This window comes from Pseudonocardia sp. Ae505_Ps2, assembly GCF_001932425.1.
In the GTDB taxonomy this organism is placed as follows: Bacteria; Actinomycetota; Actinomycetes; order Mycobacteriales; family Pseudonocardiaceae; genus Pseudonocardia.
Window position 1 is genome coordinate 726,581 of the sequence record NZ_MCIP01000001.1, and the last position, 43,965, is coordinate 770,545.

The window sequence follows — 43,965 nt, forward strand, 5'->3', positions numbered from 1 at the left end:
CGGAGATCCGCATCGCACCGAGCTGGGCGGTGAACCCCGCGCCGAGGGTCGCGGTCAGTGCCGAGGCGGCGACCAGCGGGGCGATCGAGCGGGTGTTGAAGTAGGCGGTGATGAAGCCGGTCAGCGCCTCGACGCCGAGGGCGTCCAGGGCCCGGAAGCCCTGCAGGCCGACCAGCGAGCCGACGAACAGCGACAGCGACGCCATCACACCGACGGTGCCGAGGATGACGATCAGCGCGCCGGACCCGAAGGAGACCTCGGCGAGCAGCCGGGCGACCTCCTTCTTGTAGCGGGTCAGCGTCTTCGGGATCCAGAGGATGGACCGGATGTAGAGCGAGAGCTGGTCGCCCAGCTCCTCCAGCTGGTTGAGCGGCGCCTGGGCGGCCCGGCGGGTCCGCGCTCCGAGTCGGGTAACCATCAGAAGCCCTTCGGCGGGACGAGCTCGAGGTACAGGGCGGTGAGCACGAGGTTGATGAGGAAGACGAGGACGAAGGAGATGACGACGGCCTGGTTCACCGCGTCACCGACCCCCTTCGCACCGGGCGGCGGGTTCAGCCCGCGGAACGCGGCGACGACGCCGGCGACGATGCCGAACAGGAACGCCTTCAGCTCGGACACGACGATGTCGCTGACCTGCGCGATCGCCGAGAAGCTGGAGATGTAGGCGCCGGGCGAGCCGCCCTGGATGATGACGTTGAAGAAGTACCCGCCCGCGACGCCGACGCAGGTCGCGAGGCCGTTCAGGACGACCGCGGTGATGCCCATGGCGAGCACCCGCGGGACGACGAGGCGCTGGATCGGCGAGATGCCGAGCACCTCCATCGCCGCGATCTCCTCGCGGATGGTCCGCGCACCGAGGTCGGCGCACACGGCGGAGCCGCCGGCACCGGAGATCAGCAGTGCGGTGACGATCGGTGCGGCCTGCTGGACGATCGCGAGGACCGCGCCGGCGCCGGTCTGGGACTGGGCGCCGAACTGGCGGGTCAGCTCACCGAGCAGCAGCGCGATCGTCGCACCGAAGGGGATGGTGAACAGCGCGGTCGGCAGCGCGGAGACCTTGGTGACGAACCAGGTCTGCTCGACGAGCTCACGCCACTGGAACGGCCGGCGCAGTCCCTGGCGGCCGATCTCGGCGAACAGGCCGAAGAACTTGCCGACCGGGGTGAGCGCCCGGGTGACGGGACTGGTCATCGGTCACCGCCGGAGAGCTGGTGCCGGCCACGGGGGTCGGGGGTGTCGTCGGTGATCCGCGGGTGGATGTCGGTCGGGTGCTCGTCGCGGGCCTCGGAGATCGTGCTCCCGTCCTGCGCGGGGCGGGCGAACCGGGAGGTCGCGTCGGTCTCGGCGTGCTGCTCGCGGATCGCCTCCTGCGCCGACTGCGGCAGCTCGTGCAGCATCGCCTCGACCCGCTCCCGGCGACGGTGCACCGCCTTCCGGTCCGGCATCCCCGTCGAAGCCACCAACTGCGGCTTCATCGGCGGACGACCCTCCAGCTCACCCGCCTCCTCCATCTCCCGGGCAGCCTGCGCAGCGTCCTTCTCCTCCGACATCCCGATCGGACCCTCACGACGCCCGTTCAGGAACTGCGCCACCACCGGCTCGTCCGAGGTCAACAACACCTCCCGCGGACCGAACATCGCCAGATGCTTGCGATACAGCAGACCGATGTTGTCCGGCACCGTCTGCGCCGAGTTGATGTCATGGGTCACGATCAGGAACGTCGAATCCGTCATCGCGTTCAAATCGATGATCAACTGGTTCAGATACGCCGTACGCACCGGATCCAGACCCGAGTCCGGCTCATCGAACAAAATGATCTTCGGATCCAACACCAACGCCCGCGCCAACCCCGCACGCTTGCGCATACCACCCGAGATCTCCCCCGGCAGCTTCCCCTCCGCACCCACCAGACCGACCATGTCGATCTTCTCCATGACGATGTCCCGGATCGCCGACTCCGACTTGCGCGTGTGCTCCCGCAACGGGAACGCGATGTTGTCGAACAAGTTCATCGACCCGAACAACGCACCGTCCTGGAACAACACCCCGAACAGCTTCCGGATCTCGTACAGCTCCGACTCCGAGCACTTGCACAGATCCACACCCTCGATGACGATCGATCCCCGCTCGGGCTTCAGCAGCCCGATCAGCGACTTCAGGAACACCGACTTGCCGGTACCCGACGGCCCGAGCAACACCGACACCTCGCCCGCGGGCAGGGTCAGGCTCACGTCCGACCAGATGTTGGCCCGACCGAAGGACTTCGTCAGTCCCTCGACCTTCACCTCGACACCGGTCACGTGTCGCCTCCTCGCGCAATAGACCGACGAACCGCACCGGGGCCCGGGAACGCTGGGGAGCGGGGGCCAGTCGTCGGTGCTGAACGGCACAACGAGTCTGCGCGTCAGGGGTTACTTGCGGGTCGGCGGGGTCGCCGATCAGTCACCGTACCGTAGTCTACGTTACGGTTACCGAGGGTTACAGATCACCGCAGATTGTTGCGGACCGTGGGTAACAGTGCTCCCGGTCGGGTAGCAGGGCTGGTCCGAACGGCCTGAATGGGCGCGGTCGGCCGGTTCGGCCACCACCGCCCCACCCGCACAGAGGATCACCCGATCGGCGGCGTCACGTGCGGGGCGTACGACAGGATGAGGCGCTGGTAGTCGTCGAACAGGGCACGCAGGAGATCGCGGTCGCGGGGGTCGCAGGTCTGCTGGTACCCGGCCATCAGCGAGATGCCGAAGACGGCGAGCCTGCGGGCGTCGTCCGGGTCGGGCACCACCTCGGCCACCACCTGTTCCAGCGCGATCCTGCGCTGCACGTCCACGCGCGCCTGGGCACGACCGACCTCCGGGTCGATCTGGGCCCACGCCCGGATCGCGGCCTCGGCGTCGTGTCGCAGGGCCACCGTGAGCTGCTTGACCACGTCGATCCGCTCGACCGGGTCCGCGGTCGCCCGGGCCAGCTCGACGATCCGGTCGGTCTGCTCGGCCTCCCAGTAGCGCAGCAGCCCGCGAACGAAGCCCGCCCAGCCGCCGAAGTGGTGGTAGAACGATCCGCTGGTCACGCCGAGGGACCGGCACAGCGGGCCGATCTTCAGCCCGGCCGCGCCCTCGCGCGCGAGGATCGACATCGCGGCGTCGTAGTACTGCTCGGCAGCGATCTGCCGACCCGTCCTCCTGGCCACCCCGCCCCCTCTCCACCACCCGTGCCGGCCCACCAGGGTGCCACGCCGGACGCGCGTCCGATCAGGAGATCCTGCGCGGCGGGCGTCCGGTCCGCGCGTCACGCGTCGGGCGGACGGAACCCGGAGCAGAGCCGGACCGGCCGACCCGGCGCTGCCCGCCGGGGCGGGACGGCATCGGTCCCGAACGACCGTGGCGGGCGGCGGAGCGGCTGCGCCCCACTCCCCCGGAAGGCCCGCGGGACACCGGCACGGGGACCGTCGGGTCGTCGACCACCGTCGTCGACGCGTCCACGGCCACGTCCGCGTCGACCTCCGCGTCCTCCGAGTCGGAGTACTTCCCCAGTAACGTAATCTACGTTACGTTCCGGTGGCAACGACGCACACTCACGACGACGTGGAGGAACCGTGCCCGGATTCACCGACGAGGACGAGCTGTACCGCTACATCGGCGGCATCTTCGAGACCGCGCTGGCGGACCCCGAGCTGTCGCCGAAGCTCCGCAGCACCGGCCTGGTCCTGCGTCAGCAGTGCACCGACCCGGACTCCGCGCTGATCATCGACCTGCCCGGGGCCAAGGTCTGGAAGGGCTCCGACGCCGGCGCCCCCGAGCCGCAGGCCACGATGACCATGTCCACCGAGACCGCGAACGCCTACTGGCAGGGCACGGTCAACCTGACCTTCGCCATGGCCAAGGGCAAGGTGAAGGTCGAGGGCACGGTCACCAAGCTCCTGCAGCTCGCGCCGTTGTCCAAGCGCCTGTTCCCCACCTACGTCGAACGTCTCAAGGCCGACGGCCGCGAGGACCTCCTGGTCACCAAGTGAGCCGCCGGGTACTGGTGACCGGTGCCGCGTCCGGGATCGGCGCCGAGGTCGCGCGCCGGTTCGTCGATGCCGGCGACGAGGTCGTCTCGCTGGACCTGAAGGACACCCCCGTCGGCGTCGCGCGGCACGTGCACTGCGACCTGTCCGACGTCGCGTCGATCGACTCCGCCGTCGCCGCGCTCGACGGGGAGTTCGACGCCCTGTGCAACGTGGCGGGAGTGCCCGGCACCGCGCCGGCCGAGCTCGTGCTGCGGGTGAACCTGCTCGGGCTCCGTCACCTGACCGAGTCGGCCGTCGAACGGATCCGCCCGGGTGGCGCGATCGTGAACGTCGCCTCCATCGCCGGCTACGGCTGGGCCGACCGGCTGGCGGCGCTGCGTGAGCTGCTCGCCACCGACACCCTCGACGAGGGGCTCGCCTGGTTCGCGGCGCATCCGCAGGCGGGCAACGCCTACAACTTCTCCAAGGAGGCCCTGATCGTCTACACGATGCTCATGGCCCCCGTGTTCGGCGAGAACGGGGTGCGGATGAACGCCGTCTGCCCCGGCCCGGTCGAGACCCCCATCCTCGGCGACTTCGAGGAGTCGATGGGCAAGGAGAACCTCGACGCGCTCGCCGCGTTCCTCGGCAGGCACGCCACCCCCGCCGACATCGCCGGCCCGGTCCTGTTCCTGGCCGGTCCGGAGTCCGCCTGGATCAACGGTCACGCGCTCGTCGCCGACGGCGGCATCAGCGGTGCCGTGTTGACGGGCATGATCCCCCCACCCGAGATCTGATCCGGTTCCGACGACGCAACCGCGAGGAGGCAATCCCGTGACCACCACGGAGAAGCGCCCGTACGACCCGCTCGACATCTCCACCCAGGCGTTCTGGGCCCAGACCCCCGATGCCCGCGAGGAGCGGTTCGCCGAGCTGCGCCGCGAGCGCCCGCTGTCCTGGCACCCGCCGGCCGAGACCGACCTGCTGCCCGACCCCGACGCCCCCGGGTTCTGGGCGCTGGTCACCCACGCCGACATCCAGGCCGTCAGCCGCGACGCCGAGACCTTCGCCTCCGGCCAGCAGTACGGCGGCGTGATGCTGGAGGACGTGCCCGAGGACATGCTGGAGGCCGCGCACTCCATCCTCGCGATGGACGCGCCGCGCCACCACCGCCAGCGCAAGGTCATCAGCTCGGTGTTCACCCCGCGCCGGGTCCGTCAGATCGAGGAGCAGATCGCCGAACAGGCCCGGCTCATCGTCGACGACCTGCTCGCCGGTGACGGCTCGGCGGACTTCGTGACCGCGGTCGCGGCGCGGCTGCCGATGTGGACGATCTCGCAGATGATCGGCATCCCGCCGGAGAGGCGGCAGGAGGTCGCCGACGCCGCCAACGCCATGGTCGGCTGGAACGACCCGGACTACATCGGCGACGGCGACCCGATGGCGGTGCTGCTCAACGGGCTGATGACGCTGCACACCGCGTCGTTCGAGCTGTCGGCGCTGCGCCGCGAGGACCCCGCCGACGACCTGATGACCGCCCTGGTGCAGGCCGAGGTCGACGGCGACGCGCTCACCGACGAGGAGATCGCGGCGTTCTTCGTGCTGCTGTGCGTCGCGGGCAACGACACCACCCGGCAGACCTCCAGCCACGCCATCCTCGCGCTGGACCGCAACCCGGACCAGAAGCGGCTGCTGACCGAGGAGTTCGACGACCGGATCAAGCCCGCCGTCGAGGAGTTCGTCCGCTGGGCCAGCCCGGTGCTGACCTTCCGGCGCACCGCGACCCGCGACACCGAGATCCGCGGGCAGCGGATCGCCGAGGGCGAGCGGGTCGTGCTCTTCTACCACTCCGGCAACCGTGACGAGTCCGTGTTCACCGACCCGCACGTCTTCGACATCACCCGCGCCGAGAACCCGCACGTCGGCTTCGGCGGCGGCGGCCCGCACTTCTGCCTGGGCCACCACCTGGCCAAGACCCAGCTGCGCGCGCTGTTCCACCAGCTCCTCACCCGGGTCCCGGACCTGTCGGTGGGCGAGCCGGAGTTCCTGACCGGGAACTTCATCAACGGCATCAAGCGGCTACCGGTGACGTTCGGGACGGCGTCGTGAAGCTCGGCCTGGCGCTGGGCTACTGGGGCGCCGGGCCGCCGCCCGGAACGGTGGAGAAGGTCGACGCCGCCGAGGACCTCGGCTTCGACTCGATGTGGACGGCCGAGGCGTACGGCTCGGACGCGTTCACCCCGCTGTCCTGGCTCGGCTCCCGCACCACGCGGATGCGCCTGGGCACCTCGGTCGTGCAGATGTCCGCGCGCACCCCGACCGCGACGGCGATGGCCGCCATGACGCTGGACCACCTCTCCGGCGGCCGGATGGTGCTGGGCATCGGCGCGTCCGGGCCACAGGTCGTCGAGGGCTGGTACGGGCAGCCGTACCCGAAGCCGCTCGCGCGCACCCGGGAGTACGTCCGGATCCTGCGCGCCGCGATCGCGCGGGAGAAGGTGCTCTCCGACGGCCCGCACCACCCGATCCCGTACCCGGGCGGCACCGGGCTGGGCAAGCCGCTGCGCTCGACGCTGCACCCGTACCGGACCGACCTGCCGATCCTGCTCGCCGCCGAGGGCCCGAAGAACGTCGCGCTGGCCGCCGAGATCGCCGACGGCTGGCAGCCGCTGTTCTACGCACCCCGGAACGACGCGCACTACCGCGAGTCCCTCGACGCCGGCTTCGCCGCCCGCGGCGGGCGCCCGGACGGCTTCGAGGTCGTCTGCATGGTGCAGGTCGTCGTCGACGACGACGTCGAGGCTGCCGCGGACCGGATCCGCCCGTTCCTCGCGCTCTACGTCGGCGGGATGGGCGCCAGGGGTGCGAACTTCCACTACGAGGTCTTCGCCCGCATGGGCTACGAGCAGGAGTGCGCCCGCATCCAGGAGCTCTACCTCGCCGGCGACAAGGACGCGGCCGCGAAGGCCGTCCCGACCTCGATGGTCGAGCAGGTGGCACTCGTCGGTCCGACGGCGAAGATCGCCGAGGAGCTGCCGGTGTTCCGCGACTCGCTGATCACGACGATGGTCGTGGACGGCGCACCCGACCACCTGCGCACGATCCGCGACCTGGTCGGCTGAGGCCCCGGGGCCGTCCCATCCGCACGGATGCGGTGGGACGGCCCCGGATCACCGTGCCGCGAGGTAGGCGGGCCAGCTGCCGTGCTCGGTGACGTCCCGGGCCCCGGGCGTCGCCGTCGTGCACACGATCCCGGCGACCGGATCGCCGTCGTCGAGCAGGACCCGGCCCGGCGCGAGCGGCGCGGGCAGCACCAGGCCCGCGGCGGCCGCGGCGGGCAGGTCGAACACCTCCACCTCGATCGCCGCGCCGCCCGCGCCGACCCGGAGCAGCCCGCCGCGCGGGACGTCGCCGTCGAGGGCGAGCAGCCGGTACTCCGGCGCGGTCACCCGCACCGCCCGGAACCGGGCCCCGAGGGCGAGCAGCTCGTGGTGCAGCGGCTGGCCCCGCCGGTGCGCGGCGACGACCGCGAATCCCCCGGTCAGCACGGCACCTCCGAGACGTGTGCTGCCACGATCCGCCAGGCGCCGCCGAGCCGCGCCCAGGTCTGGGTCTGCCGGCCCTCCCGCGCGCCGTCCGGGTAGCCGAACCGTGTGCTGACGACGGCCGCGTCGCTCCCGAGGGCGAGGACCGTCGTGCCGGACAGCGTCCGCCCGGCCGGGACCCCGGGGTTCACCCGGCGCCACGCGGCGATCTGGGCGCCGCCCTGCTGGCGGTCGGCGACGCCGAAGCGGACGCAGCGGTCGTCGTCCCAGAACAGCTCGGTGAGGACGGCGACGTCGGCGTCGCGCAGCGCCCGCTCGTACCGGTCGAACGCAGCCCGCACCTGCGCGACGACGTCGGGCCGGTCCAGCTCGTCGGCCGTGGTGACCGTGCCGCGGGTCATGCCGTGGCCGGGCGGGGTCCGCCGACGGCGTCGGGCCCCTCGGTCGTGGCCGGAGCCGCGGCCGGCCGAGCCGGCTGCGGCTCCGCCGGGGCGACCGGCGCGGCGGCGGGCTCCGGCGCGACGGCCTGCCGGGCGGTGGCGCCACGTCGGGTGCCCCACCCGAACGCGGCCAGCACGATCGCGGCGAACAGGTAGCCGAGCGCGATCTGCCCGCCCACGTTCCAGCCGACGGCCTCGGCGTGCATCAGCCCGACGAACCCGAGCACCGCCCCGGCGGCGGAGTACGCGGCCGCGGCGAAGAAGTTCTTGTCGATGACGAACGCGGTGATCGAGCCGAGCACCAGACCGGCGAGGATCGCGCCACCGCCGAGCAGCACGGTGCCGTGGTAGACCAGCCCGGCCCCGGCGAGGGCCTCCTCCCCGACCCGGGCCGCGGTCGTCCCCGCGGCCGACAGCGCGTTGTTCATCAGCCCGGTGGCCCAGGCCGCGATGTTCGGGACGATCGCGATGACGACGGCGACGGCGTGGCGGCGCGGGGTCTCCTGGAACGCCTGGGCCCCGATCAGCAGGCCGATGTAGAGCAGGATCGGCACGATCGCCGGGGTCGGCAGCAACGCTCCGAGCAGCGAGAACAGCCCGAGGAAGCACATCAGGGAGATGAACACCCCGGACGCCAGCGAGTACGTCGTCCGGCCGCCGGCCGCCTTCCAACCCGGGTGTCCGATGTAGACCGCGGGCGGGAACGGGCAGCCCATCGCGGCACCGACGACGGCGCCGGCGCCGTCCGCGGCGAGCACCGCGCGCATATTGTACTCGTCGCCCGCGACGGCCGCGGACTCGATGTTCGTCATGCCCTCGGTGAAGTTGTAGATGCCCAGCGGGATCGCCGTGGCGAGCAGCGGGGCGACGTCGGCGAGCCCGGCACCGAGCCGGGCGAGGTCGACGGTCGGGAGGCTGATCGCGACGTCGCCGGCGGCGGAGACGACGTCGGGCACCGACATGTACCCGCCGACCCAGCCGATCGCGGTGCCGACGAGCAGCGCTGCCAGCCCCACCGGGATGTTCCCGGGCAGCTTCAGGTCGGTGAAGAACCCGATCAGGATGATCACCATGACCGGCAGCGCGATCCACAGGGCCTCGAACATCTGCGCGGCCGGGCGCATCGAGATGAACGCGATCGAGACGCCCGCGAGCGTGCCGAGCATCGCGGCCTGCGGGGTGAACCGCCGGATCCACGGACCGACGAACGCGCCGAGCAGCACGATCAACCCGATGATGAACGACCAGGCGAGACCGGCCGCCCAGGCGGTGAGCGGGTTCCCCGTGGCCAGCGCGATCGGCAGCATGATCACGAAGACGACGATGAACATGTGCGGCACGGACGGGCCGTAGGGCATGGCGCAGACGTCCGTGCGGCCCTCGCGGTGCGCCAGTCGACGGGCGAGGTAGGTGTAGTAGACGTTGCCGATCAGCAGCTGGACGCCGAGCGCCGGGAGGATCACCCCGAACACCTCGGCGCCGGGGATGTTCACCACCCCGATGCACAGCCCGGTCAGGGTCAACACGTTGACCAGCGTGTTGAACCCGAGCCCGAAGAACGCGTTGGTGTCCCCCGCGACCCACCAGGAGAGCCTCATCGGCTGGGGTGCGGTATCCGTCGTGGTCATGCCACGGCCTCCCTGGTCAGTGCGGTGAGCAGTGCGGACGAGGGCGCGACCCAGCCGAAGATGCCGCCCTGGGCGGCCACCATCTCCAGTGCGACGCGGTGGAACTCGGGGAAGTAGGAGCCGGTGCAGTCCGAGAGCACGAGGCACTCGTAGCCGCGGTCGTTGGCCTCCCGGACGGTCGTGTGCACGCAGACCTCGGTGGTCACGCCGGCCACGATCAGGCTGGTGATGCCGCGGGACCGCAGCTCGGCGCCGAAGGTGGTGCCGTGGAACGAGCCCTTGCCGGGTTTGTCGATCACGAGCTCGCCGGACTCGGGCCTCAGCTCGTCGATGATGTCGTGGCCGTACTCGCCGCGGACCAGGATGCGGCCCTTGGGCCCCGGGTCGCCGATGCGCAGGCTCGGCTCGCCGCGGTTGAGCTTGGCGGGCGGGCAGTCGCTGAGGTCCGGGACGTGGCCCTCGCGGGTGTGGATCACGGTCATGCCCAGCGCGCGGACGGTGCGCAGTACCTCCTGCAGCGGCGGGATGACGCTGCGCAGCAACGACACGTCGTTGCCCAGGGTCTCGCCGAAGCCCCCGGGCTCGCAGAAGTCCCGCTGCATGTCGATGATCAGCAGGGCGGTGGTCGCGGGGTCGAAGGCGAAGGTGCCGGGGTCGGCGTCGACCGAGATCACGAGTCACTCCAGGTGGTCGCCCCGACGACGGCGTCGGACGACCCGACGGCGCCGAACACCCCGCCCTGCATGGTCACCATGTGCAGGGCGGCGTCGTGGTTGGCGGGGTCGGTGGCGCCGGTGCAGTCGGCGAGGATCAGGCACTCGTAGCCGCGGTCGTTCGCCTCGCGCATGGTGGTGTGCACGCAGACGTCGGTGGTGATGCCGGTCAGCAGGATGTGGGTGATCCCGTTGGAGCGGAGGACCAGGTCGAGCTGCGTGGCGTAGAACGCGCCCTTGCCGGGCTTGTCGATCAGCACCTCGCCGGGCACCGGGGCGACCTCCGGCACGATCTCCCAGCCGGGTTCGCCGCGGACGAGGATCCGCCCGGCCGGTCCGGGGCTGCCGATCTCCGCCCCGATCCGCCGCGACCGCCAGCGCTTGTTCGCGGGCAGGTCGGACAGGTCCGCGGCGTGTCCCTCCCGGGTGTGGACGACGAGCATCCCGGTCTCGCGGGCGTGCGCCAGCAGCCGGGCGGTCGGGGCGAGGCCCTGTCGGGTGAGCCCGATGTCGTAGCCCATGCGGTCGACGTAGCCGCCGGGCCCGCAGAAGTCGACCTGCCAGTCGATGCAGATCAGCGCGGTGCGGGCGGCGGGGACGGTGCCGTCGTAGGGCCAGGGGTAGGGACGGGCCGCGACCGGCCCGATGGTGGCGGTGCGGGTCGCGGCGTCGAGTGCGGGGTCGGGTGCGGTGTCGAGTGCGTCGGTCGTCATGGCGCCTCCGGTTCCGGTGGTCGGTGCGGGCAGAGAGGACGGGCACGGTGCGGGCGGTCTCATCGCGGCGGCCCGAGCAGCGCGGCCGCGGCGTGCAGCAGCCGGGCCTCGGAGAAGGCGGGGCCGAGCAGGGTGACCCCGAACGGCCGCCCGTCGTCGGTGGTCCCGGCGGGCACCGCGACGGCGGCGAGGTCCAGCAGGTTGGTGGCCTGGGTGTAGCGGCCCAGGACGAGGTTGCGCACGACCGGCTCGGCCGCCAGCTCCGCCCGGGTGAACGTCGTCGGCACGGTCGGGAGCAGCAGGACGTCCGCGGTCGCGAACAGCCGGGCGACCTCGGCGCGCAGCTCCTGCAGCCGGTACCGGGCGCGGAACGCCTCGACGGCGGAGAACCGGGCACCCGCCTCGATCACCGCGCGGGTCACCGGCAGCACGGCGTCGCGGTGGGTGTCGAGGACGTCGGCGAGGACGGCGAGCCGTTCGGCCACCCACGGCCCGCCGTAGAGCAGGTCCCCGGCCTCGCGCAGGGCCGCGGTGGGTGTGCCGACGGTGCTCGCGGCCCGGGCGGCGACGGTCGCCGCGACCCGGGCGAAGGCGTCGGCGAACCCGGTGTCGACCGTCCCGTCACCGCGGTCGAGATCCAGGTCCTCCGGCAGCGCGACGACGACCGGGCCGGCGCCGGGGGCCTCTGGCGGGGCGGCCCGGGACCACGGGTCGTCCGGGTCCGGCCCGGCCAGCACCGCGAGCACCTCGGCGGCCCCGGCGAGGTCGCGGGTGAACACGCTGACGCAGTCCAGCGACCGGCAGGCGGGCAGCATCCCGGCCGTGCCGATCAGGCCGCGGGTGGGCTTGAGCCCGACGACGCCGTTCAGCGCGGCGGGCACCCGCCCGGACCCGGCGGTGTCGGTGCCCAGCGCGACCGGCACCAGCCCGGCCGCGACGGCGACGGCGCTCCCCGAGCTGGACCCGCCGGAGATCAGGTCGCCGCCGAAGACGCTCTCCGGCGCCCCGTAGGGCGAGCGGCCCCCGTTCAGACCGGTGGCGAACTGGTCCAGGTTGGTCTTCCCGACGACGATCGCGCCCGCCGCGCGCAGCCGCCGGACCGCGGTGGCGTCGGCGTCGGGGGTGCGGGTGAACGCCGGGCAGGCGGCGGTGGTGGGGAGCCCGACGGCGTCGATGTTGTCCTTCACCGCCACCGGCACGCCCCACAGCGGGTGGCCGGCCGGGTCGAGTCCCTCCAGCTCACGGGCCCGCCGGTGCAGCTCGTCGACCGGGGTGCGGGAGATCCAGACGTGGTCGTCGCCGCGGGCGTCGATCCTGGCGGTCAGCTCCGCGACGACGTCCGCGGGTCGGAGGGCGCCGGAGGCGTAGCCGGCACGGAGGCCGGACACCGTCGCCGAGGGGCTGGACAGCAGCTGCATTCCGTCGATTGTCGACAGTTTGGTGTCACCTCAAGGTGTCCGAGGTAACAGCTGCGTGACGTCTGCTACTGCTCGTGCAGCTCGGGGCCGAGGTAGGCGCGGCCCCCGTGGTGGGCCAGCGCGTCGAGCACAGCCGCCCGGTCCCCGGCCACGACCGCCTCGTACAGCCGGCGGTGCCGTCGCGCCCCCTCGGCCGGGGAGCGCTGCTCGGCCTCGCGACGCATGTTGGTCGCCATGTACAGCTGGAGCTGCAGGATGACCGGCTCGAAGACCCGGACGAGGTGCCGGTGCCCGGCCAGCCCGACCAGGGCCAGGTGGAACTCGCGGTGTGCCTCGGCACGGTCGACCGCGGCGCCCTCGCCGTCGTCGGCCGCGGCGCGTTCGATCCGTTCGGTGGCCCGCTGGAGACGGGCGAGCCGGGCCGGGTCCCGGCGCCCGCTCCCGGCGAACATCTCGTCCACGGCGAACCGCTCCAGCGCGTCGCGCAGCCCGAACAGCTCGGTCATGTCCCGGGCCGAGAGTTCGCAGACCCGGACCCCGCGCCGCGGGAGGTGCTCGACGAGGCCCTGCTCACCGAGCTGACGCAGCGCCTCGCGCACCGGCGCCCGGCTGATGCCGAACCGGCGGGTCAGCTGCTCCTCGACCAGGCGCTCCCCCGGCGCGAACACACCCCGCAGGATGTCCCGGCGGATCCGGTCGAGCGCCAGCTCCACCAGGCTCGGGGAACCGAGCTCCTCGAGCGGGGCCTCCGAGCTCACCGGGGCGACTCCTGGGGACGACGGGACGGGAGGGTGACCCCACCAGCCTGTCAGATCCGGGTCGGTGCGAGTCGCCCCGGTCGTGCTCAGTACCGGATGAGCCCGCGGATGTTGCGCCCGGAACGCATGTCCTCGTAGCCCTCGTTGACCTGGTCGAGGGTGTACTCCTTGGTGATCAGCTCACGCAGCTTGAGCTGTCCCAGGTTGTGCATCTCCAGCAGCCGCGGGATGTCGAACTGCGCCGCGGAGCTGCCGAACAGCGCGCCGCGGATCTGCTTCTCGTAGAGCGTGAGGTCGAGCAGCGACAGCGACGCCGTCTCCTCCTCGGCCCGGGCCAGCGCGGTGACGACGACCCGGCCGCGCTTGCCGACCAGCTGCAGCGCGGGCTGCAGGTCCTCACCCATCGCGACGCCGGTGCACAGGATCGCCGCCTCGGCCATCTGCCCGCGGGTCACCTCGCTGACGATCTCCCAGGCCTCGTCGATGCTCGCGGCGACGTGCGTGGCGCCCAGCTCGCGGGACCGTTCCCGCTTGTGCTCGACCGGGTCGACGGCCACGACGTACCGGCACCCGGCCGCGCGGGCGCCCTGCACCGCGTTCGCGCCGATGCCGCCGATGCCGACGACGACGGCGGTGTCCCCGGCCCGCAGGTCCGCGGTGCGGACCGAGGAGCCGAAGCCGGTGGTGACGCCGCAGCCGACCAGCGCCGCCAGGTCGAGCGGGAAGCCCTCGTCGATCTTCACGGCGGACTTCACCGGGACGACGGTGTGCCGGGCGAACGTGCCGAGCAGACACATCTGGCCCAGGTCCTCGCCGCGGGCGTGGAACCGGTAGGTGCCGTCGAGCTGCGGCCCGAGGGTGGCTCCGGCGCCGTCGTTGCAGAGGTTCGGCTGGCCCTTGGAGCAGTACGGGCAGCGCCCGCAGGAGGGCAGGAAGGTCATCACGACCGGGTCTCCGACCTCGAGCTCGGTGACACCCGGGCCGACCTCGATGACCCGGCCGGCGCCCTCGTGGCCGCCGACCATCGGCAGGACCGCGGGCAGGTCACCGGTCACGAGGTGTTCGTCGGAGTGGCACAGCCCCGACGCGGTCAGCTCGACCATCACCTCGCCGGCGTTCGGGGAGTCGAGCTCGACCTCCTCGATCTCCCACTTGCCACCGGGTTCCCACAGCACCGCTGCCGTCGTACGCATGGTGGTGGATCCTGGTCGCGCCGAGACCTCCGGCACACCCGTCGTCCGCGCCAGCGCTGGCCCCCGGGTGCCAGGGGAGGTCCTCAGGCGCCGGCGAGCGGGAGGGTGAGCCGGGCGACGAGGCCGCCGCCCTCGCGCGGGAGCAGGCTCAGCTCACCGTCCATCGCGGACGCGAGCGCCTCGGCGATCCACAGGCCCAGCCCGGCCGTGCCGCGGCGCTCCCCCAGCGCGACGCCCTTGGCCGTCACGACGCCCTCCTGGCCCGCGGGCAGGCCGGGACCGCGGTCCCGGACCTCGGCGGTGAGCACGGCGCCGTCGTGCGACAGGTGCAGCTCCACGACCTCGTCGCCGGAGTGCCGGGCGGCGTTCTCGGCCAGGTTGGTGAGCATCCGGCGCAGCCGCTGCGGGTCGCAGTGGACCGCGGCCCCGGCCGGCTCGACGACCGGGTGTCGCCGGTGGGCGGCGATCCCGGCGGCGTCGAGCACGGCGTCGGCGAGCTCGGCGAGCGCGACGCGCCGGGGCCGGTCGCGCCCGAGCGGGCTGCCGTCGGCGACGGCCAGGTCGGCCAGCCCGTCGAGCATGTCCTGGAGGTGGGCGGCGTGGTCGGCGAGCAGCCGCGACGCACGCCGGGCCGCGTCACCGTCGAGCCTGCCCGCCGCGAGGTCCGACGACAGCGCGGTCAGCGAGGCGACCGGGGTCCGGAACTCGTGCAGCACGACACGGGCACCGTCGAGCCGGGCCCGGCTCTGGGACACGATCCGGTCCCGCAGCGCACGCTCGGACAGGTAGCGCTCGTGTTCGTTCTCCGCGCGGGCCCGGGTGGTCGCGATGTCGGCCAGCTGGTGTTCCAGCAGCCGCACCTGCACCCCGGTGAGCACGGCGGTCGCGAACAGGAAGCCGGTCCACCACAGCCCGGCCAGGAGCGCGTCGGCGAGGGCGACGCGCGGCCCGGACCCGAGCAGTACCGCGACGGTGTAGCCGGCACCGAGCCCGAGCGCGGCGAACCGCGCGACGCGCGGCCCCCCGCGCAACGCGATCGCGATGACGACCAGCGGCAGTGCCCCCACCATCGGACTCGCGACGCCGCCGGTGAAGCCGCAGGCGAGCACGCTGAGCACGCCGTCGAGCCCGGTCAACACGGCCGGGGGCACCGGCAGCCGCCCCCGCACCAGCGAGACGACGCCGAGCACCGCCGCGTACACCGTGCTCAGCCCGACCAGCACCGCGGCGACGACCGGCCGCTCGCCGGTCAGGTCCGGGCGGCTCACGACCAGGCCCACGGCGGCGAGCACCACGCAGAGCCGCAGCACGACGGCCTGGCGTTCCTCCCGGGTGCGTTCGGGGAGCTCACCGGGGTGCGCGGTCACGGTCGGGGCCTCTCGGACGGGGACGCGGGTCGGGGCCACATTAGGCTCGGGGCATGCCGCCCGCGCCGACAGCGCCGCACGTCGTCGTCATCGTCGACGACCACGCCCTGTTCGCGCAGGGGCTCGCCCTGCTGCTGGAGTCCCGCGCCGGGGACACCTTCCGGGTCGCGGGCTCCACCACGGCCGGGGAGGAGGCTGTCGCGCTGGTCGGGCGGCACCGGGCCGGGATCGCGATCGTCGACCTCGCGCTGCCGCCGCTGGGCGGGGTGGAGACGATCCGCCGGATCAAGGCCGCCTACCCCGCCACCCGGGTGCTGGCGCTGTCGGGCACCGAGGACCTGGACCTGGCCGCGGCCGCGATGCGCGCGGGCGCCGACGGCTACCTGGGCAAGTCCGCCGACCCGGAGGTGCTGGTCGCCCCGCTGCTGTCGATCGCTGCCGGGGTGCGGGTGCTGCGCGCGGAGCTGCTCGACGCGCTGCTCGTCGCGGCCGACCGCACCGCCGACGGCCTGCTCGACCGGCTCGGTGAGCGCGACATCGAGCTGTGGACGCTGCTGGCCCGGGGCCTGGAGACCGCCGACATCGCGCGCCCGATGCTGGTCAGCGAGCGCACCGCCAAGCGCATGATCGCCTCGCTGCTGCACAAGCTGGGCGCGGCCAACCGGATCGAGGCGGCCGCGCTCGCCGGGCGCTGCGGGCTGCTCGACGAGCACCCGGCCGGGCGCTGAGGGGCGGCACGGCCCGGGCGGGCCAACCCTGGCCCGGTGATCGGCTGCGCGCCCCGGACCACACCGGACACACTCGCCGCGACGCACCGGGCGACCCCACGTCCGGCCCCCATCCCGCGAGGAGGCGCTGATGGCCGTGTTCGCCGACGAGGCCGAGGTCTACGAGTACCTGGGCGGGGTGTTCCGGATCGGCATGGCCGACCCGGACCTGGTCGCGAAGCTGAAGCCGTCGGGCGTCGTCCTGCGGATCACCTACACGAACCCGGACGCGGTGCTCACCGTGGACATGCCGAACTCCGAGATCCACACCGGCGCCGGGCAGGGCCCCGACCCGAACATCGAGCTGTTCATGTCCGCCGACACCGGCAACCGGTTCTGGCTGGGCAAGGTCATCCTCCCGGTCGCGTTGGCCAAGGGCGACGTCCGCGCCAAGGGCCCGGTCTCGAAGGTCCTCAAGCTGCTGCCGATCGCCAAGCAGCTCTTCGGCCCGTACAAGGCCAAGCTCCAGGCCGAGGGCCGGGAGGACCTGCTCAAGGCCTGACCACGATCGGGTGAAGACCCCCCGGCCGTCCGGCCCGCCGCGACGGCGCCCGGCGAGACTGGGGGCCGACCCACCCGACGGAGGCGCCGGCGATGGACGACATCTGGCTGGACGTGCAGGCCTGGCAGCCGCTGCGGGGTGTGCTGCACCGGATGACCGAGATCCAGTGCGACGCACCCGACCCGCTGCCCGACGGCTTCGACGAGTGGCACGACTGGGCCGAGGCCTGCCTGCTGGAGGTCGCGCTGCGCGACGGCTGGCAGCACGGGCGCTACGCGTACACGATCCAGGAGCGGGACACGACCGGCCATCCCGTCCGTGAGATCGGCAAGGACATCTGGGACTACGAGGAGCCGGCTCGCGAGCCGACCGGCTGACCACCGGCGCCGGGCCGCTACCGTCGCCGGGAACCATTCGCGTGACGAGGAGGTCCACGGTGACACGGGGCAGGGGTCCGCTGGCCGGACTGAAGGTGATCGAGCTGGCCGGGATCGGGCCGGGGCCGCACGCGGCGATGATCCTGGGCGACCTCGGGGCGGACGTCGTCCGCATCGACCGGCCGTCGGGCGGGCTGAAGCTCGGGTCCGACTCGGTACCCGACCCGACGGCACGCGGCCGCCGTTCGGTCACCGCGGACCTGAAGGACCCGGCGGGCAGGGAGACCGTGCTCCGGCTGGTCGAGTCCGCCGACGTCCTGCTGGAGGGCTACCGGCCGGGCGTCACCGAGCGCCTCGGCGTCGGCCCGGAGGACTGCCACGCCCGCAACCCGCGCCTGGTCTACGGCCGGATGACCGGCTGGGGCCAGGACGGCCCGATGGCGCCGCGCGCCGGGCACGACCTGAACTACATCTCGCTGACCGGTGCGCTGCACGCCATCGGCCGCGCCGGGGAACGCCCTGTCCCACCGCTGAACCTGGTCGGTGACTTCGGCGGCGGCTCCATGCTGCTCGTCGTCGGCGTGCTGGCCGCGCTCTGGGAGGCGAAGGCCTCCGGGCAGGGGCAGGTCGTCGACGCCGCCATGGTCGACGGCGTCAGCGTCCTCAACCAGATGTTCTGGGGCTTCCTGGCCCAGGACGCCTGGGTCGACGAGCGCGGCTCGAACCTGCTCGACGGGCACGCCCCGTTCTACGACACCTACACCTGCGCCGACGGCGGCCACATGGCCGTCGGGGCCCTGGAGCCGCAGTTCTACGCCCAGCTCATCGCCGGGCTCGGGCTCACCGAGGACGAGCTGGGCCCGCAGTACGACCGCGCCGGCTGGCCCGCCATGCGGGCCCGGTTCACCGAGGTGTTCGCCTCCAAGCCCCGCGACGAGTGGGCCGCGGTCTTCGAGGGCACCGACGCGTGCACCACCCCGGTGCTGTCGTTCGCCGAGGCCCGCGAGAACGCGCACCTGGCCGCGCGCGGAACCATCGTCACCTCCGACGGCGTGCCCCAGGCCGCACCGGCGCCGCGGTTCTCCCGCACGGTCACCGAGACCGCCGGTCGCGGTACCGGCCCGGAGGACGTCGAGGACGTCCTGCGCGACTGGGCCTGACCCCGCAGACGACGACGCCCCCGGTTCCGCAGGGAACCGGGGGCGTCGTCGTGTCAGGCGCTGATCAGGCGATCAGTCGGTCTCCTCGTCCGCGACCAGCAGGTTGCGGGTGCGGTTCGGGTCCACCGGGATGCCCGGCCCGGTGGTGGTGGAGACGGTGATCTTCTTGACGTAGCGGCCCTTGGCGGCCGACGGCTTGAGCCGCAGGATCTCGTCGTAGGCGGCGCCGTAGTTCTCCACCAGCTTCTCGGTGTCGAACGAGGCCTTGCCGATGACGAGGTGCAGGTTGGCCTGCTTGTCGACCCGGAAGTTGACCTTGCCGCCCTTGATCTCGTTGATGGCCTTCGTGACGTCCGGCGTCACGGTGCCCGTCTTCGGGTTCGGCATCAGGCCACGCGGGCCGAGGATGCGGGCGATGCGGCCGACCTTGGCCATCTGGTCCGGGGTCGCGATGGCGGCGTCGAAGTCGAGCCACCCGCCCTGGATCCGCTCGATGAGGTCCTCGGCGCCCACGGCGTCGGCGCCGGCGGCCTCGGCCTCGGCGGCCTTGTCGCCGGTGGCGAACACGATGACCCGGGCGGTCTTGCCGGTACCGTGCGGCAGGTTCACGGTGCCGCGGACCATCTGGTCCGCCTTACGGGGGTCGACGCCCAGCCGCATCGCGACCTCGACGGTCGCGTCGGTGTTCTTGCTGGACGTGTCCTGGGCCAGCTTCGCCGCGGCGAGCGGCGAGTAGAGGCGGTCCGCGTCGATCTTCGCGGCGGCCTCACGATAGGCCTTGCTGCGCTGTGCCATCTGTCCTCGTCTCCTCTGAGGTCAGGTCGTGGTAGGAGCCGCGCCCGGCTCTCCCACGCGTACGGGTGGTGTGGGGGCTCGCTCAGCCGTCGACCGTGATGCCCATCGACCGGGCGGTGCCGGCGATGATCTTGGCGGCCTGGTCGAGGTCGTTCGCGTTCAGGTCGTTCATCTTGACCTGGGCGATCTCCCGGACCTGGGCCATGGTCACGCTGGCGACCTTGGTCTTGTGCGGCTCGCCGGAGCCCTTCTCGACACCGGCCGCCTTGAGCAGGAGCCGCGCCGCGGGCGGGGTCTTCAGCTCGAAGGTGAACGACCGGTCCTCGAAGACCGAGATCTCGACCGGCACGATGTTGCCGCGCTGGGCCTCGGTCGCCGCGTTGTAGGCCTTGCAGAACTCCATGATGTTGACGCCGTGCTGGCCCAGTGCGGGGCCGACCGGCGGGGCCGGCGTCGCTGCGCCTGCCTGGATCTGGAGCTTGATGATCGCGGAGAGCTTCCGCTTCTTGGGGGGCATGTCCGTTCCTCAGTGATCGATGTGCACGCCACGCGGCCCTGCCATGCCGCGGACGTTCCTCACGGGTGCGATCAGATCTTGGAGACCTGGTTGAACCCGAGCTCGACCGGGGTCTCCCGGCCGAAGATCGAGACCAGCACCTTGAGCTTCTGGGCGTCGACGTTGACCTCGGAGATGCTCGCGGGGAGCGTGGCGAACGGGCCGTCCATGACGGTGACCGACTCGCCGACCTCGAAGTCGACCTCGACGGTGGGGGCGCCGCCGGAGGAGGCGGAACCGCCGGACGCGGACCTGCCGGCCTCGGCGTCCTTCTTGGGGGCCTCGACCTTGGGCAGCAGGAACTTCACGACCTCGTTGATCGTCAGCGGCGACGGCTTGGACGTCGCGCCGACGAACCCGGTGACGCCCGGCGTGTTCCGCACCGCGCCCCAGGACTGGTCGTTGAGCTCCATCCGCACCAGGATGTAGCCGGGCAGCACCTTGCGCTGGACCTTCTTGCGCTGCCCGTTCTTGATCTCGGTGACCTCTTCGGTGGGCACCTCGACCTGGAAGATGTAGTCCTCGACGTCCAGGGTCTGCGCCCGGGTCTCGAGGTTCGACTTCACCTTGTTCTCGTAGCCCGCGTAGGAGTGGACGACATACCAGTCGCCGGGCGCGCGACGCAGTGCGGCGCGCAGCTCCTCCTCCGGATCCACGTCCTCGTCCGGCTCCTCCGCGACGGCCTCGGCCTCGTCGGCCTCACCGGCCTCGTCGGTGCCGTCGGCGGTCGGGACCGTCTCGCCCTCGCCGTCCAGCGTCTCCGCCTCGGCGCCGGGGGTGCTGTCGTCCTCGGCCTCGGTGTAGTCGCCGGAGACGGCGTCCTCACCGTGCGCCGCCTCGACGTCGGCGTCCTGGACGGACTGCTCGGGCAGCGTCTCGTCGGCCGCGTTCTCGGCGACGGCGTCGATCGCGGCCTCGTCGGCCGCCTCGTCGTACGCCTCGTCGTACGCCTTGCTGTCGGAGGTCACGTCCTACTCGCTTCCATTGTTCGGTGTCGGTCGGAGCCGGTCGGCGTTCGTACTCGCGTCAGTTGCCGAACAGCAGGGCGACGCCCTCGGCGAACGCCGAGTCCAGCACGAACACCAGCGCCACCATGATCGACACGAAGATCAGGACCGCGATGCTGTACTTCACCATCTGGCTGCGGTCGGGCCAGATGACCTTGCGGAGCTCCGCGACGACCTCGCGCAGGAACCGGGCGAGCCGGGCGAAGAGCGACGGCTTCTTCTCCTTCGTCGCCGCGGCGGCGCGACCTGGGGTGGCGCGACCCTTGCCGGGGGTGCTCGCGGGCCCGGAGGCCCGCCGTCCACGACGGTCGGCGGCGTTGCTCGGGCGCTCCCGCCCGGGCCGCTCCGACTCGTGCTCGTCGCTCACGCGTGTCGCCCTCCGCAGGTGGCGGGCGTCCGCCCGCCCTCGGTCACGTCCTCCGCTTCGGGAGAACCCTCGTCGCTTCGTCCGTGCCGTCTGCCGCGCCGCCGTGATCTCCGGTGGCCTGCGGCGTCGTGGCAGGGGTGACAGGACTTGAACCTGCAACCTGCGGTTTTGGAGACCGCTGCTCTGCCAATTGAGCTACACCCCTTTGCCCCGGTCCACCAGGTGGCCGCGGGGCGGACGCAACGGATCATCCGGTGCGCCCGGCTGGAACGAGTGTACGCACCCGCTCCCGCGGGCCCGTACGCCGGGTCGTCTCACCCGGGGAGGACGACCTCGGCGCGGGCGCGGCCGAGCACCGTCTTCCCCTCGAAGGTCGCCTTGAGATCGACGACGGCGATCCGCTCGCCGTCCTGTTCGCGCACCTCGGCGACGGTGCCGGAGAGCTCGACGGTCGCACCGGTGTCGTCGTCCGGGACGACGACGGGCCGGGTGAAGCGGGTGCCGTAGCTGCGGATCGCGGCCGGGTCCCCGGTCCACGCGGTCAGCACGCGCCCGGCGAGCGCCATCGAGAGCATCCCGTGCGCGATCACACCCGGCAGCCCGGCGACCGCGGCGACGCGGTCGCTCCAGTGGATCGGGTTCAGGTCGCCGGAGGCACCGGCGTAGCGCACCAGGTCGGCGCGGGTGACCTGGACGGTCAGCGACGGCAGTGCGTCGCCCTTGGCGCAGTCCGCGGCGGTCCGCGAGGTCAGCGGTGCACTCACGCGTCCCCCTCGGTGCCCGTGTCCTCGCCGGCGGGGCTGACCAGCATCGAGTGCGTGGTCGCGACCGGCTCGCCCGCCGCGTCGGTGATCTCGCACCGCAGCGTCAGCATGTGGTTGCCGGCCCGGGTGCGCAGCTCGTCGACGTGCAGCACCGTGGTGAGCTCGTCGCCGGCGACGAGCGGCCTGCGGAACGTGACCCGCTGGTCGCCGTGGACCATGCGGGTGTAGTCCCACCCGAAGGCGGGGTCCCGGAGGAAGTCCTCGATGACCGGCATCGTGAAGCAGGTCGAGAACGTCGGCGGGGCCACCAGGTCGGCATGGCCCGCGGCACGCGCCGCGTCCACCTCACGGAAGAGCGGGTCGTCGTCACCGATGGCGACGGCGAACTCGCGGATCTTCTCGCGACCGACCTGGTACGGCCCGACCGGGTCCGAGCTGTGCCCGACCCAGGACTGGTCGACCACCGTCAGCTCCGGGAGTCGCTACGCACTCAGCGGGTCTCGCGGTGCGCCCGGTGGGTGCCGCAGTTCGGGCAGAACTTCTTGATCTCGAGCCGGTCGGGGTCGTTCCGCCGGTTCTTCTTGGTGATGTAGTTGCGGTGCTTGCACTCCTCGCAGGCCAGAGTGATCTTCGGCCGCACGTCCGTGGCCTTGGCCATCGCGGGTGCCTCCCAGCATGTCTCGTGAATGATGCGCCAACGTGGTGACGATGGCCGGACTTGAACCGGCGACACAGCGATTATGAGCCGCTTGCTCTACCAACTGAGCTACACCGTCATGCAAGAAGCCTCGCCGCATGCGGCGAGGCCCCTTGTCGAGCCCCCTTACGGAATCGAACCGTAGACCTTCTCCTTACCATGGAGACGCTCTGCCGACTGAGCTAAGGGGGCGGCAGCACCGGTGTCCCGCGGGCCCCGAGGGGCTCGCTCTCACCGACGGGAAGAACTTTACACCGAGGTTCCAGGGCCCCGAACGGGGGGCCCCGGAACCCGGTCACCGCACGTCAACCACGGTTCGTCACCAGCTCGACTTGCGGACACCCGGCAGTGCGCCGTCGTGCGCGAGCTCGCGCAGGCGGACCCGGGACACCCCGAACTTGCGGAGGTGTCCGCGCGGACGGCCGTCGACCGAGTCGCGGTTGCGGACCCGGGTCGCGCTGGCGTCGCGCGGCTGGCGGCGCAGCTCGGCGACCGCGGCGGCCCGCTCGGACTCCGGCGTCGTCGGGCGGGCGATGATCGCCTTCAGCTCGGCGCGGCGCTCGGCGTAGCGGGCGACGATCGCCTTCCGCCGCTCGTTCTTCGCGATCTGTCCGGTCGTGGCCATCAGACCTTCACCCCGTTCGCCCGGACCTTCGCCACCGCGGCGGAGACGCCGATCCGGTCCACCGTCCTGATCCCCTTGACCGAGAGCGTGAGCTTCACCCAGCGGTTCTCCTCGGCCAGCCAGTAGCGGCGGGTCTGCACGTTGGGGTCCCAGCGCCGGCTGGTCCGCCGGTGGGAGTGCGAGACCGACTTGCCGAAGCCCGGCTCACGGCCGGTCAGGTCACAGCGCTTGGCCATCGCTCACCGTCCCGCGTGCGGGTAGGGCAGCAGGGCCATCTCCCGCGCGTTGCGGATCGCGGTGGCCACCTGCCGCTGCTGCTGGCCGGTGAGTCCGGTCACCCGGCGGGCGCGGATCTTGCCGCGGTCGGAGATGAACGTGCGCAGCAGCGCGGCGTCCTTCCAGTCCACGTGCTCGATCCCCCGCTGCTTCAACGGGTTGGCCTTGCGGCGCGGCGCGCGCACCGGCTTGGCGCGTGCGGGCATCAGCGCTCCTCCTTGAACTCGACGTGCCTGCGCACCTTCGGGTCGTACTTGCGCAGGACCAGGCGGTCGGGGTCGTTGCGGCGGTTCTTGCGGGTCACGTACGTCGTGCCCGTCCCCGCCGTCGAGCGCAGCTTCACGATCGGCCGGACGTCGGTCGACTTCGCCATCGCGCCCCTCCTCTCAACATGGGAATCGTTTTCGTTTACGATACACCGGACCGCGACCACGTCCGACTCCGGGAGGAAGACATGACCGAGCTGGTGGTCCTGTGCGGGACCGAGGCCGACGGGGTGGAGCGGACGATCACGCGGATGCGCGAGCTGGACCCGGGTGTCGTCGTGCTCCACCACGACCTGCGCGACCTGGGCCGCGGTGTGGTGCACCGGCGGCTGCGCGACGCGGACCGCGACGAGCGCACCGTCCTGGAGCTCGCCCACGGCTGTGTCAGCTGCACCATCCGCGAGGACGTGCTGCCGACCCTGGCCGCGCTGTCCGGGACGGTGGACCGGGTGGTGCTGCACCTGGACCCGCGTCTGGAGCCCGAGCCGGTGTGCTGGGCCCTGGGGGCGGTGGTGTTCGAGCCGCCGGGGCGCGAGGCCTGTACCGCGACCGACCTCGTCGACCTGCGCGGCGTGGTGGCCGTGCTCGACCCGGACAGCTGGCTGGACGACGCCACCGGGGACGCGACGCTGCCCGAGCGCGGGCTGTCCACGCTGCCCGACGACGAGCGGACCGTCGCCCAGCTCGCCGTCGGCCAGGCCGAGTTCGCCGACGTCCTGGTGCTGACCCGCGCGGTCGGGCCCGGGGGTGCGGACCGGACCGCCGCCGTCCTGGACCGGCTGTGCCCGACCGCACCCCGGCTGCTCGCCGGACGTGCCGACCACCGGGTCTTCTGCGACGGGCTCGGCCCCGAGTCCCGCCGCGGCGTCCCCGGCGGGGTGCACGACCCGCTGCTGCGCGGCGCACCCCCGCTGGACGCCGCCAGTGGCGTCCGCACCCTGCTGTTCTCCGCCCGTCGCCCGTTCCACCCGGACCGGCTGCACGAGGCCATCGACAGCCTGCTCGACGGCGTCGTCCGGGCCCGCGGCCGGATCTGGCTGGCCACCCGGCCGGACGCCGTGCTGTGGCTGGAGAGCGCGGGCGGCGGCATGCGGATCGGGCACGCCGGCGACTGGCTCGCCGGTGCCGACGAGCAGGCCTGGACCGAGGCGGGCGACCAGCGCCGGGCGATGGCCGCGCTGGCCTGGCACCCGCGCTGGGGTGACCGTGCCCAGGACGTCGTCGCGATCTGCCACGACGCCGACCCCGACGAGATCGACGCGGCCCTGCGCGCCGCGCTGCTCACCGACGCCGAGATCGCGGCCGGCGAGGACGCCTGGTCCGCGCTGCCCGACCCGTTCGGCTGGGCCCACGACGAGCCCTGCGCCGAGTCCGAGCCCGTGGGGCCCGCCGCCCTGGACGACCCCACCGTCCGTTCCGACCGAGAAGGAGACCTCTGATGGCCGTTCCCAAGCGACGGACGTCGCGATCGAACACCCGGCACCGCCGGTCGCAGTGGAAGGCGACCACGCCCGACCTCGTGCCGGTCACCCTGGAGGGACGCCGACACCTGGTGCCGCGCGCGCTCGTCCCGGCCTACCGACGGGGTCTGCTGCCGCCGCCCACCGGGCGGGACTGAGGAGACCCCTTACCCGCGGGCCCCGCGCGGCCCGCGGGACGGCGTGATCGCCCGATGCCCGGGCGGTCCCCTCAGCCGCAGTGTCGTCACCATGCTGATGACACACATCCCGATGGACTCCCTCGTCGCCCTCGCCGAACAGCGGCAGGCCCGGCTGCGGGAGGAGGCGGACCGGTACCGCGCGGCGCGGCTGCTGCGCGGCGCGACCGGCCCGTCGGCGGTGGGACGGCTGTGGCTGCGGCTACGTGCTCGACTCACCGCCGCCCGGCGGCCGGGACGGGCCCCCGGGCCGGCCGGGCCAGCGACGCTCCCGCCCGGAGCCACCGCGGCCGCACCGGAACCGGGCCGTGCGCCGCACCCGGTGCGGGCCGGGTCGCGTGGCTGAGCCGCGCGTCCGGGCCGGGCCCGCCGTCGTGGGCCCGGGAGTGTCGGTGTCCCGTGCCACGATGCGCTCCATGACGGCGGCAGCGACCCACGGGGGCGGCCCCACCGGCCCGGACACGGACGAGCTGGTCGGCCGTGCGGAGGAGCTCTCCGGACTGCTCCGCGACCTCGACGCGGCCCGGGCCGGGCGGGCCCGCGCCGTGCTGCTCGCCGGGGAGGCGGGGATCGGAAAGTCCCGGCTCGCCGCCGCGCTCGGCCGGGCCGCCGCGGAGGCGGGCGTGCAGGTCGTCGTCGGGCGGTGCCTGGACGAGGGCGGCGCCGCACTCCCCTACCTGCCCTTCTCCGAGGTACTCGGCGCGCTGGACCGGGCGGGCACCGCGCTGCGGCCGGTGCTGCACGGGTTGCTGCCCGGTGCGGCGGAGGCACCCCGCCCCGCCGCGGGCGACGGGGACTCAGGGCGCCTGCAGGTGTTCGACGCGGTGGCCGGTGCCGTGCGCGACGCGGCCGCGGCGGCCCCGCTGCTCGTCGTACTGGAGGACCTGCACTGGGCGGACCGCTCCACCCGGGAGCTGCTCGCCTTCCTGCTCGCCCGGCTGGGCTCGCAGCGGCTGCTGGTGCTGGGCACCTACCGCTCCGACGACCTGCACCGCAGGCATCCGCTGCGCGCGTCGCTGGCGGAGCTCGTCCGACTGCCCGCCGTCCGTCGGGTCGAGCTCGGGCCGCTCGCGCCCGACGCCGTGCTGGCGCTGGTCCGGGCCCGGGCGGCCACCGGGGGCGTCGACGAGGCCACCCTGCGCCGGATCGCCGCCCGCAGCGAGGGCAACGCCTTCTACGCCGAGGAGCTCGTCGCGGCGGGGTCCGACGGGCTGCCGGGCGGACTGGCCGACGTGCTGCTGACCCGGCTGGACCGGCTCGGCCCACCGGCGCGGGAGGTGCTGCGGGTGGCCTCGCTGGCCGAGCGGAGCATCTCCCACGACCTGCTGCGCGACGCGGCCGGGCTCTCCGCGGCCGATCTGGATGCGGGCCTGCGGGAGGCGGTGTCGCACCACCTGCTCGTCGCGGATCCGGCGCCCGGCGCGGAGTCCTACGCCTTCCGGCACGCACTGCTCCGCGAGGCCGTGCACGACGACCTGCTCCCGGGCGAACGGGTACGGCTGCACTCCCGGCTCGCCGCGCTGCTCGCCCGCCGGGACGACGCCCCCGGGGTGGCCGCCGCGCTCGCCCGGCATTCGCTGGCCGCCCACGACCTGCCGCGGGCGCTCGCGGCGTCGGTACGAGCCGCCGAGGAGGCCCGCCGGCGGCACGGCCCGGCCGAGATGCTGGCCCACGCCGAGCGGGCACTGGAGCTGTGGTCCGCCGTCGAGGACCCCGAGCGGCTCACCGGGGTCACCGAGAGCGCGCTGACCCGGGAGGCGGCCTGGGCGGCGAGCGCCTCGGGCGACCCGGAACGGGGCACCACCCTCGGGGCCCGGGCGGTCCGGGTCGCCGACCTCGGCGGGGATCCGCGGGTCAGGGCCGAGGCGCGCCGGCACTACGCGATGCGGCTGCTCGACAGCGGGTCCCGGGTGGACGCGGCGGTGGCCGCGGCCACGGAGGCCGTCGAGCTGCACTCCGGGGGCCCGCCCGACACGGAGCTGGCCTGGTCGCACGCCGTGCTCGCGCGGGCGCACCTGAACGCCGACCACGCCGAGCCCGCCTGGTCGCACGCCCGCGCGTCGCTGGCGGTGGCCCGGGCGGTGCACGACACCGCGCCCCCCGCGGACGGGTCGGCCGGGTACCGCGACCTCAGCGCGGTCTGCGCGGACGCACTGATCACCCTGGCCTTCTGCGCCCGGCTGGAGGGGGACCCGCAGGCCGCCCGGGACCGGCTCGCCGGGGCTGCCTCGCTGGCCGCCGCCTCCGGGAACCAGGTCGTCGAGCTGCGGACCGTGTGGAACCGCGGGGTGTCGTTCGTCGAGGACGGCCTGCTCGACGCCGCCGCCGAGGAGTTCGCCGAGGGGGCCCGCCGGGCGGCCGCGTACGGGCTGCTCTGGGGCGGGTACGGCCTGGAGTTCCGGATCGCGCAGGTCCGCGTCGACGTGCAGCGCGGGGAGTGGGACGCCGCCGTCCGCACCGCGGCGGACGTCGACCCCACGCTGCCGCTGCGCGTCACCGGGATGCTGGCGGTGGCGGGCGCGGTGGTCGGTGTGGCCCGCGGAGACCTCGACGACGCCGAAGAGCTGCTCGCCGCGCTGGCCGCCGAGCCGCCGGCGCACGACCAGGCCGCGTTGTTGCAGGGCGTCGTCGGGGCCGAGTCGGCGCGCTGGCGCGGGGATCCCGCCCTGGCCGTGGACCGGGTCGCCGGCGCGCTCGGGGTGCTGCGGGCGGAGTACCCGCACCACCTCGGCGAGCTGGCGCTGTGTGCGCTGGGCGCGGCGGCCCGGGCCGACCTCGCGGAGGCGGCCCGTACAGCGGGCGACCCGGCGGGGGCCGACGCGCACGCCGGGGCGGCGACCGGGCTCGTCGACGAGGCGGCACGCACCGCCGAACGCGGCCTGCCCCGCGGCACCTCGGTCGGGCCGGAGGGCCGGGCGTGGCTGGCCCGGGCCAGCGCCGAGGCCGCCCGGGCCCGCGGCGACACGGCGCCGCAGGTCTGGGACCCCGTCGTGGAGACCTTCGCCGGGTACGGCGACCTCTACCGCGCCGCGGAGGCCCGGTGGCGGCGGGCCGAGGCCCTGCTCGGACGGGCGCACCGCGGTGGCCCCGGCACCGACGGCGAGGCCGACCGCCGCGCCGCCGCCGAGGACCTGGCGGTCGCCGCGTCCGAGGCCGACCGGCTCGGCGCCCGCCCGCTCGCCGAGGCCGTCGCCGCGCTGCGGGTGCGGGCCGGCGACGGTGGTCCCCGGCCCGGTCCGGCGGCCGGCGCCGGTGGTTCCCCGCTCACCCCGCGCGAGCACGCGGTGCTGGAGCTGGTCGCGCACGGGCTGACCAACCGGGCCGTCGGCGAGCGGCTGTTCATCTCCGAGAAGACCGTGAGCGTGCACCTGTCCCGGGCGATGGCGAAGCTCGGCGCCTCCGGCCGCGCCGAGGCGGTCGCGCTCGCACACTCCCGGGGTCTGCTCTCCCCACGGGAGTGAACCCGTGCCCACCGGCTGTCCCCTCCGGACCGGACCGGGCCCGTGCGGGCCGTGACGTGCGCCACCGGTCGTACCTAGGGTCGGTCGCACCGCACGTCACCGGCAGACCGATGGAGGTCGCATGGTCGCCCACGGGGTCGTCCCGCCGTCCCGGACCGGCAACGGAGCGGGGGTGACCGCATGATCGCCCGCTCGCCCGCCCCGGACCTGGACGTGCCCGCGCTGCCGGCCTCGGCGACGATCCGCGGCGCCGCCGAGCGGTTCGGCGACACCACGGTGCTGCACCAGGCCGGGCACGAGCTCTCGTTCCGCGGGCTGCTGGAGCGTGCCTCGGCGTTCGCGCACGCGCTGCACGCCGACGGGGTCGGCCGCGGCGACGTCGTCGCGCTGCACCTGCCGAACTGCCCGCAGTACGCGATCGCCTACTGGGGGGCGCTGCTGGCCGGGGCCACCGTGACCCCGGCGAACCCGCTGCTCGCCCCGGACGACCTGGGGGCACAGCTCGCCGACGCGGGAGCCGTCGTCGTCCTCAGCTGGGAGGCGGCGCTGCCCGCGGCGCTCGCCGCACGGCCGGCGACCTCGCTGAAGCGCGTGCTCGTCACCGGCGCCCACGGGGACCCGGAGCAGCCGGGGCCGGAGGTGACCGGGCTCGGTGCGTACCTCGACGGCAGGCCGTCGACACCGCCGGGCACCGACCTGGAGGTGGACCCGGACCGCGACCTCGCCCACCTGGCCTACACCGGTGGCACCACCGGCCGGTCCAAGGGCGTGCGGGTCACCCACCGGCACGTGCTCACCAACGCCCTGCAGGCCGCCTGCTGGGGCACCGGCGCCCGGCCGGACGTGACCGTCACCGGGTACGGGCCCGGCGTCGTCCTGGCCCACCCCGGCCCCGTCTCGGAGTTCCCGACCCCGATCGGCACCGGACGGGCGATCGGCATCGCCCCCTGGTTCCACGCGATGGGGACGATCGGCGGGCTCAACGTCCCGCTGCTCACCGGGACGACGACCATCGTGCACGCCCGCTTCGACCCGCGCGCCTACCTGGCCGACGCCACCCGGTTCGCCGTCACCACGCTGTCCGGGGCGCCACCGGTGTACGCCGCGCTCCTCGCCCACCGCGAGACGGCCGGGGACCTGTCGTCGGTGCGGTCGCTGACCTCGGGCGCGGCGCCGTTGCCGGCCGAGATCATCCGGGCGCTGCGCGACTGGCTCGGCGAGGACCTCGTCATCTCCGAGGGCTACGGCCTGACCGAGGTGACGATGGCCGCCACCCTCGGCCCCGCCGCCCGTTCGGCGGACCGGCGACCGGGCACCGTCGGGCTGCCGGTCGCGGGCACCGAGATCCGCATCTCCGGACCGGACGGTGAGGAGCTCGACGCCGGGGCCGAGGGCGAGGTGTGGATCCGCGGGCCGCAGGTCACCGGCGGCTACCACCGGCGCCCGGCCGAGACCGCGGCCGCCTTCGACGGCGACGGGTGGCTGCACACCGGCGACGTCGGCGTCCTCGACGAGGACGGCTACCTGCGCATCGTGGACCGGCTCAAGGACATGCTGCTCCACAAGGGCTACAACGTGTACCCGCGCGACCTGGAGGAGCGGCTGCTGGCGCTGCCCGGCGTGACCGGTGCGGCCGTCGTCGGGCGCCCGGTCGGGGTCGACGGCGAGCACCCGGTCGCGTTCCTGACCACCGCGCCCGATGTCGACGAGGACACGGTCCGCGCCGGCGTCGACGGGCTGAACGAGCGTCTGCTGCCCTACCAACGTCTGCGGGAGGTGCACCTGGTCGGGGCGATCCCGGTCTCGGCGGCGGGCAAGGTGCTCAAGCGGGACCTCCGCGAGCAGCTGCCGACGCCGCCCCCGCGCGCAGCAAAGGAGTGATGCACAGCCACGCTACGTGAGTGAAAGACCGCTACACGGGTGGGCGTGTACCCCCAACGAGTGGAGTAGTCACTCCGACGGTTGGCGCAGGGGGTGACCGGATAACAGGGTGGTCGTACGACACGACAGACGGGTGGAAGCAGGAGCCGGCGGCGCGCACCGGGTCCCGAAGAACCCCGTATCGACTCCCCCGAGATCGTGGTGATCGTCATGTCCGCGCCAGCCGTCCGCATCCCCAGCCCGCGCCGCCCCCCTGGGCGCTGTCCCCGCCACCCCGTCGGTCCCCGCACCGCGGGTCGGTGGGGCCGTGCCGACGGACCGGGTCGAGGGGCGGCACCGTCGTCGCGAGGACCACGTCGACCTGCCCGCGCCCCGCCGGGAGCGTCCGCGGTCGACCTCCCCGCAGGCACCGGGCGTCCCCGCACCGCGGCCGGCGTCGCCGGGTTCGTCGGCGGGGCGTGCGGGTGCGGCGCAGCAGCACCGAACCACGCAGCAGCAGCGCGCCACGCAGCAGTACCGCACCACTTCGGCTCCGGCTCAGCGTCCGGCCCCGGCTCCGGCCCCGCGTCCGGCCGGCACGCCCACGCTGCCCACGGGCAGTCCCGTCCCGGCACCCCGTACCGGCACTCCCGACCGGCCGCACGGCGTCGTCGCGGCTCAGGCCGCCGCCGGGGACGGACGCGCCGACGGGCCGTCACCCGTCGCCCGCACCCTGGACGTCCTGGGCCGGGTCGGCAGCATCACCACGATCGCGGCCATGCTGGTCCTGTCCGCCGCGCTGGCCGGGCTCGCCGACGACACCCCGCCGACCGGAGCCGCAGCCGAGGTCGCCGTGACGACCCTGCGCTGAGCAGGGGTCAGGCCGCGTCGGAGCGCGTCGCCCGCTCCGGCGGTACCGCCTTCATGACATGGTCCACCAGGTTCAGGACCATCCGGTTGCCGCCGAGACGGTATCCGAAGTCCTCCCAGCCGAGCAGCTCGCGCGAGATCAGCTCGCCGACCGGTCCGGGGTAGATCCGGGTCGCACGGAACGCGGCCGCGCGGATCCGCATCTTCTCGTGGTGATCCATGGGCTGCGGGTCGGTCATACCCTCACCTCCACGTCAGGGGGACTGGACGTGGCGCGTCCTCCACACTGAGTGGCTCGCCTGCCCTCCATGGTGACACCCCCACGCCCGAGCAGCAGACGACGTGCGCAGGATCTCAGGCCCCGCGTCACCGCGGTGTTCCTCCCCGGTCACGCCGACGTTGCACGGGCGATCACCCGACCGGCCGGGCCCCGGTGGCTACCGTGACCGCATGGCCGACCGCACCCGGGACCTGCTCTGGTCCGACGTCGACACCCTGTACCAGGCGATCCTCGCCCACCCGTTCGTCACCGGGCTGACCGACGGCTCGCTGCCGCACGAGACGTTCCGGCACTACATCGTCCAGGACGCGCACTACCTGCGCGGCTACGCCACGGCGCTCACCGTGTGCGCGGCGAAGGCCCCGAGCGACGACGACACCCTGATGTTCGCCGAGCACGCCGCCGGCGCCATCGCCGCCGAGCGCGAGCTGCACGCCGACCTGCTCGGCGCGCTCGGACTCACCGCGGAGCAGGCCCGCGAGATCCCGGTCGCCCCGGCCACCCGCGCCTACGTCAGCTACCTGCTCGCGACCGCGTACGGCGGGTCCTACGCCGAGGGCGTCGCCGCGGTGCTGCCCTGCTACTGGATCTACGGCCGGGTCGGCGAGCACCTGGTCGGCGCTGGCTCCCCGGACCCGGTCTACCAGCGCTGGATCGACATGTACGCGGGCGAGGAGTACCACGCAGTCGTCGAGGCCGTGCTGGACGCGACCGACCGGGTCGGCGCCGCCGCGTCGCCGACCGAGCTCGGTCGCATGCGTGAGCACTTCACGACGACCTCGCGCTACGAGTGGATGTTCTGGGACGGCGCGTACCGCCGCGAGACCTGGCCGGTCTGACCGCCTCAGCGGTCGTCGAACCGGTCCGGGATCACCAGGTGCAGGAAGAACGACACGATCCCGACGACGATCGCGCCCCAGAACGCCGCCCAGAAGCCGTCGACGGCGAACGGCAGGTTCAGCACGGACGACAGCCATCCCGTCAGCAGGAACATGAGCGCGTTCACCACGAGCGCGAACAGTCCCAGCGTGAGGAGGTAGAGCGGGCAGCCTAACGTCGCCACGATCGGCTTCACCACGGCGTTGACCAGGCCGAACACCAGGGCGACGCCGATCAGCGTGAGGATCGAGGTGGTGGTGCCCGCACTCTCCAGCCGGATGCCGCCGACCAGCACCGTCGCCACCCACAGCGAGGCGGCGACGACGAGCGTGCGGATGGTGAAGGTGAGAACGGGGCTCGGTGGGGTCATCGGTCGGTCACCGCCTGCTGGACCAGCGTCTGGAGCTGGGATCGGATCGGGTAGGTGCTGGAGGGGACGAGCTGGGTCATGAAGACGACCGCGATGTCGTCGACCGGGTCCACCCAGAACGCGGTGGAGGCAAGCCCGCCCCAGGCGAAGGTGCCCTCGTTGGCGAAGCCCTTCGTCGCCGGGCCGTCGATCACGGTGGAGAAGCCGAGGCCGAAGCCGACACCGGAGAACGCGGACTCGGAGAAGATGGGGCGCCCGACGGTGTCGAGGTCCCCGCCGCCGGGCAGGTGGTTGCGGGTGGCCCTGGCCAGCGTGCGCGGGCCGAGGATCCGGGCGCCGTCGAGCTCACCGCCGCGGGCGAGCATCCGGGCGAACCGCAGGTAGTCGCCGGTGGTGGACAGCAGTCCGCCGCCGCCGGAGAGGAAGGTGGGCTCGCGGGTCGCGGCCCGGGCGAGCACCTTGTTCTCGACCAGGCCGCCGCCGGGCCGGGCGTTGTAGAGCGTGGCGAGCCTGCCGGCCTGCGGGGAGTCCTCCGGCACCCAGAACGCGGTGTCGGTCATGCCGAGCGGCTCGGTGATCTCCTCGCGGAGGAACTCGTCGAGACGGCGCCCGGAGGCGACCTCGACGACCCGGCCGAGCACGTCGGTGGCCACCGAGTAGTTCCATTCGGTGCCCGGCTGGAACAGCAGCGGGAACGACGCGAACTGCTCGCTCGCGGTCGCGAGGTCCATCCCGGACGGTGCGCCGAACTCGAAGCCCTTGGCCCGGTACATCTCGTCGACGGGGTGGGCGTGGTGGAAGCCGTAGGTCAGGCCCGCGGTGTGGGTCAGCAGGTGGTGCACCCGCACCGGTCCGAGCGCGGCCACGGTGCCCGGGTTCTGCGCGGAGCCGCCGCTGTAGACGCGCTGCTCGGCGAACGCCGGGATGTAGCGCGACACCGGGTCGGTGAGCTCCAGCGCGCCACGCTCGGCCAGCATCAGCGTGGCGACCGAGGTGATCGGCTTGGTCATCGAGTAGATGCGCCACAGCGTGTCGTCGGTCACCGGGGCCGCGGAGTCGAGGTCGCGGACGCCGAGGTGGGTCAGGTGTGCGAGCCGGTCGTGGCGAGCGACGGCAATCGTCGCGCCGGCGAGGCGGCCGTCGTCGATGTAGCGGCGGAAGTGGCCGTCGATCCGGGCCAGCCGGGCGGGGTCGAGGCCGACCTCCGCCGGGTCGGCCTCGAGCGTGCCGAAGGTCGGGGAGGTCACGGTCACGACCCTACCCGCGAGCCGCGTCCACGGTTCTGACGATCCTGCTGCCCCGGCTCAGACCGGCACGATCTCGTAGCGGGCCAGGCGTTCGCCGCGCAGCGCGGTCGCCCGCAGCGCCGCCGCCAGTGCCCGCGACGCCCGCGGCAGCCGGGCCGCGACCTCGGCGGGTGGGGACGCCGCGTCGCAGGAGGCGGCCAGGCGCAGCCCCCACGGCTCCAGCTCGCGCGGGTCCTCGCAGGTCCAGTCGACCTCCAGCTCGCGCAGCGGGCCCGCGGCGAGCCGCCCGGCCGCGCCGCGGGACAGCAGGTCGGTGACGAGCTCGGCGCCCGGGAGCATCCGGGCGGCGGTGAACACGATCCGCTGCACGCCCTGCTCGGGCAGCAGCGTCAGCACCCGGTCGGAGACGACCAGGTGCGGGCCGGGCAGGTCGCGGGCCAGCTCCAGCCAGTCCTCGTCGAGCGCGGACCCGGCCACCAGGTGCGCCGGGCCCGCCAGCAGCTCGCGGCGCAGCTCGGCCACCCCGGGCAGCTCGACATCGACCCAGTGCGCCGGGCCCTCGTCGCCGAGTCGTCCCGCGCGGTCGCCCAGCCCCGGCCCCAGTTCGACCACGGTGCCGCCCGGGTGCCGGCGCGCGAACTCGCGCACCCACTCGTCGAACACGGCGACCCGCAGCAACGTGGACAGCGTGTCGGCCCGTCCGGGCGCCGAGCCCAGGTCCAGGTCCTCGGCGACGACGGCGGCGGCGTGGCCCCCGACCACCGGATGGCGGCGACGGGCATCGCGGGCCCTGGCGTGTGCCGCGGGCAGCGACGTCGCCTCGAGCGCGTGCAACCGCGGACGGCGTCGTTGCGTCACGGTGTCCTTCCCCCCTCCAGCGGGCCTCCGCGTGGCGTCGGCGCTGGTCGCGCGAACGTACTAGTTGCCCGGCGGGGTGCCCGAGCCGGGAGGCGTCGGGCGGTGGGTGGCTCGCGGTCGGAGGCCCGTGGACGGTCCTGCCACCGGGGCGCGGCCGCGGGGTCGCGGACCTCCATGATGGGGCCGTGTCCCCCGCCCTCCTCACCTCCGCCGCGCACGGCGACGCCGAGGTCCTGCGCCTGCTCGAGCGTCGGCGCGACGCCGGGCTTCGCCCCGGTGGGCACGCCGACGGGGCGCGGGTCGCGCTGGTCGTCGGCGGGGGCGGGATGCGCGGCTCCTACGCGGCCGGGATGGTGCACGCACTGTCCGACCTCGGGCTCGCCGCCGGCGTCGACGAGGTGTGGGGCAGCTCGGCCGGGGCGTTCGTCGGGACGGCGCTGGTCATGGGGCACGGCGCCGAGGTGTCCCGGGTGTTCGTCCGGGACATGGCGTGCCGCGAGTTCATCGACCCGCGCCGGTTCGGCAGCCGCCGCCCGATGGTGTCGCTGGACCACCTGTTCGACCGGATCCTCGTCGACTCCCTGCCCACCGACTGGTCACGGCTGGTCGACCCGCCGGTCCCGCTGAACGTGGTGGTCACCGGGGCCGTGGACCTGCGCCCGCGGGTGCTGACCGCGCTGCCCGACGGCGCCACGTGGAAGGCCGCCATGCGGGCGACGGCGGCGATCCCGCTGTTGGCGGGCCCCCCGGTACGGGTCGGCTCGGGCGAGGACGCCGAGGACTTCGTCGACGGCTCGGTCGGTGACCCGCTCCCGGTGGCCCGAGCCCTGCGCGACGGCGCCACGCACGTCCTGGCCCTGCTCACGCGCACCGCCGACGACCTCACCGGCACTCCACCGGATGCCCGTACCCCACTGTGGGCCCGCTCGCTGGACCGGCTCGCACCGGGCCTGGGGCGGATGGCGCAGGACGCTGCCCGGCACGGCGAGTGCCTGCCGCTGCTCGCCGACGCCGCCCACCCGGACCGGTCCGGGGCGCACCTGTTGACGCTGAGCCCGCACTCCTCCGCCGGCGTCCACGGCCTGTCCACCGACCCCGGGCGGGTCGCCGCCGCGGCCCGGATCGGCTACGAGACGGTGCTGTCCGCGACGGCACCCGCCGCCGCGGCCTGAGCCCCGTCCCGACGTGCGTCGATGACTTCGGCGCTCCCGGGCGGTCGGAGCCGGTGTGGGCACCGTGCCCCGCACCGGAACGGGGGTGGCCCGTGCACGACGACACGCCGTCGCGGACATGGACCCGCACCGTCGTGCTCGCCCCCGGTGAGGTCCGCCCGCACGTCGAGGACGAGTGGCGGGGCGCCGTCGTCGTGGTCGACGCCGGGCGGATCGAGCTGTGCTGCGCCGCGGGCGGGAGCCGGACCTTCGGCGCCGGTTCGGTGCTGTGGTTCACCGGGCTGAGCCTGGTCCGGATCCGCAACCCCGGCCCGGACGAGGCGGTGTTCCGCGGCATCACCCGCGGGCCGCCCTGACCCGCCGGTTCCCTCCGCTCAGCCGGCCGCGTCGAGCGCCCGCTGCCAGATCCCGTTGCGGGTGGCGACGAGCCCGAGCTCGCGCGGGTCGGTCACGCACACGCCGCGGGGGCGGTGGGTGTCCCACAGCGCCGCGTCGTCGAAGACGGCTCCGCAGCCACCGAACCTGCGGCAGCAGTGCGCCCGGTCCGGCCCCACCCACTCGGTCCCGCAACAGGACATCCGCATGATCCGCACGGCGGGCAGGCTACGGGGCACCCCCGACAGTTCCGGTGGGCGGCGGGACCGGGTCGGTGGCGAGCAGGTCGTACCAGACCCCGTCGTCGACGATCTCGTTCTCCGTGCCGTGCACCCCGTCGGCCCGCGGGCGGCCCCACAGCCGGAACCCGGCGCGCTCGGCGACGCGGCGGCTGGCCGTGTTGTCCGCCGCGGCGCCGAGCTGCAGCCGGTGCCGGCCCATCCCGCCGTCGGCGACCGGGGTGAACGCGTGCCGCACGACGCGCCGGACCGCCGCGGACACCGCGCCGCGGCCGCGGGCGTCGGGGTGGCCGCGGTAGCCGACCTCGCCACCGGTCGGGGAGTAGGGCCGGTCGGTGCCGAACACCGAGAGAGTGCCGAGGTAGCGGTCGTCGTCCGGGTCGGCGATCACCCAGCCGACGCCGGCGCCCAGGGAGCGCTCCAGCGGGTGGTCGCGCAGCCAGCGGCGGGCGTCGTCGTCGGTGTAGGGCACCGGCAGTGTGGCGCTCCACCAGCGGGCGACGGGGTCGTTGCACGCCTCGACGTGCCGGGCGAGGTCGGCCTCGGTGGGCGGTCGGAGCCGGACGCCGTCGCCGTCGAGCACCGGGTGCGGCCACCACGTCGTCGCGGGGGGACGGTCGGCGACGGGTGTGCCGGGCAGCAGGACGGCGGTCCAGGCGTCGACCAGGCCGCCCTCGGCGGGCAGGGCCAGGGTCCGGACACCTTCGAAGCGGAACCCGCAGGCGTGCGCCACCCGCCAGGACGCGACGTGCCCGGCACGGCAGTCCCAGTGCAGCGCGGCGAACCCGGCGACGTCGAAGCCCCAGTCGGCGGCCAGCCGCAGCGCGCGGCTCGCGAACCCCCGTCCGCGCGCCCAGGGTGCGAGCAGGTAGCCGACCGACGGCACCGGGTCGCGACGCAGGTCGATCGAGCCCGCGTAGCGAGGGCGGCCGTCGCACCCGGACTCTACCGCCCACACGTACTGCCGGCCGGCGGCCCACTCCCGCCGGGTGAGGTCGATCCACTCCCGGGCCCGGCGTTCCGTGGTGGTCGGGGCGAGCGAGGTCCAGTGCTGCACGACGGGATCGCGGTACACCTCGAGCATCCCGGGGAGGTCGGCGTCGGTGTGCGCGCGCAGGGTCACGACCCCGTCGGTCAGTACGGGAGGGACGGTCACCGCGTCACCGTCACCGGCCACGCCCGGTCGGTGCAACCGGGTTCTCCTACGATCGACGGTGTCCGCAGGGGGCGGGCGAGGGGGAGGTGTCATGACCGCGCTCACGGAGCGACTGGTCGACCGCAGGCTCGGCTTCGGTGCCGACGAGCCGTACGTGCGCGAGCGTGACCTGCGGGTCCCGCTCTCCGACGGTGTCGTCCTGCTCGCCGACCTGTACCGGGCGCCCGGCCCGCTGCGGCCGCGTCCGACGGTCCTGATGCGCACCCCGTACGGCCGCGACGGCCTCGGGTCGATCATCGGTTCGCTGCTGGCCCGCCGCGGGTTCCAGGTGCTGGTCCAGTCCACCCGGGGCACCTTCGGCTCGGGCGGGCAGTTCCGCCCGTTCCTGCACGAGAGCTCCGACGGTCTCGACACGCTCGCCTGGGTGCGCGGACAGGACTGGTGCGACGGCCGCGTCTCGATGGTGGGCCCCAGCTACGTCGGACACACCCAGTGGGCGGTCGCCCCCTACGCCGACCCGGGTCTGTGCTCGATGAACGCCGACATCACTGCGTCGGAGTTCACCAGCACCTTCTACCCCGGCGGCGCGCCCGGCCTGCTGAACCTCGCGACCTGGGTGAACCAGATCGGCCGCCAGGAGCGCATCGGCGCGGTCACCGGCTTCCTCGCGACGCCGGTGTTCAGCCGTCGCAAGCGGCGTGCGGTGACCTCCCAGCCGCTGCAGGCCGCGGACGTCGCGCTGACCGGGGCGCCGGTGGTGTTCTGGCGGGACTTCGTCGAGCACGCCGAGCAGCCGCGCGAGTTCTGGGCGCCCGCCGAGCACGACGGTTTCGACGCCGCCGCGATGCCGCCGGTCTGCATGGTGACCGGCTGGTGGGACCTGTTCCTGGACCGTCAGCTGGTGGACTTCACCGCGCTGCAGCGGGGCGGGGCGACGGCGCGGATCACGATCGGCCCCTGGTCCCACGGCGACCGCGGATCGCTGTCGACCATCGCCCACGAGATGGTCCACTGGCTGGGCGTGCACCTGCACGGCGGCGAGCACGACGGCCGCGCCCCGGTCCGGGTGTACGTGCAGCACGCCGACCGCTGGACCGACCTGCCGTGCTGGCCACCACCGGAGGCCCGCCCGACCGAGTGGTACCTCGACGCCGGTGGCGGGCTGGGCCCGGACCGACCGGCCGGGACCACTCCGCCGTCACGGTTCGTCTACGACCCGGCCGACCCGACGCCGACGGTCGGGGGCCCGATGCTCCAGCCGCCGTCCAAGCAGCTGGACAACCGCACCGTCGAGGCCCGCGACGACGTGCGCGTCTGGACCGGCCCGCCGCTGGAGTCCGACCTGGACCTGCTCGGTCCGGTGTCGGCCGTGGTCTACGTGCGGACCGGGACGGGGATCGGCGACGTGTTCGTACGGCTGTGCGACGTCGGCCCCGACGGGGCCTCGATGAACATCACCGACGCGATGCACCGGCTGGTGCCCGACCGCGAGGCAACCGCACCGGACGGCACGACGGTCGTCCGGATGACGTTGAGCCCGACCGGGTACCGCGTGCGGGCCGGGCACCGGCTCCGGGTACAGGTCGCCGGCGCGGCGTTCCCGCGCTTCGCCCGCAACCCGGGAACCGGTGAGCGGACGGCCACCGCGGTCGACGGGGAACGGATCTCCTACGAGATCCTGCACGATTCCGAGCACCCGTCGCACGTGGTGTTGCCGCACCACCCCTGACGTCCCCCGTCCGCATTTCCGGCTCCCCCGGAAATGCGGACATCCCCCGCTCCGGTCGGAAGAGCAGGGGATGTCCGAGAAGTGCAGGGTCACAGGTGACGGGACGACGGTCCCGTCACCTGTACCCGGTGGTGCAGGAGCACTCAGTCCTGGACGTTGGTCTGGGACTCGCCCTGCGAGCAGTCGCTGAAGCCCGGGGCGTCCTCGCCGTTGGTGGCCTGGCCACCGAGGATGCCCAGGACGCTGGCGGCGACGTCGGCGCTGTTCAGCGTGCAGGAGAGCACGTTGGCGTTGTTCAGGGCGTTGACGTCACCGACGTTGATCAGGCCGGACTGGACGCTGTTGCGGTCCTTCTCCAGGTTGTTGATCTGGTCGGCGTTGATGCGGTCGCCGCCGTGGCCGTGCCCGTGGCCCTTGTCCCAGCCGCCGTCACCCGCGAAGGCGAGCGGGGAGATGGCGAGCAGACCAGCGGTGACGCCGGCGGTCAGGATTCCAGCCTTCTTCAGCACAGTTATTTCTCCGTTGTGTACGGGGTCCGATGTCGGACCGGCGTGTTCGGCGTGGGTTCGGGAGCCCCGCCGATGCACAGAACGCTATCCGGTCCATCCCCGATCCAACGAACTTTCTACCACTATCGGATGAGAGGCATTACCGACCGCGAGGTTATTGCTCTCTTCCGGCAGCCGAGGGTCCGCGGGGATGTCGCTTCCGGACGCCCGTTGCGACGCTTCGTCACCACAGTGGACCCGAATGGACGCGCATCCTTTTGCTGCAACACGCTCCGTGACACGTCGTCCGCTCGACCGTGTCGATGCGTCACCCCGTCGATATCGAAAGAGTCGCTCCGGACACGCCATCGCAGCCGCCCCCGGATGGGTTGTTCACCCGTCACCCCATCGATGACGAGGCCACGAGCAGCGTGGGGGCTGTTCTGCCTGCAATCCGGGGGGGCGGGCGCCTCCGTCGCGCTCGCGCTGAGCCGTGGCCACCGGTTCTTCCGGCTGGTCTCGGAGCGCCGGCGCGGTCGCCGGGCTCCGGCGACTGCACACCGCCCTGGTGGGGACGCGCGTCGCCGACCTGCGCGGTCATCGTGGCGCCCGATGGTGTGGGGCACCTCGTGTCGCAGAAGGACCCCGCCGCAGTGTCCGCGGCGCTGCATGCCCGGCTCACGCGTCCGACCGCACGCCCTGTCGCTGACGCTGTCACCGCAGCAGCGACCGTGGGCCCCAGATCGAGCGTCACTTGTTAGTATCGTTTAGTGGTGACGGAAGCACGTGGGCCGAGCTGGGACCCATCGCACTCGGCTCCCATCGAGCTCGAGCCGGTTCGACGACTGGCGAACACGCTGGATCTGTACCGGCACAGGGAGCATCTCGCGACGGCGAGCACCGCGACGGCAGCGCTCGGCCAGGACTGGCCGGGGCGAGGCGGGGTCGCGGACGAGGACCTGCCGCTCCTTCGCGACCTTCGCTCTGCCTGCCGGAACGTCCTCACCCACCAGCCGACGGACTCCTACGTCTTCCCGATGGCCGTCTCCGTTTCCGGCACGTCCATCGACGCATCTTCTGACCGTGCGCCGATCGAGCAGTACTCGACTCGGATTCTGCTGAGTTTGTCCTCAGCTCTGGCGGACAGTCGCATTCGCAGGTTGAAGTTGTGCGCGAACGACGCCTGCGGATGGGCGTTCTGGGATCGGTCCCGACCCGGGACAGGCAAGTGGTGCTCCATGCAGGTGTGCGGCGGCCAGAACAAGGCCCGCGAGTATCGGAAGCGGAAGCGCACAGCCTCATGAGGCCCACCCGGTGTCATCCTGCGCTGGGCGCAGCGTTGGTGGTGGCATCGTGTTCGGCGGTACAGCTTTCTGCCGCGCTCACCGCTCCGCTCGTGGGCCAGCTGGGGTCCGCGGCGGTCGCCGGTTGGCGGCAGGCAATGGGCGCTTTCGTGCTGCTCCTCGTCGTTCGACCGGCGCTACGTGGACGGACGGTGCGGGAATGGACCTGGATCGCGGTCTTCGGCGTCTCCATGGCCACCATGAACGTCGCGTTCTACTCCGCTGTGGCGGTGCTGCCGCTCGGAGTTGCGGCCACGCTGCTCTACCTCGGACCGTTCGCGGTCGCCTGCGCCGGGTTCCGCCGCGGACCGGCCTTGGTCCTTCCGGTGATCGCCTTGACCGGCGTCGTACTCATCAGCCGGCCAGGAACCGTCGACAGCGCCGGCGGCGTAGTCGTGGGGCTCACTGCCGGCGCCGCGCTCGCCGTCTACACCCTCGCGAGCCGCGCTGTGGGGCAACGGGGCGGAGTGGACCTCTTGGCTCTCAGCGTCGCGGCATCGGCGGTGGTGTTGACACCGTTCTCGGTTGCTTCCGCACCGTCCCTGAACGGCCCGGGCCTCGCGATCCTCGTGACAACGGGAGCGGTGGGTGTCGCAGGGGCGTTCTGGCTGGACTTCCGAGCTCTACAACTCATCGGAAGCCGTGCGGTCAGCGTTCTGTTCTCCCTCGACCCGGCCATCGGAGCGGTCACCGGGGCGATCCTGCTGAGCCAGCATCTGGACTCGTTGACCGTGGCAGGCCTGGCCGCCGTCGTCGCATCGGGCGCAGTTGCCGCGGCGACAAGTAGCGCCGGCAGCGGCGAACACTCCGAGAGGGGCGCAACTACGGGACAGGGACGTCAGCCCCCAGGGCAATGACCCTGCTGTTCGCCCCACCACGGATCCTGTGCTGGGGCGATGTAGCCGACCGCAGTTCGCGTCGTGGGCCGGGCACAGCGTGGATGTCCCGCTGCAGGTCTACGGCCGAGTGCATCGCCGGTCAGGACGACGCTCTTCGCCGCCGGGTCGAGCAGGCTCTCCGAGACGGCCGTTCATGATCGCGTCCGTGATGCGTCCGTGAACACCCATAGAAGCCCGGCGACAGCCGGACGGACCCAGACACGAAAGAGACCCCCGGTTCCGGCGTCTCCGCTGTTCGGGGGGTCTCTTTCACCTGCTGTGGCTGGTCCAGGATTCGGACCTGGGAAGGCTACGCCGACGGATTTGCAGAGAGCTGCGATACCGGCCCTGACCTGCGGCGCAAGTGCGGACCACTCGTCCGTGGCCGCGTATCGTCCGTGATCCGCACCGCGGGGGTTGTGCCCGCTCCTCCCCCGTCCCCCTCGTACAGGCCGATCTCCTCGTCGTGGTGACGAGGCAAGGGTGGCGCAGCCATCGCGTAGCGACGCCGCAGGCGCCCTCGCGGCCGGCACCGCGGCGTGGACCATCAACCGGCCGAGGGGGATCCAGCCTTCCATTCCATCGCTAGATCTAGCTAACATCGCCGGATGGCGATGGATTGTTGCCCTGGTGTCAGCCCCGCGGTGGCTCTGTTCCGTTCGCTGGCCGATCCCGCCCGGCTGGCCATCGTGCTCCGGCTCAGCCAGGGCGAGGCGCGTGTCGTCGATCTGACCCATCACCTGGGCCTAGCCCAGTCGACGGTGTCGAAGCACCTGGCGTGCCTGCGCGACTGCCGCCTCATCGACTCCCGTGCTGAAGGACGCCAGTCCTACTACCGGCTCGTGCGCCCGGAGCTGATCGATCTCCTGCGCAGCGCCGAGACCCTGCTGGCCGAGACCGGCAACGCGGTGGCACTGTGCCGGAACTACGGCACCGCGGATTCCGCCGAGGACATTGAGGTGTTCTCAGTAGCGGGGTGGCAGGTCGTGGCGACACGCCGAGGGTGGTGAGATGAGCGGGAACGGGGCAGGACCCCGGTAGATCGGTTCGGTCCAGCACAGATCGACACCGTCACCGAGGTCCTGCATGTCTGATCCTGTCACCTACACCGCTGTCCTCCCGATCGGGGAGCGCACCGTGGCCTATCTGGCGCGGCTCCTGGTCCTTCAACGCCGTCGACG

Annotated in this window: 51 protein-coding genes and 3 tRNA genes (1 of these 54 running past the window's edge); 20 read left to right on the forward strand and 34 right to left on the reverse strand. The window is 73.4% G+C overall.

What is annotated here, in order from left to right; translation table 11 throughout:
• The 4 genes from Ae505Ps2_RS03240 to Ae505Ps2_RS03255 all read right to left on the reverse strand — a co-directional run.
• On the reverse strand, window positions 1-418 hold the beginning of the coding sequence (locus Ae505Ps2_RS03240; RefSeq protein WP_075553400.1) for an ABC transporter permease. It extends 425 nt beyond the left edge of the window; the window shows 418 of its 843 coding nt (coding positions 1-418); it begins with the start codon at window positions 416-418; its stop codon lies off the left edge, out of view.
• A complete protein-coding gene (locus Ae505Ps2_RS03245; RefSeq protein ID WP_020622220.1) occupies window positions 418-1,191 on the reverse strand; it encodes an ABC transporter permease in 774 nt (257 codons plus the stop codon). The genes Ae505Ps2_RS03240 and Ae505Ps2_RS03245 overlap by 1 nt, the downstream gene beginning before the upstream one ends.
• A complete protein-coding gene (locus Ae505Ps2_RS03250; protein WP_075310128.1) occupies window positions 1,188-2,300 on the reverse strand; it encodes an ATP-binding cassette domain-containing protein in 1,113 nt (370 codons plus the stop codon). Before Ae505Ps2_RS03250 ends, Ae505Ps2_RS03245 begins: the two co-directional genes overlap by 4 nt.
• A 308-nt stretch (window positions 2,301-2,608) precedes the next feature.
• Window positions 2,609-3,187, reverse strand: coding sequence for a TetR/AcrR family transcriptional regulator (locus Ae505Ps2_RS03255; RefSeq protein ID WP_020625179.1), 579 nt, complete (start codon window positions 3,185-3,187; stop codon window positions 2,609-2,611).
• 405 nt (window positions 3,188-3,592) lie between these two features.
• Here Ae505Ps2_RS03255 and Ae505Ps2_RS03260 point away from each other — a divergent pair, with 405 nt between their 5' ends.
• Genes Ae505Ps2_RS03260 through Ae505Ps2_RS03275 form a run of 4 tightly spaced genes read left to right on the forward strand, consistent with a single transcriptional unit; the run spans window position 3,593 to window position 7,110 of the window.
• A complete protein-coding gene (locus Ae505Ps2_RS03260; protein WP_020625180.1) occupies window positions 3,593-4,009 on the forward strand; it encodes an SCP2 sterol-binding domain-containing protein in 417 nt (138 codons plus the stop codon).
• The gene (locus Ae505Ps2_RS03265) at window positions 4,006-4,785 is read left to right on the forward strand and encodes a coniferyl-alcohol dehydrogenase (protein ID WP_075310126.1); all 780 of its coding nucleotides are present in this window, start codon (window positions 4,006-4,008) and stop codon (window positions 4,783-4,785) included. The genes Ae505Ps2_RS03260 and Ae505Ps2_RS03265 overlap by 4 nt, the downstream gene beginning before the upstream one ends.
• Before the next feature lie 37 nt (window positions 4,786-4,822).
• Window positions 4,823-6,097: a cytochrome P450 gene (locus Ae505Ps2_RS03270; RefSeq protein ID WP_075310124.1), complete on the forward strand. Its 1,275-nt coding sequence runs from the start codon at window positions 4,823-4,825 to the stop codon at window positions 6,095-6,097.
• Complete coding sequence (locus Ae505Ps2_RS03275) at window positions 6,094-7,110, forward strand: LLM class F420-dependent oxidoreductase (RefSeq protein WP_075310122.1); 1,017 nt, start codon at window positions 6,094-6,096, stop codon at window positions 7,108-7,110. Before Ae505Ps2_RS03270 ends, Ae505Ps2_RS03275 begins: the two co-directional genes overlap by 4 nt.
• 48 nt (window positions 7,111-7,158) lie before the next feature.
• Here Ae505Ps2_RS03275 and Ae505Ps2_RS03280 read toward each other — a convergent pair whose 3' ends face one another.
• The 9 genes from Ae505Ps2_RS03280 to Ae505Ps2_RS03320 all read right to left on the reverse strand — a co-directional run bounded on the left by Ae505Ps2_RS03280 (window position 7,159) and on the right by Ae505Ps2_RS03320 (window position 15,763).
• Window positions 7,159-7,536 (reverse strand): hypothetical protein, encoded by a 378-nt coding sequence (locus Ae505Ps2_RS03280; protein ID WP_075310120.1) that lies wholly within the window; start codon window positions 7,534-7,536, stop codon window positions 7,159-7,161.
• Window positions 7,530-7,934, reverse strand: coding sequence for an AtzH-like domain-containing protein (locus Ae505Ps2_RS03285; protein WP_075310118.1), 405 nt, complete (start codon window positions 7,932-7,934; stop codon window positions 7,530-7,532). Before Ae505Ps2_RS03285 ends, Ae505Ps2_RS03280 begins: the two co-directional genes overlap by 7 nt.
• Complete coding sequence (locus Ae505Ps2_RS03290; RefSeq protein ID WP_075333899.1) at window positions 7,931-9,601, reverse strand: regulator; 1,671 nt, start codon at window positions 9,599-9,601, stop codon at window positions 7,931-7,933. Before Ae505Ps2_RS03290 ends, Ae505Ps2_RS03285 begins: the two co-directional genes overlap by 4 nt.
• Complete coding sequence (locus Ae505Ps2_RS03295) at window positions 9,598-10,275, reverse strand: isochorismatase family cysteine hydrolase (protein WP_075310114.1); 678 nt, start codon at window positions 10,273-10,275, stop codon at window positions 9,598-9,600. The genes Ae505Ps2_RS03290 and Ae505Ps2_RS03295 overlap by 4 nt, the downstream gene beginning before the upstream one ends.
• Window positions 10,272-11,027, reverse strand: coding sequence for an isochorismatase family cysteine hydrolase (locus Ae505Ps2_RS03300; RefSeq protein WP_170917007.1), 756 nt, complete (start codon window positions 11,025-11,027; stop codon window positions 10,272-10,274). Before Ae505Ps2_RS03300 ends, Ae505Ps2_RS03295 begins: the two co-directional genes overlap by 4 nt.
• Before the next feature lie 59 nt (window positions 11,028-11,086).
• Window positions 11,087-12,445, reverse strand: a complete 1,359-nt coding sequence (locus Ae505Ps2_RS03305) for an allophanate hydrolase (RefSeq protein WP_075310112.1) — start codon at window positions 12,443-12,445, stop codon at window positions 11,087-11,089.
• Between the two features lie 65 nt (window positions 12,446-12,510).
• Window positions 12,511-13,203 (reverse strand): GntR family transcriptional regulator, encoded by a 693-nt coding sequence (locus Ae505Ps2_RS03310; RefSeq protein ID WP_020623280.1) that lies wholly within the window; start codon window positions 13,201-13,203, stop codon window positions 12,511-12,513.
• Window positions 13,204-13,289: 86 nt separating this feature from the next.
• Window positions 13,290-14,396 carry an NDMA-dependent alcohol dehydrogenase gene (locus Ae505Ps2_RS03315; protein ID WP_043277598.1) on the reverse strand — a complete coding sequence of 369 codons (1,107 nt, stop codon included), beginning with the start codon at window positions 14,394-14,396 and terminating at the stop codon, window positions 13,290-13,292.
• An 83-nt stretch (window positions 14,397-14,479) separates the two neighbouring features.
• Entirely contained in the window at window positions 14,480-15,763 is a 1,284-nt protein-coding gene (locus Ae505Ps2_RS03320) for a HAMP domain-containing sensor histidine kinase (protein ID WP_043277602.1), read from the reverse strand.
• 53 nt (window positions 15,764-15,816) lie between these two features.
• On the opposite strand from Ae505Ps2_RS03320, the gene Ae505Ps2_RS03325 reads away from it, so the two are divergent.
• The 4 genes from Ae505Ps2_RS03325 to Ae505Ps2_RS03340 all read left to right on the forward strand — a co-directional run bounded on the left by Ae505Ps2_RS03325 (window position 15,817) and on the right by Ae505Ps2_RS03340 (window position 18,569).
• On the forward strand, window positions 15,817-16,491 hold the full coding sequence (locus Ae505Ps2_RS03325) for a response regulator transcription factor (RefSeq protein ID WP_020623283.1): 675 nt from the start codon (window positions 15,817-15,819) through the stop codon (window positions 16,489-16,491).
• A 130-nt stretch (window positions 16,492-16,621) separates the two neighbouring features.
• Window positions 16,622-17,032 (forward strand): sterol carrier protein, encoded by a 411-nt coding sequence (locus Ae505Ps2_RS03330; protein WP_020623284.1) that lies wholly within the window; start codon window positions 16,622-16,624, stop codon window positions 17,030-17,032.
• 92 nt (window positions 17,033-17,124) lie between these two features.
• Window positions 17,125-17,409: a hypothetical protein gene (locus Ae505Ps2_RS03335; protein WP_020623285.1), complete on the forward strand. Its 285-nt coding sequence runs from the start codon at window positions 17,125-17,127 to the stop codon at window positions 17,407-17,409.
• 59 nt (window positions 17,410-17,468) lie between these two features.
• Complete coding sequence (locus Ae505Ps2_RS03340) at window positions 17,469-18,569, forward strand: CaiB/BaiF CoA-transferase family protein (protein WP_020623286.1); 1,101 nt, start codon at window positions 17,469-17,471, stop codon at window positions 18,567-18,569.
• 72 nt (window positions 18,570-18,641) lie between these two features.
• Here the strand turns inward: Ae505Ps2_RS03340 and rplA are convergent, their stop codons facing one another.
• The 14 genes from rplA to rpmG (Ae505Ps2_RS03410) all read right to left on the reverse strand — a co-directional run bounded on the left by rplA (window position 18,642) and on the right by rpmG (Ae505Ps2_RS03410) (window position 24,029).
• Window positions 18,642-19,364, reverse strand: a complete 723-nt coding sequence (rplA, locus tag Ae505Ps2_RS03345; RefSeq protein WP_020623287.1) for a 50S ribosomal protein L1 — start codon at window positions 19,362-19,364, stop codon at window positions 18,642-18,644.
• Window positions 19,365-19,446: 82 nt separating this feature from the next.
• Window positions 19,447-19,881, reverse strand: a complete 435-nt coding sequence (gene rplK / locus Ae505Ps2_RS03350; RefSeq protein WP_020623288.1) for a 50S ribosomal protein L11 — start codon at window positions 19,879-19,881, stop codon at window positions 19,447-19,449.
• Between the two features lie 71 nt (window positions 19,882-19,952).
• Window positions 19,953-20,888, reverse strand: a complete 936-nt coding sequence (gene nusG / locus Ae505Ps2_RS03355) for a transcription termination/antitermination protein NusG (protein ID WP_084786191.1) — start codon at window positions 20,886-20,888, stop codon at window positions 19,953-19,955.
• Window positions 20,889-20,946: 58 nt separating this feature from the next.
• Window positions 20,947-21,294, reverse strand: coding sequence for a preprotein translocase subunit SecE (gene secE / locus Ae505Ps2_RS03360; RefSeq protein ID WP_075310108.1), 348 nt, complete (start codon window positions 21,292-21,294; stop codon window positions 20,947-20,949).
• Between the two features lie 129 nt (window positions 21,295-21,423).
• A tRNA-Trp gene (locus tag Ae505Ps2_RS03365) sits at window positions 21,424-21,499 on the reverse strand.
• 109 nt (window positions 21,500-21,608) lie between these two features.
• The gene (locus tag Ae505Ps2_RS03370; RefSeq protein WP_020623291.1) at window positions 21,609-22,058 is read right to left on the reverse strand and encodes a MaoC family dehydratase; all 450 of its coding nucleotides are present in this window, start codon (window positions 22,056-22,058) and stop codon (window positions 21,609-21,611) included.
• On the reverse strand, window positions 22,055-22,522 hold the full coding sequence (locus tag Ae505Ps2_RS03375; RefSeq protein ID WP_020623292.1) for a MaoC family dehydratase N-terminal domain-containing protein: 468 nt from the start codon (window positions 22,520-22,522) through the stop codon (window positions 22,055-22,057). The genes Ae505Ps2_RS03370 and Ae505Ps2_RS03375 overlap by 4 nt, the downstream gene beginning before the upstream one ends.
• A gap of 26 nt (window positions 22,523-22,548) precedes the next feature.
• Window positions 22,549-22,716, reverse strand: coding sequence for a 50S ribosomal protein L33 (rpmG, locus tag Ae505Ps2_RS03380; protein ID WP_020623293.1), 168 nt, complete (start codon window positions 22,714-22,716; stop codon window positions 22,549-22,551).
• 42 nt (window positions 22,717-22,758) lie between these two features.
• Window positions 22,759-22,834 (reverse strand) — tRNA-Met (locus Ae505Ps2_RS03385).
• 40 nt (window positions 22,835-22,874) lie between these two features.
• Window positions 22,875-22,947: transfer RNA gene (locus Ae505Ps2_RS03390), tRNA-Thr, on the reverse strand.
• Window positions 22,948-23,074: 127 nt separating this feature from the next.
• Window positions 23,075-23,380, reverse strand: coding sequence for a 30S ribosomal protein S14 (rpsN, locus tag Ae505Ps2_RS03395; protein WP_020623294.1), 306 nt, complete (start codon window positions 23,378-23,380; stop codon window positions 23,075-23,077).
• Window positions 23,380-23,616 carry a 50S ribosomal protein L28 gene (rpmB, locus tag Ae505Ps2_RS03400; protein WP_020623295.1) on the reverse strand — a complete coding sequence of 79 codons (237 nt, stop codon included), beginning with the start codon at window positions 23,614-23,616 and terminating at the stop codon, window positions 23,380-23,382. Before rpmB ends, rpsN begins: the two co-directional genes overlap by 1 nt.
• 3 nt (window positions 23,617-23,619) lie before the next feature.
• Entirely contained in the window at window positions 23,620-23,862 is a 243-nt protein-coding gene (gene rpsR, locus Ae505Ps2_RS03405; protein WP_020623296.1) for a 30S ribosomal protein S18, read from the reverse strand.
• Window positions 23,862-24,029: a 50S ribosomal protein L33 gene (rpmG, locus tag Ae505Ps2_RS03410; RefSeq protein ID WP_020623297.1), complete on the reverse strand. Its 168-nt coding sequence runs from the start codon at window positions 24,027-24,029 to the stop codon at window positions 23,862-23,864. The genes rpsR and rpmG (Ae505Ps2_RS03410) overlap by 1 nt, the downstream gene beginning before the upstream one ends.
• An 81-nt stretch (window positions 24,030-24,110) precedes the next feature.
• On the opposite strand from rpmG (Ae505Ps2_RS03410), the gene Ae505Ps2_RS03415 reads away from it, so the two are divergent.
• The 6 genes from Ae505Ps2_RS03415 (at window position 24,111) to Ae505Ps2_RS03440 (ending at window position 31,771) form a co-directional block, all read left to right on the forward strand.
• A complete protein-coding gene (locus Ae505Ps2_RS03415; protein ID WP_075310104.1) occupies window positions 24,111-25,361 on the forward strand; it encodes a GTP-binding protein in 1,251 nt (416 codons plus the stop codon).
• Window positions 25,361-25,540 carry a 50S ribosomal protein L32 gene (gene rpmF, locus Ae505Ps2_RS03420; protein ID WP_060710513.1) on the forward strand — a complete coding sequence of 60 codons (180 nt, stop codon included), beginning with the start codon at window positions 25,361-25,363 and terminating at the stop codon, window positions 25,538-25,540. Before Ae505Ps2_RS03415 ends, rpmF begins: the two co-directional genes overlap by 1 nt.
• A gap of 91 nt (window positions 25,541-25,631) precedes the next feature.
• On the forward strand, window positions 25,632-25,925 hold the full coding sequence (locus Ae505Ps2_RS03425; RefSeq protein ID WP_075310102.1) for a hypothetical protein: 294 nt from the start codon (window positions 25,632-25,634) through the stop codon (window positions 25,923-25,925).
• 70 nt (window positions 25,926-25,995) lie between these two features.
• Window positions 25,996-29,040, forward strand: a complete 3,045-nt coding sequence (locus Ae505Ps2_RS03430) for a LuxR family transcriptional regulator (RefSeq protein WP_075554165.1) — start codon at window positions 25,996-25,998, stop codon at window positions 29,038-29,040.
• Window positions 29,041-29,220: 180 nt separating this feature from the next.
• On the forward strand, window positions 29,221-30,921 hold the full coding sequence (locus Ae505Ps2_RS03435; protein WP_075553401.1) for a class I adenylate-forming enzyme family protein: 1,701 nt from the start codon (window positions 29,221-29,223) through the stop codon (window positions 30,919-30,921).
• A 307-nt stretch (window positions 30,922-31,228) separates the two neighbouring features.
• Window positions 31,229-31,771, forward strand: a complete 543-nt coding sequence (locus Ae505Ps2_RS03440; RefSeq protein ID WP_075553402.1) for a hypothetical protein — start codon at window positions 31,229-31,231, stop codon at window positions 31,769-31,771.
• Between the two features lie 7 nt (window positions 31,772-31,778).
• Here Ae505Ps2_RS03440 and Ae505Ps2_RS03445 read toward each other — a convergent pair whose 3' ends face one another.
• A complete protein-coding gene (locus Ae505Ps2_RS03445; protein WP_020623463.1) occupies window positions 31,779-32,009 on the reverse strand; it encodes a hypothetical protein in 231 nt (76 codons plus the stop codon).
• Between the two features lie 211 nt (window positions 32,010-32,220).
• On the opposite strand from Ae505Ps2_RS03445, the gene tenA reads away from it, so the two are divergent.
• A complete protein-coding gene (gene tenA, locus Ae505Ps2_RS03450) occupies window positions 32,221-32,889 on the forward strand; it encodes a thiaminase II (RefSeq protein ID WP_075310094.1) in 669 nt (222 codons plus the stop codon).
• A 5-nt stretch (window positions 32,890-32,894) separates the two neighbouring features.
• On the opposite strand, the gene Ae505Ps2_RS03455 is transcribed toward tenA, so the two are convergent.
• From Ae505Ps2_RS03455 to Ae505Ps2_RS03465, 3 genes are read right to left on the reverse strand one after another with little or no spacing between them, the layout of a single operon-like run.
• Window positions 32,895-33,299: a phage holin family protein gene (locus Ae505Ps2_RS03455; protein WP_075310092.1), complete on the reverse strand. Its 405-nt coding sequence runs from the start codon at window positions 33,297-33,299 to the stop codon at window positions 32,895-32,897.
• A complete protein-coding gene (locus tag Ae505Ps2_RS03460) occupies window positions 33,296-34,546 on the reverse strand; it encodes a serine hydrolase domain-containing protein (RefSeq protein WP_198932227.1) in 1,251 nt (416 codons plus the stop codon). The genes Ae505Ps2_RS03455 and Ae505Ps2_RS03460 overlap by 4 nt, the downstream gene beginning before the upstream one ends.
• A 57-nt stretch (window positions 34,547-34,603) precedes the next feature.
• Window positions 34,604-35,404, reverse strand: coding sequence for a class I SAM-dependent methyltransferase (locus Ae505Ps2_RS03465; protein ID WP_139318920.1), 801 nt, complete (start codon window positions 35,402-35,404; stop codon window positions 34,604-34,606).
• Window positions 35,405-35,589: 185 nt separating this feature from the next.
• Here Ae505Ps2_RS03465 and Ae505Ps2_RS03470 point away from each other — a divergent pair, with 185 nt between their 5' ends.
• Both Ae505Ps2_RS03470 and Ae505Ps2_RS03475 read left to right on the forward strand, forming a co-directional pair.
• Window positions 35,590-36,576, forward strand: coding sequence for a patatin-like phospholipase family protein (locus tag Ae505Ps2_RS03470; RefSeq protein WP_075310086.1), 987 nt, complete (start codon window positions 35,590-35,592; stop codon window positions 36,574-36,576).
• Window positions 36,577-36,668: 92 nt separating this feature from the next.
• A complete protein-coding gene (locus tag Ae505Ps2_RS03475; RefSeq protein ID WP_075310084.1) occupies window positions 36,669-36,932 on the forward strand; it encodes a hypothetical protein in 264 nt (87 codons plus the stop codon).
• Window positions 36,933-36,950: 18 nt separating this feature from the next.
• Here Ae505Ps2_RS03475 and Ae505Ps2_RS03480 read toward each other — a convergent pair whose 3' ends face one another.
• Window positions 36,951-37,160, reverse strand: a complete 210-nt coding sequence (locus tag Ae505Ps2_RS03480) for a hypothetical protein (protein ID WP_226358927.1) — start codon at window positions 37,158-37,160, stop codon at window positions 36,951-36,953.
• 19 nt (window positions 37,161-37,179) lie between these two features.
• A complete protein-coding gene (locus Ae505Ps2_RS03485; RefSeq protein ID WP_158071538.1) occupies window positions 37,180-38,346 on the reverse strand; it encodes a GNAT family N-acetyltransferase in 1,167 nt (388 codons plus the stop codon).
• 91 nt (window positions 38,347-38,437) lie between these two features.
• Here Ae505Ps2_RS03485 and Ae505Ps2_RS03490 point away from each other — a divergent pair, with 91 nt between their 5' ends.
• Window positions 38,438-40,075, forward strand: a complete 1,638-nt coding sequence (locus tag Ae505Ps2_RS03490) for a CocE/NonD family hydrolase (RefSeq protein ID WP_075310080.1) — start codon at window positions 38,438-38,440, stop codon at window positions 40,073-40,075.
• 143 nt (window positions 40,076-40,218) lie between these two features.
• Here Ae505Ps2_RS03490 and Ae505Ps2_RS03495 read toward each other — a convergent pair whose 3' ends face one another.
• Entirely contained in the window at window positions 40,219-40,584 is a 366-nt protein-coding gene (locus Ae505Ps2_RS03495) for a hypothetical protein (RefSeq protein ID WP_020624854.1), read from the reverse strand.
• Between the two features lie 1,432 nt (window positions 40,585-42,016).
• Here Ae505Ps2_RS03495 and Ae505Ps2_RS03505 point away from each other — a divergent pair.
• Window positions 42,017-42,763 carry an EamA family transporter gene (locus Ae505Ps2_RS03505; RefSeq protein ID WP_170917008.1) on the forward strand — a complete coding sequence of 249 codons (747 nt, stop codon included), beginning with the start codon at window positions 42,017-42,019 and terminating at the stop codon, window positions 42,761-42,763.
• A 629-nt stretch (window positions 42,764-43,392) separates the two neighbouring features.
• Entirely contained in the window at window positions 43,393-43,794 is a 402-nt protein-coding gene (locus Ae505Ps2_RS03510) for a metalloregulator ArsR/SmtB family transcription factor (RefSeq protein WP_075553403.1), read from the forward strand.
• Window positions 43,795-43,965 lie beyond the last annotated feature (171 nt).

Bases quoted from the DNA above. Each gene is read 5' to 3' on its own strand.
- Ae505Ps2_RS03245 (WP_020622220.1), bottom strand. From the start codon at position 1,191: ATGACCAGTCCCGTCACCCGGGCGCTCACCCCGGTCGGCAAGTTCTTC.
- Ae505Ps2_RS03285 (WP_075310118.1), bottom strand. From the start codon at position 7,934: ATGACCCGCGGCACGGTCACCACGGCCGACGAGCTGGACCGGCCCGAC.
- Ae505Ps2_RS03290 (WP_075333899.1), bottom strand. From the start codon at position 9,601: ATGACCACGACGGATACCGCACCCCAGCCGATGAGGCTCTCCTGGTGG.
- Ae505Ps2_RS03300 (WP_170917007.1), bottom strand. From the start codon at position 11,027: ATGACGACCGACGCACTCGACACCGCACCCGACCCCGCACTCGACGCC.
- Ae505Ps2_RS03305 (WP_075310112.1), bottom strand. From the start codon at position 12,445: ATGCAGCTGCTGTCCAGCCCCTCGGCGACGGTGTCCGGCCTCCGTGCC.
- Ae505Ps2_RS03315 (WP_043277598.1), bottom strand. From the start codon at position 14,396: ATGCGTACGACGGCAGCGGTGCTGTGGGAACCCGGTGGCAAGTGGGAG.
- Ae505Ps2_RS03325 (WP_020623283.1), top strand. From the start codon at position 15,817: ATGCCGCCCGCGCCGACAGCGCCGCACGTCGTCGTCATCGTCGACGAC.
- Ae505Ps2_RS03330 (WP_020623284.1), top strand. From the start codon at position 16,622: ATGGCCGTGTTCGCCGACGAGGCCGAGGTCTACGAGTACCTGGGCGGG.
- Ae505Ps2_RS03335 (WP_020623285.1), top strand. From the start codon at position 17,125: ATGGACGACATCTGGCTGGACGTGCAGGCCTGGCAGCCGCTGCGGGGT.
- rplA (WP_020623287.1), bottom strand. From the start codon at position 19,364: ATGGCACAGCGCAGCAAGGCCTATCGTGAGGCCGCCGCGAAGATCGAC.
- rplK (WP_020623288.1), bottom strand. From the start codon at position 19,881: ATGCCCCCCAAGAAGCGGAAGCTCTCCGCGATCATCAAGCTCCAGATC.
- rpmG (WP_020623293.1), bottom strand. From the start codon at position 22,716: ATGGCCAAGGCCACGGACGTGCGGCCGAAGATCACTCTGGCCTGCGAG.
- rpsN (WP_020623294.1), bottom strand. From the start codon at position 23,380: ATGGCCACGACCGGACAGATCGCGAAGAACGAGCGGCGGAAGGCGATC.
- rpmB (WP_020623295.1), bottom strand. From the start codon at position 23,616: ATGGCCAAGCGCTGTGACCTGACCGGCCGTGAGCCGGGCTTCGGCAAG.
- rpsR (WP_020623296.1), bottom strand. From the start codon at position 23,862: ATGCCCGCACGCGCCAAGCCGGTGCGCGCGCCGCGCCGCAAGGCCAAC.
- rpmG (WP_020623297.1), bottom strand. From the start codon at position 24,029: ATGGCGAAGTCGACCGACGTCCGGCCGATCGTGAAGCTGCGCTCGACG.
- Ae505Ps2_RS03415 (WP_075310104.1), top strand. From the start codon at position 24,111: ATGACCGAGCTGGTGGTCCTGTGCGGGACCGAGGCCGACGGGGTGGAG.
- rpmF (WP_060710513.1), top strand. From the start codon at position 25,361: ATGGCCGTTCCCAAGCGACGGACGTCGCGATCGAACACCCGGCACCGC.
- Ae505Ps2_RS03425 (WP_075310102.1), top strand. From the start codon at position 25,632: ATGCTGATGACACACATCCCGATGGACTCCCTCGTCGCCCTCGCCGAA.
- Ae505Ps2_RS03430 (WP_075554165.1), top strand. From the start codon at position 25,996: ATGACGGCGGCAGCGACCCACGGGGGCGGCCCCACCGGCCCGGACACG.
- Ae505Ps2_RS03435 (WP_075553401.1), top strand. From the start codon at position 29,221: ATGATCGCCCGCTCGCCCGCCCCGGACCTGGACGTGCCCGCGCTGCCG.
- Ae505Ps2_RS03445 (WP_020623463.1), bottom strand. From the start codon at position 32,009: ATGACCGACCCGCAGCCCATGGATCACCACGAGAAGATGCGGATCCGC.
- tenA (WP_075310094.1), top strand. From the start codon at position 32,221: ATGGCCGACCGCACCCGGGACCTGCTCTGGTCCGACGTCGACACCCTG.
- Ae505Ps2_RS03455 (WP_075310092.1), bottom strand. From the start codon at position 33,299: ATGACCCCACCGAGCCCCGTTCTCACCTTCACCATCCGCACGCTCGTC.
- Ae505Ps2_RS03480 (WP_226358927.1), bottom strand. From the start codon at position 37,160: ATGCGGATGTCCTGTTGCGGGACCGAGTGGGTGGGGCCGGACCGGGCG.
- Ae505Ps2_RS03490 (WP_075310080.1), top strand. From the start codon at position 38,438: ATGACCGCGCTCACGGAGCGACTGGTCGACCGCAGGCTCGGCTTCGGT.
- Ae505Ps2_RS03510 (WP_075553403.1), top strand. From the start codon at position 43,393: ATGGCGATGGATTGTTGCCCTGGTGTCAGCCCCGCGGTGGCTCTGTTC.